The following is a 48,820-nucleotide window of genomic DNA, read 5'->3' on the forward strand; positions in this document are numbered from 1 at the left end:
GAACTCTTTGTCCATCTTGTCCCACGGCAGCGACAGCTGGGAAATGTCGTACATCAGGTTTTGAATCAGCAGGTGGATCGCCAGCATCGGCAGGAACGGGATGAAGGCGCTGGCCACCAGCACCGAGAACACGTTGCCGAAGTTGGAACTGGCGGTCATGTTCAGGTACTTGATGATATTGCCGAAGGTCTCGCGCCCTTTGATCACCCCCTCTTCCAGCACCATCAGGTTCTTTTCCAACAGGATGATGTCCGCCGATTCCTTGGCGATATCGGTACCGGTGTCGACCGAGATGCCGACGTCGGCGTCGCGCAGCGCCGGCGCATCGTTGATGCCGTCGCCGAGGAAACCGACGGTATGGCCGTTGGCCTGCAGCATTTTCAGCACCCGCGATTTTTGCAGCGGTGTCAGCTTGGTGAAGACCGTGCGCTGTTCCACTTCGCGCGCCAGTTCTTCGTCATCCATCTGTTCAATCCGCAGCCCGGAGAGCGGCTCGCCCGGCTCCAGCCCGACGTCGCGGCAAATCTTGCAGGTGATCACCGGGTTGTCGCCGGTCAGCACCTTCACCGTCACACCGTTTTCCTGCAGCGCGGCGATCGCCTGCTGCGCGCTCTCCTTCGGCGGGTCGAGGAAGGTCAGCAGCCCTTGCACCACCATATCGCGCTCGTCGGCCACGCTTAGCGGTTCGGCCGGGCGCTGCGCATCCAACTCACGCGTCGCCAGCACCAGCACGCGGAAACCGTCTTCGTTGTACTCGCGGGCCAGCGCCTGCAACGCCGCACGGCGCGCGTCGTCCAGCTCCAGCATCTTGTCGCCTTCACGCACGTGGGTGGCGATCTCCAGCATCTCCTCCACCGCGCCCTTACAGATCAGCTGCTGCTTGCCATTCTCATCCGCCACCACGATCGACAGACGGCGGCGCACGAAATCGAACGGCAGCTCATCCACCTTGCTGAAACGCCCCAGGGCTTCAATCCCCGGTTTGCCGCGCCCGAAACGGATCACCGCCTGATCCATCAGGTTCTTCATGCCGCTCTGATGGAAGCTGTTCAGCCAGGCCAGGTGCAACACTTCGTTATCCCTGGCGCCAGTGACGTCGATGTGGTGCTCGAGAATGATGCGGTCCTGGGTCAGCGTGCCGGTCTTGTCGGTGCAGAGCACGTCCATAGCACCGAAGTTCTGAATGGCGTTCAGACGCTTCACCACCACCTTGCGACGCGACATGGCGATCGCCCCTTTAGCCAGATTGGAGCTGACGATCATCGGCAGCATTTCCGGCGTCAGGCCGACCGCCACCGCCAGCGCGAACAGCGCCGCCTCGCTCCAGTCACCTTTGGTGAAACCGTTGATCAGCAACACCACCGGCACCATCACCAGCATGAAGCGAATCAACAGCCAGCTGACGCTGTTCACCCCGCGATCGAACGCGGTTTGCGCCCGCGAACCAACGATTGACTTGGCCAACGAGCCGAAGTAGGTGCGCCCGCCGGTCGCCACCACCACCGCCGTAGCGGTGCCGCTGGCGACGTTGGTGCCCATCAGGCAGATGTTGGAGAGCTCAAGCAGCGCGTTCTCGCTGGACACTTCCCCTTCGCTCGACTTCTGCGCCACGTTGCCCATGGCATCGTATTTCTCGATAGGGATCGCTTCGCCGGTCAAAATCGCCTGGCTGATGAACAGATCGCGCGAGACGATAAGACGCACGTCGGCCGGCACCATGTCACCGGCGGAGAGCTGGATGATATCCCCCGGCACCAGTTCGCGGATCGGCACTTCCAGCGTCAGCGGATGCGCGCTGTAGCTGCTGCGGCGCAGCACCGTGGCGGTGGTGCGCACCATCGACTTCAGCGCTTCCGCCGCTTTGTTGGTGCGATATTCTTGCCAAAAACGCAGCAGCCCGCTCAGCGTGACCATGGTCAGGATGATAATAACGCCGGTGAGTTCAGTTTCTTCACCGCTCTGGCGCGGCAGCCAATAATCGGTAAAGAAACTGATCGCAGCCAGCACCATCAGCACAAAGATAAACGGGTTGTTGAAAGCCTTGATCAGCTGAATCAAGGCATGCGGCGCCTTGTCGTGGGCGACCTGGTTGGCGCCGAACTGTTCCAGCCGCTCATCGGCGTCGTCCTGGGTCAACCCGTTGCGGTTGCACTTCAGGTTCGCCAGCGTTTGGGCGATGCTGTTGGTCGCCTCTTGCGCAATGGCGTAGGTCACCGCGTCTTTATCACGGCGACGCGTTCTTTCATTAATCTGAGTCATAACGCTATTCTCTTATTTTCGTTCTGCGCACAGGGATATCCCGCCCGATAAACAGGTGACTCTGCGCAGCTTGGAATTTTTTATTAGCGTGACTAAATGGCGGAATTATCCTGTCAGCCACGCTGGAATCATTTTCCTTCCGGGGTCATCGTCCATAACGCCTCCTTAATGCTCCGCGTTATTCAGGCGAGCCCGAATAACCTGAGCATATAATCAAGTTAATAAATATTTATATAATTAATCAGACCGGTAATTCGGACGCGACTCGCCAGCGAACGGCACTCACGCTTTTCTCCAGGCTGACGCGGCAGACAATACCCTCAATTTCTTTTTGCGCGGCCGGCGTGGCGGTAATTTCCGCGCACACTTCCAATTGCCCCGGGCTGGAGATATCGGCGCTGCGCAAGGATTGCAGCCGCAAGGCCACGCCGTTCAGCGCCTGCAGAATCAGGGTGCGCACCAGAATTTCGTCCTGCTCGCCGCAGGTCACCTGAATGCGATAGCACAGTTCCAGATCGGTTGCCTGCTGGTGCGGCTGCAGATTGATACGCTGCGCGGCTTCGCGCAGCAGGATATTGGCGCACAGGATCACCAGCGTAGCAACCACCGCATCCCAATGCTGGCCCAGGCCGCACAGGACGCCGATCCCCGCCGAACACCACAGCGTAGCGGCGGTGTTAAGGCCGCGAATGTTCAGCCCTTCACGCATGATAACGCCGGCGCCGAGGAAACCGATACCGGATACGATCTGCGCAGCCACCCGGCCGGCGCTGGCCGGATCGGTGGACATGGAGCTGAGAATAAAGACCGCCGCACCGGTCGCCACCAGCGCATTGGTGCGCAGGCCGGCCATGCGTTGGCGCCACTGGCGCTCGGCGCCAATGACCGCACCCAGGCACATCGCCAGCAATAAATTTAAAACGAAAGGAGTCATAGCCATGACTGTCCCCTTAATTAACCGCAGGAGATAAAATCATGTGCTGTTTAGCACACGCGAAAGCGCGCTGAAAATAAATCAGCGAATCAGCGTGTCGTGCCTGGAGGGAAAAGGCTGTGGCTGCAAAATACCATAATAACGTCCAACTCGATTCACCTGAAACCGTCAGGCATCAGGAAACGTTTATTACTCGGGTATGCACAGCTCAGAAATAACTGGAGAGGGGTGCTGCCCGCCGATAACGGCAAGCAACAAATCAGAAGAGAATTGGTCAGCTTGCCTTATTTGTTTTATTACAACTACAACTGTCCAATTGGGTTTCTCCACCGAAATTTTGGCTGAGTATAGTGACGTCGGATAATGAAGTAAAGGCTAATTTATTAAACGAAAAATAAACTGGAATACGGCGATTATATTTCGATGTCACAAATAGAAGGTGCCAACATTGGGCACCAACGCCGCCTTCCGGCCGCTGCATCAGGCTCTGTGGGACAAAGCGTTGTTGGACTTCCGCTGGCTCGATCGGGACGGCTGGGTGCAGCAGACGACCTTCAGCGACGGTTCGACGCTGGCCGCCAACTTTACGCGCAGCCTTTCACTGTCATCGCGGCCCACAGCCTGCGCGCCAAACTGGCCGACGGCCGCACATTCGACGTTACGCCTTAGCAAGGTCGCCGGCGGTGGGCTACGCTAGGCTATATTTCCGACAACCCGTAAGGAGTGGCCGATGACGCCTCTGATCCACACTCTGCTCGACGAGATTTGGCAAAGCCTGGGACAGCGTCCCGCCCCTACCGACCGGTTAACCGTTAGCGGCGTCGGCGCATTGCCTTCGGCTTTTCCCGTCACAGAATTGGCGACCGCCGCCTGGAGCGCCGCCGGTTTGGCCTGCGCCGAGTTGCTTCGCTGCGAGGCCGCCGACGCGCCGCAGGTCTGGATAGATCAACGCCTGGCCTCGCTCTGGTTTGGCTGGACGCTGCGGCCGCTGGGATGGACGCTGCCTGCGGCCTGGGACGCACTGGCCGGCGACTACGCGACGGCGGATGGCTGGATACGTCTGCATACCAATGCGCCGCACCATCGGCGAGCGGTGGAACAGGTGCTGGGTTCGGCATCGGATAAAGGCACGCTGGCGGAACGTGTGCTGGACTGGAAAAAAAGCGAGCTGGAGGAAGCCGTGATCGAGGCCGGCGGCTGCGCGGCCCAAATGCGCTCGGCGGCCGCGTGGCGACAACATATTCAAGGCAAAAGCGTAGCGCTCGAACCGCTTATCCACGCCTCGCTGCAGCCGGAAGCGCCACCGCCGGGCTGGGCGCTTCCCGTCGCCCGGCCGCTGCACGGCGTGCGGGTGCTGGATCTGACGCGCATTCTCGCCGGGCCGATCGCCACCCGTTTTCTTGCCGGTTTGGGCGCCGACGTGCTGCGCATCGATCCCTACGGCTGGGATGAACCCGGCGTCGAGCACGAGGTGATGCTGGGCAAGCGCAGCGCACGCCTCAACCTGACCAATGCGCGCGATCGCCATACGTTTGAACATCTGCTGAAAAACACCGACGTGCTCGTGCACGGCTACCGTGCCGGTGCGTTGGAGAAATTGGGCTATGGCGCGGAGGAAAGACGCGCGCTGGCGCCGGGCCTGATCGACGTCTGCCTGAATGCCTACGGCTGGAGCGGGCCGTGGCGGACCCGGCGCGGTTTCGACAGCCTGGTACAGATGAGCTGCGGGTTGGCGGAGGCGGGTATGGTTTGGCGCAGCGCCAGTTTGCCGGTGCCGCTGCCGGTACAGGCTCTGGATCACGCCACCGGCTATTTGATGGCGGCAGCGGTGCTGACCGGTATGACACAGCGCCTGAGCCGCGGTACCGGCTACCACGCGCGGCTGTCGCTGGCGCGCACGGCGCAACTGCTGCTAGCGCACCCCTGTTCGGCAGATTATCGACCGGAACCGCTGGCACCGGCCGGCCCCGCCGACGAGAACCCGGAAACAGAACTGACTTACTGGGGGGCCGCGCAACGCCTGCGCGCCCCGTTAAGCCTGCAGGGTACGGCGCTGCAATGGGCGCTGCCGGCGACTACGCTCGGCACCTCGCAACCGGAATGGCTACGCCGCTAAATCGCCGCCAACTGTCGCTGAAGCCACTGCAGCAAGCGGGTAACCGCCGGCGTCAACCCGGCGGTCTGCGGCCACACCAGGTAAACGTCGTCATCGCTCAGACGACGGGGCGCGGCCAACGCCACCAGTCTCCCCGCGTCAATCGCATCCTGCACCAGCAGCTTTTTCGCCAACGCGATGCCAAACCCTTGCTCCGCCGCGCGAATCAACAATCCGGCATCGTTGAATAACGCCTGTTGTCGCCCGCATAACGGCCGCCCCTGCGCGTTGAACCAGTCGCGCCAAGGACTGACGTCGTGCTCGAGCAACGGAATATCGCCACCGTTCTCGAACGCCGCCCTCCATTCTCGCGCCATATCCGGCGAAGCGACCGGCAGCACGTCACCCGACGCGATGCGCTGCGCCTGCAGCCCCGTCCATTGACCGCTGCCGATACGGATCGCCGCATCGAACCCTCGCTGCGACAGATCCTGCAGCGCCAGCGACGCATCAATATCCAGCGCAATATCGGCGCAGGCCTCATGAAAAGCAGGCAGACGCGGCAACAGCCAATAATGGGCAAAAGACGGCAACACGCTGATACGCAGCGTCTGGCTTGTCGCCGCACGCCGGGCGCGGGCGACGCCCTGCAGCAGTGCCTGCAGCGCCGGCTCTACCGCCGCCAACAACTCTCGCCCGGCGGCATTCAGGCGTACACCGCGCCCGCGCCGTTCAAACAGCGGATAGCCGACCGCCTGCTCCAGCAACTGAATTTGCTGGCTGACCGCGCCGTGCGTCAAATGCACCTGTTGCGCCGCAGCGCGCAAATTTTCCAACCTGGCGGCGATCGCAAAGGTCGGCAAGACATGCAAGGGAATGCGTTCATTCATCATTGGTTAACCAGGCTATCCAAAAAGGTTATTTTTCATCGATTTTGAGCGGCAGGCAAATGTTCTATGTTTACCCCATCATCCCTGACGCTTCCGGAGCCACCATGCACCCACGTTTACAACAGGACCTCGCGCAGTTTCCGCAGATCCTCGACCACACCCGCCAGTTGGCGGAGGATTTCCTGGCCGGGCTGCAGCAACGCTCGGTCTGCCCACCGCTCGAGCATCAGCAGCTGCAACCGGGCGACGATCGGTTGGAGGAAAACGGCGAAGGCGCCCTGGCAGCGCTGGAGCGCTTTTGGCAACGTTATCAGGCCGGCATTTCCGCCAGCGCCGGCCCGCGTTATTTCGGCTTCGTCACCGGCGGCGGCACCCCGGCGGCGGTCGCAGCCGACTGGCTGGTTAGCGTGACAGACCAAAATAGCCTGCTCAGCCATGATACCATTGCAGCCACGATCGAGCTGGCGGCCGTGACGCAGTTGAAATCCCTGCTGGGCCTGCCGGAAACGTTCAGCGGCAGCCTGGTCAGCGGCGCGACCATGGCCAATTTCACCGGGTTGGCCATTGGCCGGCAGTGGCTGGGACAACAGCAAGGCGTGGATATCGCCCAACAAGGCCTGGCGGCGCTGGGCCCCATCCGGGTATTGGCGGCCAATCCGCATTCCAGCAGCGTGAAGGCGCTCAGCATGCTCGGCATCGGCCGCGAGGCGTTGACGATCGTCGCCAGCCTGCCGGAGTCTGAAGCCATGGATATGGAAGCGCTGGCGCGGCAGCTCGCCGCCGGCGCTGGCCAGCCAACGTTGGTACTGGCCAGCGCCGGTACGGTCAACACTGTCGCTTTCGACGATCTGCCGCAGCTGCTGGCGCTGCGGGAGCGTTATCCATTTTGGCTGCATGTCGATGCGGCATTCGGCGGCGTGGCGGCCTGCTCACCGCTATACGCCTCAAAGCTCGAGGGCTGGCAGCATGCCGATTCCATCACCGTCGATGCGCATAAATGGCTGAATGTGCCTTATGACAGCGCGATCCAATTTACCCGCCATTTGGATCTGCAAATGCAGGTATTTCAGAACCATTCGGCTTACCTGGAAGCACCGACGCTGCGGCCAGACAACTATCTGCATCTGACGCCAGAAAATTCGCGCCGCTTCCGCGCCTTGCCGCTTTGGCTGACGCTGAAAGCCTATGGCCGCAGCGGTATACGAGATATCGTCGAGCGCAACGTCGAACTGGCGCAGGCGCTAGGGGCGGCGTTAGCGGCCGATGACGGTTTCCATCTGCTGGCGCCGGTGAATTTGAACGTGGTGTGCTTCGCCCTCAGTCATCCACAGGGTGAGAGCGAAGCGGCGCGCGATCGCTTTCTCGAACGCCTTAGCCGGCATGGCGTGGTGCGTTGCACCCCTACGCGTTACAACGGCCAGCCGGGGATCCGCGCCGCGCTGGTCAACTGGATGACAGAGGAACAGGACATCCGCTTGACGTTGGACTCGCTGCGCCATTGCCTGGCGGAAACGGCCTAACACGCGCGGCGATTACCCGCGTTGGAAGGCCTGCAAACGACGTTCTTGCCGCCCGTCTTCGCTGATGTTATCCGGCGACAGCCAGGCGGCAAACGCCGCGTATCGTGCCGGCCATTCTCCATCAACGATCGACAGCCAGTCGGTGTCGCGCGAGCGTCCTTTAACAACGACGGCCTGGCGGAACGTGCCTTCATAGCGGAAACCCAAGCGCTCGGCGGCCTGGCGTGAAGGCAGATTGAGGCTATCGCATTTCCATTCGCAGCGCCGGTAGCCAAGATCGTCGAAAAGATGCCGCAGCATCAAGAAAATCGCCTCGCTGCCCAGCGCACTGCGCTTCATCAGCGGCGACCAGTTGATGGTGCCCAGTTCGGCCACGCCGTTGCCAGGATCGATGCGTAAAAAAGCGCAGGTTCCCACGGCGTGCCCGTTCGTCTGATCGATCACCACCATCGTGTTTCTGTCTGCGCTGGACACCTGTGCCTGAAGATAGCGCTGGAAATCTGCGTGCGACTGCGGCCGTTCCCAAAACAGATAGGTCCAGTCACGATCGTCCTCAGCGGTTTGGTAAGCCTGATAAAGCGCATCCCCCCAGCGCGCGAGGTTAAGCGGTTCGAGGCGGCAAAACCGCCCTTGCAGCGGCGTGTGCCCGGGTATGCCTGCCGGCTGCCAATGAGGAAGGGCCTCACCTATCGGCTGCCCATACTGATTCTTTCTCACCGCGACATCCTGTTTTTGAAAGGTGGAGAGGCAAGTTAAAACCAACGCGGGCCAGAGACAACTCCGACCTGCCATTCCTCCCCGTGGATCGGACTGCAGGATGATAGTTTAGAGAAATCACTCAATCACCGTTAAACATTCACGAAAACTATTTCATGCGAAATAAATATCTATATAACTCATTGTAAAACGGTGATTTATAGCAACAATTAAGCTACACATTCTGGTCATAATGTTAACTTTTGTTTGTTGTTATGATAAAAAAAGAAGTGCTTATCATTAGCATGGAGAGCAAAAATATCTATAAGATAATGATTTTTATATATAAAAAGTCAAAAACACCAGAGAGAGCGCTTTTTGACCACTCAAAAAACGCGCTGAAAGACATCAAAAAAACGACACATGAATTTTTTTTAAGACTTTTCCTAGCAAACTAAAATTTTGTTTCGTGACATGATGAACAGATTAGCGGCAAGCAATGCAGACAGGCACGGGCGCCAAGCGCAAATCAGGCTCAACATGCCTAAGCTGGACGAGCAGCAGATCGCCCTGACTTAAGCCAAACTTATAGATTCATGCAATTAATAAGTTTAGTATGAAAATATCATTGAGTGCCGTCGTGTTTATTGATAGAACACTCGCTACACTGAATTATTGTTCCATTTTGCCTTTCGGCTTTTTAGGCTTTTTCTCATATTACCGCAGTAAAACGGATTTAAGTGGGGGTGCGATATGCCAACGATTATCATGGATTCATGTAGCTATACCAGATTGGGGTTAACCGACTATCTGACTTCGCATGGCGTGAAGAGGCGCCATATTAATGCCATCGAGGACATTGACAGCCTGCATGAAAAATGCAGCAAGTTAAATCCGAGCCTGGTGTTTATTAACGAGGACTGCTTCATCCACGAAGCAAACGCCACCGAGCGAATAAAACGGGTGATTTCACTGCACCCGGATACGTTATTCTTCATCTTCATGGCCATTACCAACGTACATTTCGACGATTATTTATATGTTCGCAAGAACGTCATCATATCGTCAAAATCCATCAAACCAGAGACTATGAATCAGCTACTTAGTCACTATCTCGAGAGAACGTCCCTCCGTACGGAGAAATCCTCTCTGGATCAAACGCCGGTAACGCTGAGCCAGACTGAATCGAACATGCTACGCATGTGGATGTCCGGTCAAGGTACCATCCAGATATCAGACCAGATGCAAATAAAGGCCAAAACGGTCTCTTCCCACAAGGGAAACATCAAGCGGAAAATAAAAACGCACAACAAGCAGATCATTTATCACGTTGTTCGTTTGACCGATACATTGACCAGTGGAATATTCGTCAATAGCCGCTGAACCACAGAGAACGCCCCCGCTCTGTTTTACCAGCCGTTAAATACCCGGTGATAATGTCATCTGGATAGCAGCCGCTGGAACCACAAAAAAATACCTGCTGCGTTATCCCCCGCTAGCGCAACGGGTATTTTTTTGCCGCCGATAAAAAAAATCTTACCGCAATGAAATAATCTCAAAATGGACAATTTCATTAGAAAATTAATGAGATTAACCTAAGTTACTGCCCGTGCTCGCGGCAGGGCTCCACAAACGTGCCGTCACGGCTGTCGATTTCATTAAAAAACCATACGCCCGCCGGGTAGTCGTCAAGAGAAACCAGATACATGGTGCCTTCGTTGAACACCTCTACGGCCAAAATCACGCCTTCACGCCGCGGGCCTCCGTCTGTTTTTACCGTCACTCGATCGTTAACCTGCATACCCTTCCCCATTATTTGCGATTGCCGTCAGTGTATTACAAAAGCGAGGGCGATGGACACCACTCCAGCCCTGCCGGCCTCTGCTATCAGCGTAGCAGCCGCCTGGATTTTCACTTTCTTAACGGTTTGGCCGCAGAATCTTAAGCCGGTCTCGCGTAGCCTGTCTTCAGGCGTTTCCCCCCAGAGAAGCGCTCGCAAATGAAGTAACAAGGAACTTTTGCCCGCAGACTTGCGGGCTTTTTTTACGCGCTGCCAAATTGCAGGCATAAAAAAACCCGCCGCAGCGGGTTCTTTTCAATCAGCGGTAGACGCCAATTAGATAGCGGTAACGTTAGCCGCAGATGGACCTTTCGCACCGTTCTCGATAGAGAACTGTACGTTCTGGCCTTCAGCCAGGGTCTTGAAGCCTTGATCCTGGATAGCAGAGAAGTGTACGAATACGTCTTTGCTGCCGTCTGCTGGGGTGATGAAACCAAAACCTTTAGCTTCGTTGAACCACTTCACTTGACCTTTGATCATGTTGGACATGTCTAATTTCCTTCAATAATAATGTTAGCCGCCATGGGCGAGATAGCCGGTCATCAGTTACTTATGGAGGCACTGGAAAGGAAATTCGTCAGAGAAGGGCTATCCGGGATAACGCTTTAAATTTGAACTACTTTACTCAAAATGTCGTGCATAAATAGGTCTGTACCACAGGCCGACATCATTAACTCATGAGCGAGCGGCAATAGCAACCTTTTTCGCCGTGATGGGGCGTGAATCTCGGCTAAACGCACAGGATTTGACCCTGTCGGTCGATAGAATCACCGCCTGGCCCCCCGTAACAGCCAAGGTAAATGATAGTAATTCTCGTTCTGCTGTTTTATAGTTGCCTACAGAAATCATTCAGGGAGATTCATCATGCCGAGATGGCTTACCTTACCAACTGCCAGTGCCGCCGCCCTGCTGGCCTTTGCCGCTTACAGCGCTCCGCAGAGTGCACTGGAGCTGAATTATCAAGCTCCAGAACCCAGTGTGACTCCCGCTCCCAAGCCGACAGCACCGTCAGGGCCAGCCCCTAAGGCGGCGAAACCGCCGATTACTTGGGCAGAGGCACGCGACAAGAACGGCTTTCGCGTCGATATCGAATGCGATCATCCGGGCTGCAGCAAACCGCGCACCAAACCTTATCCCGCGTATGAAGGCCCGGTGAAGAAAACCGATCGCCGCCGCCAATCCGATCCTTACTCCACCAACCAGGATCCCGATTACAACATCCAGTTGGGCTATGAGTGGTAGCGCCGCTTTCGGAGTAATACCTATATCAGCCGCCCTCGCTGCTGCATAGAATAGCGCCAGTTCACCACTCCTCCTGGTGTTGAACACAACAAGCTGTGTTGCAAATCTTTATGCGCCTCCCTATAGGCGCTTTTTTTTTGCTCCTCCCTCATGCCAGTTTCCCGATTACAGATTGCTCTCATTGCCCCGTAAAGTGATGAATGTCACAAATACGCCTCCTTGCCATTCTTATTCGGAGGTGATGTTCATGGCCACAGGATCCCTTGCCCTCTTGGCTGTCTTAGCCAGCATTGCGGGCTATTCGCTCTATAAGCATTTCAAATCTCAGAAAAAAAGCACATTCGTTCGCCCGCACGATCGGTAATCGATAACGCATTTTCACCGCGAAGGCGCGGCACGCCGCACGCCGCACCTTCGTGGACCGTCATGTTTTCATCACAAAATTGTCACACTATGGCCATATGATGATTCGCGATTATCCGCTCTGGCTTAACACCAAGGATTTCGCCCATGACCATAATTAAAGCTGCAAACCATCAGGAAGCAGAAAAGCTCATCCGCGCCGGCACAGCCAAGAAAATCGAACTGGCCTACGATATCGGCAGCGATGACTTCTTCCAGCTTGCCAGCCTGTGGTGCGATAAAGGCGCCAAGATCTCCAAAGGGAAAGAACATTTTATCGTCTCGTTGAAAGGCTTCCGCATCCCCCCTAACGATTGATATCCAGCCGCCCATCGCGGCGGCGTCCTCTCCTCCTCGCAAAACCGCTCTATTCGACCACGCGCACCTCCTTCGATTTCGCTAAGCTAACAGCAGACTTTATTGCGGGCGTTCAGCCTGATAACCACGTCCGCCACGATGAGGAGAGTGACCATGTCAACAAATGCAGCGCAGCCCGGCACGATGAAAGCGATTGAGATTAGCCAACCGGGCGCCCCCGAGGTTCTGGTTGTCACCGAACGCCCGGTACCCGAGCCACAGGCGGGCGAACTGCTGGTGAAAATCGCCGCCGCTGGCGTTAACCGCCCCGACGTGCTGCAGCGCCAGGGGAACTATGCGCCACCGCCCGGCGCCTCGGATATCCCCGGCCTGGAAATTGCCGGCGAAGTGGTGGCCATCGGTGAAGGCGTGACCCACTTCGCGCTCGGCGATCGGGTTTGCGCCCTTATCGCCGGGGGGGGCTATGCGGAATACTGCACCGTGCATGAAAGCAATGCGCTACCGGTACCGGCGGGTCTGAGCCTGACCGAGGCCGCCGCACTGCCGGAAACCTTCTTTACCGTCTGGGTCAACGTGTTCCAGCGCGGTCATCTCAAAGCCGGCGAAACCGTGTTGATCCATGGTGGCACCTCCGGTATCGGCACGGTCGCCACCATGCTGGCGAAAGCCTTCTGCGCCCAGGTGATCACTACCGTCGGATCCGAAGAGAAACGTCAGGCCAGCCTGGCGCTGGGCGCCGACGTGGCGATTAATTACCGCAGCGAAGACTTTGTCGCACGCACCAAAGACGCCACCAACGGCAAAGGCGCCGACGTCATCGTCGACCTGATCGCCGGCGATTATGTCGCCAAAAACTATCAGGCTGCGGCGATGGAAGGCCGCATCGTGCAAATCGGCACGCAAAACGGCGTGGTAAAAGAGCTCAATCTGATGCCGCTGCTGTTGAAACGCCTGACCCATACCGGGTCGACGCTGCGCTCGCGCAGCGTGGCGGACAAAGCACTGATTGCCGCCGAGCTGCGCGAGAAGGTTTGGCCGCTGCTGGAGCGCGGCGTGCTGAAACCGCAAATTTTTAAAACCTTCCCGCTTGAGCAGGCCGCCGCCGCGCATACGCTGATGGAGTCCAGCGAGCACATCGGCAAGATCATGCTGACGTTCTGAGGCCATTCCCCGCAGCCTGTGCTGCGGGGAAACCGATGCCACGCTCAGGGAATGATGCGGCGGCGGCGGAACTCATCGAACAGCGAGAAAAACATGGCTTCGGTTTCGACAAACTGATGGAAACCGAAACACCGCGCCTTGCTGCCATCCGCGAACATGTCATAGTCCCAGGAAAAGACAAAGTCGGCGAAACGCCAGCCGGCCACCGCGCGATAGTCCGGTTCGGTCAATTGGTGCCGTTGCACCAGCTCTCGCCACAGCGGCGCTTTGTCCGCCATCATGCTCTCCAGCGGCATCGGCAGCGGCGCCGCGCATTCCAGCCCGAAGTAAGCGGCGATTTTCGGCCACATCTCGCTCCAGCGAAAGAGATCGCCGTTGTTGATATTAAACGCCTGATTGGCCGCCGCCGGCTCGGTCGCCGCCCAAAGCGTGGCGCGCGCCAACAGCCCGGCGTCGGTCATTTCCAGCAGACTGTGGTAAGCGCCTGGCTTACCGGGAAAGCGCAGCGGCAGCCCGAGCGCTTTACTGATTGAGGCATAAACCGCGATGCTCAACGCCAGGTTCATCGGATTGCCAAGAGAGAAGCCCCCCACCACGCTCGGACGAATGGCGCTCCAACGCCAGCGCTTGCCTGCCTGGCACAGCGCCAGATACTGCTGCTGCGCCACGTTAAACTCCGGCGGCATATGCCCGGCGTCGCTTTCGCGCGCCGGCGTTTTAAACGGCCCCAAATGCGCGCCATACACTTTGTAACCTTGCATTAGGCTGATATGCTCCAACGCCGGCGCGACCGGCTCCAGCCCCTCGACAACGTGTTGCAACATCTGCAGATTGGGCGCCACCAGCCCCGCCCAGTCCGGCGCATCCTGATAGGCGGCATAGAAAACGTGGCTAATCGCGCTCAGCGGCCGCAGCGCGTCCCGCGTCGCCGCCGCATCCAGCAGATCAACCTGAAGGTGGCGCACCCCAGATGCCGGTTCGCCCCCCCGGCGCGAGACGCCCACCACTTGCCAACCTTGATCAATCAGCTCCTCAATCAATCGGCGCCCAATCACGCCATTGGCGCCGATCACCAATGCCTGTCGCTTTGCATTCATCTTGCCACTCCTCAGGTTATCGATACCCTGAGTGTTATTGATTAGTAATACTTGCGGTAGAAGAGGATTTCCACTAACACTTATAAGAAAAATCTATAGGCAAGATCGACATGGATAAGCTGAACGCAATGAAAACCTTTATGCGAGTGGCCGAACTGGGCAGCCTGTCGGCCGCCGCTCGCGATCTGCGTTTGACGCAGCCGGCGGTCAGTCAGCAAATCGCCGGCCTGGAGCAGCAACTGGGGGCCCAGCTGCTGTTTCGCAGCACCCGGGCGGTCACGCTGACCGATGCCGGCAGCGGTTATTATCAGCGCCTCAAACCGATTCTGGCGGCGGTCGACGAAGCGGAAGACGCACTGCACGACCAGCACCACCAGTTGCAGGGTAATCTGCGCATCCACGCCCCGACCGGGTTCGGGCAGTTGCACGTCACACCGCTGGCCATCGCTTTCCAGCAACGTCATCCGAACCTCGCCATCGAGCTGCTGCTGGACGATCGTCGCGCCGACGTGATCGGCGAAGGCATCGACGTGGCGCTGCGCTTCGGTGAACTCCATGCGCCCGGCATGGTGGCGAAACGTTTGGGCGAGCTGCAACGCCTGCTGGTGGCATCGCCGGCCTATCTGGACAAGCATGGCACGCCCCGTTCGCCGGCGGAGTTGGCGAAACATGCGCACATTCGTTATAGCGGTTTGAACGACGGCGATACGCTCACTCTGTTCGGGCCGCACGGCCCCGAGATGGTTGCTCTGCGGCCCACGTTCCGCGCCAACAATACGCTATCGCTGCTGGCCGCCATCGAGGCTGGAGTGGGTATCGGCGGCGCCCAACGGCCTTTAATCGCCGAGCAGCTGGCGACGGGGGCGCTGGTGCCCGTTTTGCCGGAATACCGCTACCCGCCCATGGCGCTGCACGCGGTCTATCCCGCCTTACGATTTATTCCGGAGAAAGTGCGCGCCTGGGTGGCGCATCTGCAGCAAGCGTTGACGGCGATCGAGGGAATTAGCGGAGTGAATGCTCCCGGCCAGATGCCGGGAGCCTAATCATTATTTGAACAGTTTGCCGACCATGTCGCCCAGTTCGTTGCTGTCTTGCTGCACTTCACCATTTGGCGAGGCGGCATCCGCGACCGTTGGCAAGAACTGTGCAATGGTGCTGGAGGCTTGTGCAGGATCGATACCCAGCTTTTCAGCCAGTTGGTTGATCGCATCGCTACCCAACGCCTGCTGCACATGATCGCCGGTAATCTGCTGATTTTCGCCATTGCCGAGCCAGGAACCGACGATATCGCCGAACTGCCCCTGACGGAATTTGTCCAAAATGGCCTGTAGGCCGCCTTGTTGCTCAACCCACTGCATAATGGCGATGTAGTCGATGCCTTTACCGTTGGCGCCGCCACCCAGAATGTTACCCAATACGCTATCGAACAGACCCATGATATTCCCCTTTCAGCCGGTACGGCCCGCGCCGCACCGCCGCATTGATTTCACGAAAAAGGGCCGCCGCGGCGACCCTGTTGAGCAACGGCTGCTTAGCCTTTGATCTTCCTGTAGACAAAAAGCACCACCAGGGCACCGATTACCGCCACCACAAAGCTGCCCAGGTTAAAACCGTCAACGCGGCCCATACCGAAGAAGGTGCTGATATAGCCGCCGACGACGGCGCCCACGATCCCCAATATAACGGTCACAATAAAGCCGCCGCCGTCTTTGCCCGGCATAATCCACTTGGCCAGGATACCGGCGATTAAACCAAAAATGATCCAGGAAATGATGCCCATCTTTACTCTCCCTATTACCTTTTGCCTAACAGAAATCCTATTACCAGGCCCACGACGGCGCCGGCGCCTATCCCCGCCCAAGGGTTATCCTTAAGGCAGGCACATGATTGCTCGAGCGCCGCTTTTACACCGCTGCGCACTTCGCAGGCGGTGGCTTTCACGTAGTCGCTCGGTTGCTCAACACCGTTTAGTTCGTCATTTTCATATGACATGTCAAATCCTTACAGACCAACCCTCTGAGAATCTCGTCACATGTTTCGCGCCAGGCGCCGTCCGCTCCGCGATCTTGCTCTGGGCAACCTGCCCGCTGCCGCTCAATGCAGAGGCGTACGCCGACAAACGCACAACTTCACACTATGACTATAGTAAAAAATCAGCGGTTTACCCATTTCCGTCCGTCTGAATTTCACCGTACAAAAAACGATCTAACTTCATCCTGCCGTCATCTCGAGAGGCTAAACTTTAAACAAATCCTCATGGAGGAAACATCCATGTTCAATGCCCCCTTTGTCCTGATTCTCGCGCTACTGTACGCACTGGCCGCCGTTTGGGACGGTTCCGTCGCGTTACTGTTTCATTAAGGTTACATAGCAGTTGTCACTTTTGCGATGCGCTTAATTGTGTCTTTATTTTTCAATTGCACCAGCCGGTTGAAATAGCGGAAAATATCTTCCCGTCCCTCGGTAAAAATCCTATCTCACTCCATTTTTCGCATGCGCTTAAATAAAGTGAAAAAAAAGCATTAATGGAAAATCCTATTTAGCACGAAATGTTCTACTATTCGCCTTATAAAAATTTGGGTTAAGGTCCCATAGGGAAAGAAAAGGAATCATAGAAAAAATGCTTTCTAACCAACGCTTTGAGCGCAAATTCTTGCGCCCTCGTTATTGGTTGCTGTGGATAGGGCTGGGAATACTCTATCTCTTGGTGTTACTGCCCTACCCGCTCATTTATCGACTCGGACACGGCCTTGGCAGAATAGCCATGCGCCTGATGAAACGCCGGGTAAAAATAGCACGCCGCAATGTAGAACTCTGCTTCCCTGAGATGCTCGCCGCCGAGCGCGAGGCGCTGATTGTCAAAAATTTTGAGTCCGTCGGCATGGGCCTGTTCGAAGTCGGCATGGCCTGGTTCTGGCCTGACTGGCGCATCGCCCGTTGGTTTAAGGTGAGCGGCATGGAAAACATGCAGTTGGCGCGTCAGGACGGGAAAGGCGTGCTGCTGATCGGCCTGCATTTCCTCACTCTGGAGCTGGGTGCGCGCATCTTCGGCATGCAAAACCCCGGCATCGGCGTGCATCGCCCGCACAATAACAAACTGATGGAATGGGTGCAGACCCGCGGCCGGCTACGCTCGAATAAATTCATGATCGATCGTAAAGATATCAAAGGCATGATCCGCAACCTGAAACAGGGTGAAATCCTGTGGTATGCGCCGGACCACGATTATGGCCCGCAAAGCAGCGTATTCGTACCGTTCTTCGCCGTGGAAAACGCCGCCACGACGACCGGCACCTATATCCTGGCGCGCATGGGGCGGCCGTCGATCGTGCCATTCGTGCCGCGCCGCCTGCCGCATGCGCAGGGTTATGAGCTGATCGTACAGCCACCGCTGACCGACTTCCCGCTGGACGATGAAACGCGCGCGGCGGCCATGATGAACCGCGTGGTGGAAGAACAGGTGCTGCTGGCACCCGATCAATACATGTGGTTGCACCGCCGCTTTAAAACCCGCCCACCCGGCGAACCTTCGCTGTATTAACCGCCTTCGCGCCTTCGCCCGCCCTGCCGGCGGCGAAGGCGCTCACCTCGCACGAGCATTCTGCGTCAGGGGAACTACACTAATAAGTCACCGACGGCAATTATTGCCGCCAGCAACCATTTCTTCCTGCCCGAGGGCCGGTCGTTGCCTGTCGGGCCACAACCGAGGTCAATGTCATGCTGGTACAACCCTATTTGTTTTTCAGCGGTAACTGTGAGCAAGCGATTAACTTCTATGTACAGCAGTTGAATGCCAAAATTGAAATGGTCATGCGCTTCAAAGACATGCCCGAAGAAGCCCGCCAAGGCGGGCCGCAGGACGCCAATCCTGAAGCGATCATGCATGCGCGTCTGCTGATCGGCGACGGTGTACTGATGGCCTCCGATGGCTGCCCACAAGATGACAGCGGCGGCGCTTCTCACAAAGGCTTCTCGCTGTCGCTGAACCCCAGCGATGCGGAGCAAGGACGCAAACTGTTCGACAATCTGGCGCAGGGCGGCCAGGTGACGATGCCTTACCAAGCCACCTTCTGGGCCAAAGGCTTTGGTATGCTGACCGACAAATTCGGCGTCAACTGGATGATCAACGTCGAATAACCCGTCATGGCGCCGCTAGCTGTAGCGGTGCCAGTCATACGCCACCTTGGCGAACAGCACAAACAGCAGCGCCAACAGCGCCAATCCCAACCGCCAATAGGGCGACCGGCGCCGCCGCCAGGCGAAGAACATCATCACCGCCAGGCCCCCCAGCGTGAGGGGGTAATACACCGCCAGCGTCAGTAAAGCGATAATGATGTAATCCGACATGGCCCTTTTACTCCTTCGCGTTCACGCCGCCGCAAATGCGGGTTGCGATCGCCCTTCGCCTTATCGCCTCGTTAAGGGCTAGAGGTCTGGCGCGTTTATGCATAAAATATAAGATTGCTCTTAACTCGAACTAAATAGTAATCAAACAACAAGGGTGACATGACTCAGCAGCAACCCATACAGGATGCCGTGCCGCCGCGCAGCGTTAAAAGCTCCCCATTATTATTTCAGGCCGGCGTGTTTGTCATCATCGTTGCCGCCACGCTGATCCTCTTTAACAGCTGGCAAATCTGGAACGCGCACCAGCGCGATCTGCGCAGCGCCGAGCATGAATCCGCCAACCTCGCCCGTTCGCTGGCGCAGCATGCCGACGATACTTTCATGCAGGTGGACGGCAATCTGCTCGATCTGACCGAACGTCTCCAGACCGACGGGCTGGGTCCATCGCAGCTGACGCGGCTGCAGCGGGTAATGCAAACGCAGGTCGGCTATCTGCCGCAGCTGCATGGGCTGTTCATCTACGATGCGCGCGGCCGCTGGCTGGCGACCTCCTCGGGCAAGTTCATCAAGAACGCCAACAACGCCGATCGCGATTACTTCAAATACCATCAAAACCGCGATGGCGGCGGTCTGTACATCGGCAAGGTGATCCGCAGCCGCACCACCGGCGATCTGATCATTCCCGTGTCGCGGCGCTTCAACAACCCGGACGGCAGCTTTGGCGGCGTGGTGCTGGCGACGCTGTACGTCGATTATTTCCGCCAGTTTTACGACAGCTTCGCCCTCAACACTGACGCCTCGCTGAACCTGCTGCTGGCGGACGGCACCATCCTTTACCGCCGCCCCTACTCGGCGGCGTCGATCGGTAAAAACATCGCCAAGGGCGTGCTGTTCAGCGAAATTTTGCCGCATTCGGAATTCGGCAACGCCACCATCACCTCGCTGTACGACAAAGTGGAGCGCATCTACGGCTATTCGCGGGTCAACCGCTTTCCGCTGGTGATCGCCGCCGGGCTATCGAAACGCGACGCGCTAGCGGACTGGCGCACCGACGCCGGGCTGTTCGCCGCCGGTGGCCTCTCGCTCCTGATGATCCTGTTGGCGATGGGCATGGTGCTGCTGCGGCAAATCAAGCACAGCATGCAAACCGAAGCCGAGCTGATGCGCACCCGCGATCAGCTGACCAGCATCAACCAGATGCTCGAAGAACTGGCGCTGCTGGACGGCCTGACCGGGCTGGCCAACCGCCGCCAGTTTGATATCGCGCTGAAGAACGAGCTGGCGCGGGCTTCGCGCAACTACCGCAGCGTGGCGCTGCTGATGCTGGATATCGACTATTTCAAACAGTACAACGACAGCTATGGCCACGTCGCCGGGGACCAGTGCCTGCAGCAGATCGGCCAAACGCTCAAAGGGTTGGCGTGCCGCAGCAACGACGTTTTAGCGCGCTACGGCGGCGAAGAGATGGGGATTATCCTGCCGGATACCGACATTCAGGGCGCACTGATTTTCGCCGAACGCGTCATCCAGGCGGTACGCGATCTGAAGATCCCGCATCAGGGCAACCCGCACGGCATCGTCACCATCAGCATCGGCATCTGCGCCAAAGTGCCACATATGTATAACGATACGCCGATCAGCTTTATCAATGAGGCGGACAGCGCGCTGTATCAGGCCAAGAAAAAAGGCAAAAACTGCATTTACGGTGCTTAATCAATAATCGGGTCTCCAAATTTGGCGGCCCGATTTATTCCCGACAAGATGAAATAATTCCACTCCGCAACATTATTTCCCCGGTTTGCCCTGCTATTTGAATGAAATAACGCCAATAAATAAGCAGCATATTTATTTCCATTACAATTCAATAAGATAAAAAATACACCATTCCGCAGACAATTCGTGCCATTTTTGATTATTCGTGCCTACGCGCAGCCCCGTTTAGCCCTCGTTTACTTTTCATTGGTATTGCCGGTGATATCCTTATCGGGAATATTCTCTCTATCAGGAAGCCATCGCACGCTTCGGCGCACTGCGCCCTGCTGATACATCCATAATAGAACCCACAAATTTCACGTTGCAATTGAGCGGCCTGCTGACGCCGCTCCAGCCAGCCACTGCGCAAGCCAGTGCAGCCAATCACGCGGCAACCTGAAAGACGGGAATAAAGCGATATAGATTTGCGAGGAGATCTCATGCCTACTGGCGATATTATGCGTGAACAGGCCGTCCTGACGCTGCCGTTGCGACAATGGGCGGCAGCGGAAGCATCCAGCGCGGTCAGCGAACTGGAACAGGGCAAGGTACTGTTTCTGCCCGAGCTGGCCTTCACCCTGTCTGAACAGGAAATGCCACTGCTGGATCCGACGTTGGTCGATCCGAAGCGCAAAAACATCAGCTATCAGCCGCTGTCCGGCAAGCTGACCGGCGTCGCCGTCGCGGAACGCCGGCAGCAGGTTCAGCAACTGCTGGAGCGCTATTACCAGTCGTGCCGCCAGCTGATCGCCGGGCTGTTGCCCGAGTATCAGGAGGCGCTGCACCATCCGACCGGCAGCCTGCGTTTGCACCCGGTTTCCGCCTGGCGGGCGACCAGTTCCTGGCGCAAAGACGACAGCCGCCTGCACGTTGACGCTTTCCCGTCGCGCCCGAACTACGGCGAACGCATTCTGCGCATTTTTACCAACATCAACCCGCACGGCGAGCACCGCCAATGGCGTGTCGGTGAACCGTTCCCTGAGCTGGCGGCACGCTTTATGCCGCGCCTCGCACGCTACTCCGCCCTCAGCAGCTGGCTGCAGCATCAGGTGCGCATCACCAAGACCCGCCGCAGCCATTATGACCACCTGATGCTGCAGTTGCACGACGCCATGAAGGCCGACGGCGATTATCAGCAGCAGGGGCCGCAGCTGGCGCTGGCGTTTCCGCCGGGCAGCAGCTGGATTTGTTTCTCGGATCAAACGCCGCACGCCGCGATGGGCGGCCAGTTTATGCTGGAACAGACCTTCCTGTTGCCGGTGAACAAGATGCAGGATCCGCAGCGCTCGCCGCTGAAAGTGCTGGAACAGCTGCGCGGTCAGCCGCTGATCTGAATAGATTGCCGCCGCCGGGCCTGCCGGCGGCGGCAAACGCGTATTACGCCTCGAAGTCCCCCTGCTGGCGCGCCACCAGCGTCAGGATGCTGTACAGCGCCACCGGCTGCTGTTCCTGATTCAACACCTGCACATCCCACACCACCACGCCGTGCGGCCGATCCTCGGCGGTTTTTTGCGGCTTGCGGATTTTCTTCTTGCAGGTCAGCCGCACCTGAATGGTATCGCCGATCTTCACCGGTTCGATAAAGCGCAGATTCTCCATGCCGTAGTTGGCGATCACCGGCCCGACGGCGGCATCGACAAACAGCCCGGCCGCGGCGGACACCACAAAGTAACCGTGCGCCACTCGCTCGCCGAACAGGGAATCGGCGGCGCCGATCTTGTCCATGTGCGCGTAGAAATGATCGCCGCTCAGGCAGGCGAAGTTGACGATATCCGCTTCGGTCACGGTGCGGCGCGCGGTCAACAGGCTGTCGCCCAGCTGCAGCTGCTCGAAGTATTTACGGAACGGATGTACCGGATGCTCGGCGACCGGCGCGCCGCGCACCCATTCACCGCCGATGGCCGCCAGCATCGCCGGGCTGCCCTGGATCGCCGTGCGCTGCATATAGTGCTTCACCGCACGCAGTCCGCCCAGCTCTTCCCCGCCACCGGCGCGCCCCGGGCCGCCGTGTACCAGCATCGGCAGTGGCGAACCGTGGCCGGTGGACTCCGCCGCCGCCTGTTCATCCAAAATCAGCATTCGGCCGTGGGCGCAGGCCGCCGCGCGAATGAAGCGCTTGGCCAACGCCGGATCGGCGGTCACCAGCGATCCCGCCAGGCTGCCCTGCCCCAGCAACGCCAATGCGATCGCCTGCTCGGTATCCGCATACGGCATCAGCGTTGCCACCGGCCCAAAGGCCTCGGTGCCGTGCACCGCCTGATGGGTGAACGGATCGGCGCAATACAGCAGGGTCGGTGGATAAAACGCCCCACCGCGCGCGCCGTCGCCCAGGATCTCCAGCTTATCCAGCGCCGCGCCACAGAGCGGTTCGCAACCATTGCGCAGCAGGAACTCTACCTTGCTTTGCACATCCTCACGCTGCTCGTGGCTGACCAACGCCCCCATGCGCACCGGCTCCAGCTGCGGGTCGCCCACCGTCACCCCCGCCAGGCGCTGCAACAAGGCCTGACGCACCGCCGTCACCTGCGCCGCCGGCACGATGATGCGGCGGATCGCAGTACATTTCTGCCCCGCCTTGGCGGTCATTTCACGGCACACTTCTTTGATGAACAGCGCAAACTCCGGCATCTCCGGCGTCACGTCCTCCGCCAACACGCAGCAGTTGAGCGAATCCGCCTCCATGGTGAAGGCGATCGATTTTTCCAGCAGGCGCGGATGCGCACGCAGCCGCTGCCCGGTCTGCGCCGAGCCGGTGAAAGTCACCGCATCCTGATAATCCAGGTGCGCAAACATGTCGCCGACGCCGCCGCAAACCAACTGCAGCGCCCCTTCCGGCACCAGCCCACTGTCGACGATCAGCCTGACCATCGCCTGCGTCAGCTGCGCAGTAGCGGTGGCCGGCTTGATGATGGCCGGCATGCCCGCCAGCCAGGTCGGCGCCAGTTTTTCCAGCATGCCCCAGCACGGGAAGTTGAAGGCGTTGATGTGCAGCGCCACGCCAGGGCGCGAAGTGAGCACGTGGCGGGCGGCGAACTGCGCCTGTTTCGACAGCGGGATCAACTCGTCTTCCGGCCACAGCGTATCATCCGGCAGATCGCGGCCGGCCATGCCGGCATAGGCGAACAGCGTGGCGATGCCGCCTTCGATATCGACCCAGCCGTCGCTGCGCGTCGCACCGGTTTGATAGGAAATCTGATACAGCGCCTCTTTATGCGCCAGCAGGTGTTTCGCCACCGCTTTCAGCATCTGGGCGCGCTGCTGGAATGTCATGTTCGCCAGCGCCGGGCCGCCGTGGCTGCGGGCATAGTTCAGGCTCGCCGCTAACGGCAGGCCGTCGGAGCAGACCTGGTACAGCGCTTCGCCGGTCACGGCGTGACGGATCTCGCGGCCCTCTCCCTGCCCATACACCCAGGCGCCAGATAGATAACTGTGTAACTGCTGCATGTGCCCTCCAAAATTCATAAATTTTCACCCTACAGCTTAATTACGTATCACATAAATGCCAGTCAGCGCCAAATCAAATTTTAACAAAAACAGAACAAAACCCGTTTTCAAGCCGCTTACCCTGTCATTAATACGGAATTGATGGTTTTATTTATCAAATTAAATCAATAAAATAACAAAAAACCTTGTGAGTGAGCTCGCAAAACCACATGAATCTCGTTTGATCTTTTTGTTATCAGTTTGTAGCCTTATGGTTAGTTAAAGTGATTCACATTTTTATGTTTAATGTGAAAAATACGAATCACCAAGAGGCGAGCATGACAACTGACGCACAATATCAGCAGCATTTCGACGACAAGATCGCGGCGGATATCGCCATTGAGGCCAAAGACTGGATGCCGGACGCCTACCGTCAGAACCTGATTCGGCAGATCGGCCAACACGCCCACTCGGAAGTCATCGGCATGCTGCCGGAAGCCAACTGGCTGACGCGCGCCCCCACGCTGCGCCGCAAGGCGGTGCTGCTGGCCAAAGTGCAAGATGAGGCCGGCCACGGTCTGTACCTCTACAGCGCCGCCGAGACCCTCGGCTGTTCGCGCCAGGACATCTACCAAAAGATGCTCGACGGCAAGATGAAGTATTCCTCCATCTTCAATTACCCCACGCTCAACTGGGCGGATATCGGCGTGATCGGCTGGCTGGTCGACGGCGCCGCCATCGTCAACCAGGTAGCGCTGTGCCGCGCCTCCTACGGCCCCTATGCGCGGGCGATGGTGAAAATCTGCAAAGAAGAAAGCTTCCACCAGCGCCAGGGCTACGAGGCGGTGATGGCGATGGCCCACGGCAGCGATGCGCAGCGCGCGATGTTGCAAGACGCCATCGATCGCTTCTGGTGGCCGGTGCTGATGATGTTCGGCCCGAGCGACGCCGACTCCCCTCACAGCGCCCAGAGCATGGCGTGGAAAATCAAACGCCACAGCAACGATGAGCTGCGGCAGAAATTCGTCGACAACACCGTGCCGCAGCTTGAGGCGCTGGGCATGACGGCGCCAGACCCGAGTCTTACCTGGGACGAGGCCGCCGGCCACTATCGCTTCGGCGAGATCGACTGGAGCGAACTGCATGAAGTGATCAAAGGACGCGGCCAATGCAACCACGAACGTCTGCAGGCCAAACGCCGCGCCTGGGAAGACGGCGCCTGGGTGCGCGACGGCGCCATGGCCCACGCCGCGAAAAACGCCGCTTCCGCCGCATAGCCAACATAAGGAACCGAGATCATGAGCCACGTTGAATGGCCGCTGTATGAAGTGTTTATCCGCAGCAAACAAGGGTTGGCGCATCGCCACGTCGGCAGCCTGCACGCCGCCGACGACCAAATGGCGCTGGAAAACGCCCGCGACGCCTACACGCGCCGCAACGAAGGCTGTTCGATCTGGGTGGTGCAATCGCGCCATCTGATCGCCTCGCAGCCGGAAGATCGCGGCGCGTTCTTCGATCCGTCCGAAGACAAGATCTACCGTCATCCGACGTTTTACACCATCCCCGACGGCATCAAGAACATGTAGAGGCGACCATGACGGTTAACGATCCGCGCATCAGCTATTTGCTCCGCCAGGGCGACACGCCTCTGATCCTCGCCCAGCGTCTGTGCGCCTGGTGCGGCCACGCGCCCGAACTGGAAATCGATCTGGCGTTGGCCAACATCGGTCTCGATCTGCTCGGCCAGGCGCGCCACTTCCTGGGCTACGCCGCCGAACTGGCCGGCCCGCCCTGCAGCGAAGACAGCCTGGCCTTCGGCCGCGACGAACGCCAGTTTCATAACCTGTTGCTGGCGGAACAGCCGAACGGCGGTTTCAACGACACGCTGGTGCGTCAGTTCCTGCTCGATGCCTACCACGTACAGCTGCACCAGGCGCTGAGCCGCAGCCGCGATGCGCAGATCGCCGCCATCGCCGCCAAATCGTTGAAGGAGGCCGATTATCACCTGCGCTTCAGCCACGGCTGGATGATCCGCCTCGGTGACGGCAACGACATCAGCCACCGCAAGATCCAACAGTCGCTGGATAACCTGTGGCGCTTTACCGCCGAGCTGTTCCACGCCGACGCGTTGGAACTGGCGTTGGCGGAACAAGGCATCGCCGTCGATCCGCGCACGCTGCAGGCCCCCTGGCTAGCGCAGGTGGAAGAGACGCTGCGGCAGGCGACGCTGGCGCTGCCCGCCGAGCAGGCGTTCCGTCACGGCGGCAAGCAAGGTCAGCACAGCGAACACCTCGGCCCGTTGCTGGCGGAGATGCAGTTCCTGCAGCGCGCCTACCCAAACAGTCAGTGGTAGGAGGCCGCGATGAACGTCACTCGTTTGCAACCCGCCGAAATCCCGCAGATTTGGCACTGCCTGCAGCAGATCAGCGATCCCGAGCTGCCGGTGCTGTCGATCACCGATTTGGGCATGGTGCGCGACGTGGTACGCGACGGCAGCGGCTGGCGCGTGACCTTCACCCCAACCTATTCCGGCTGCCCGGCCACCGAATTTTTGCTCAACGCTATCGAGCAGCGGCTGGCGGCCGCCGGTTTCAGCCCGGTGCAGGTGGACATTCGCCTCAGCCCGGCCTGGACCACCGACTGGATGAACGCCGACGCCCGCGAGCGGCTGCGGCAATACGGCGTAGCGCCCCCGCAGGGCCACACCTGCGATCGGCCGCATGCCCACGGCCCGGTCGCCTGCCCGCGCTGCGGCAGCACCCACAGCGAGAAGATCAGCGAGTTCGGATCCACCGCCTGTAAAGCGCTGTACCGCTGCTGCGACTGCCGGGAACCGTTCGACTATTTCAAATGCATATAGGAGCGCTGACACCATGACGGTCTTTCATCGCCTGAGCGTCGCCGCCATCGAGCGCGAAACGCCTGACGCCGTAGCCATCACCCTGCGGGTGCCTGAAGAGCTGCAAAACCAATACCGCTATACCCCCGGCCAGCACCTGACGCTCAAGGCGCTAGTCAACGGCGAAGAACTGCGGCGTTGCTACTCCATCTGCAGTTCGCCGCAGGAAGGCCTGCTGCAGATCGGCGTAAAAGCGATTGATCAGGGCCGTTTCTCCGGCTTCGTCAACCGCATGCTGAAAGTCGGCGACGCACTGGAGGTGATGGTGCCGCAGGGGCGCTTCGGCTACCAGCCGCAGGCAGAGCGCCACGGCAACTACCTGGCGATCGCCGCCGGCTCCGGCATCACGCCAATGCTGTCGATCATCAAGGCGACGCTGCTGCTCGAACCGGGCAGCAGCTTCACCCTGATCTACGGCAACCGCAACAGCCGTTCGATGATGTTCAAAGAGGCGCTGTCGGATCTGAAAAACCGCTACCCGCAGCGTTTTCAGCAGCTGTACCTGTTCAGCCAGGAGAGCCTCGACAGCCCGCTGCTCAGCGGCCGCATCGACCGTGAACGCCTGACGGCGATCGGCGGCACGCTGCTGGATTTCCGCGACTATGACCACGCCTTTATCTGCGGGCCGGAATCGATGATGGACGACGCGCAAACCGTGCTGGAACAGGCCGGCGTCCCGGCCAACCACATCCACAGTGAACGCTTCAACACCAGCGGCCTGGTCGCCCGCCCGCGCCACAGCGGCGATCGCAACGCTACCCGGGTGGCGCTCCTGCTCGACGGGCGCCGGTTGGATATCGAGGTCGGCGAACAGGACGACAGCATTCTCGACGCCGCGCTGCGCCAGGGCGCCGACCTGCCCTACGCCTGCAAAGGCGGCGTCTGCGCCACCTGCAAATGCCGTCTGAAGGCCGGCCAGGTGGAGATGGGCGTCAACTACAGCCTGGAGCCGGATCAGCTGGCGGCGGGCTACGTATTGAGCTGCCAGTCGTGGCCGAAAGGCGACGGCGTGGTATTGGACTTCGACGTCTAGGAGCCGCGATGGACACCCCCTTTATTTTGCATCAGCAGCAGCACCGCGTGGTCACGCTGACGCTGCACCGCCCGGAGGCGCGTAATGCCCTGAGCACGCCGTGCCTGGAACAGCTGGTTGCCCGCCTGGAGCAGGCCGACGCCGACAGCGGCGTAGGCGCCGTAGTGATCGCCGGCGCGGCGCGCTTCTTCGCCGCCGGCGCCGATCTGCGTGAACTGCAACAGCAGGATCTGCCGGCCGCGCTGGCGGATCGCCGTCCGCAGCTGTGGCAGCGTCTGGCCCAGTTCAGCAAGCCGCTGCTGGCGGCGGTGAACGGTTATGCCCTGGGCGCCGGCTGCGAGCTGGCGCTGGCCTGCGACATCGTCATCGGCGGCGAAAGCGCCCGCTTCGGCCTGCCGGAGATCACCCTCGGCCTGATGCCGGGCGCCGGGGGCACCCAGCGCCTGATCCGCTGCGTCGGCAAGGCGCGCGCCAGCCAGATGGTGCTGACCGGCGAGCCCATCGACGCCCGCACCGCGCTGCAGGCCGGCCTTATCAGCGAAGTGTGCGTCGATGCCCTGACGCTGGAACGCACGCAGCAGATTGCCGATCGCATCAGCCGTCAGGCGCCGCTGGCGCTGCGCGCCGCCAAACAGGCGCTGAAACAGGCCGAGGAGATCGGCCTTAGCCAGGGGCTGGCGATGGAGCGTCAGCAATTTGTCACCCTGGCCGCCACCGACGATCGCCGCGAAGGCATCGCCGCCTTTTTCGAAAAACGTACGCCAAACTATCAGGGGCGCTGATTTATGGATAACGCATTGGTTCTCAGCCATCTCGACGCCGGCGTGTTGACGCTGACCCTCAACCGGCCGGATCGGCTCAACAGCTTTAACGACGAGATGCATCGCCAACTGAGCGAAGCATTGACGCAAGCCGAGCGCGACGACAGCGTGCGCAGCCTGCTGATCGCCGGCGCCGGGCGCGGTTTCTGCGCCGGGCAGGATCTCAACGATCGCAACGTCAGCGCCGACCAACAGGCGCCGGATCTCGGCCTGTCGGTCGAACGTTTCTACAATCCCCTGATCCGTCGCCTGACCGCCCTGCCGAAGCCGGTGGTGTGCGCGGTCAACGGCGTGGCGGCCGGTGCCGGCGCCGCGCTGGCTCTGGCGTGCGATATCGTCATCGCCGCCGACAACGCCAGCTTTATTCAGTCGTTCTGCCGTCTGGGGTTGGTGCCTGACTCCGGCGGCAGCTGGTTCCTGCCGCGGCTGGCCGGCCACGCCCGCGCGATGGGTATGGCCTTGCTGGGTGACAAAATCAGCGCCCAGCAGGCGCTGGAATGGGGCATGATCTGGCAGGTGGTGCCGGCGGACGAGCTGGTCGACCGCACGCAAACGCTGGCGCGCCATCTGGCCACCCAGCCGACCTACGGCCTGGGACTGATCAAGAAAGCCCTCTACAGCTCGGCCACCAACAGCCTCGATCAGCAGCTCGATCTGGAGCGCGATCTGCAGCGATTGGGCGGCCGCAGCGACGACTACCGCGAAGGCGTCAGCGCGTTCTTTGCCAAACGCACGCCAAACTTCAGCGGGAAATAGCCATGAACGCGCCCCTTCTTAACGGCCAGGTGGCGGTGATCGGCGCCGGCACCATGGGCATCGGCATCGCCCAGGTGGCCGCTGCCGCCGGCCATCCGGTGCGACTGTTCGACATCGCGCCCGCCGCCGCCCAGCGCGCGATCGACGATCTCGCTCGCCGCCTGCGCCAGCGGGTAGACGGCGGCAAGGCCGACGCCGCGACCACCGAAGCGCTGCTGGCGCGCCTCGAACGCGCCGACTCCCTCGAGCAGCTGGCCGACTGCGCGCTGGTGATTGAAGCGGTGGCGGAAAATCTGGCCATCAAACAGGGCCTGTTCCGCGATCTGGAGGCGCTCTGCTCGCCCACGACGCTGTTCGCCAGCAATACCTCTTCGCTGTCGATCACCGCCATCGCCGGGGCACTGCAACACCCGGAACGCATGGCCGGGCTGCACTTCTTCAACCCGGCGCCGCTGATGAAGCTGGTGGAGATCGTCAGCGGTCTGGAGACCGGCGCCGAGACCCTCGCCGCGCTGCAGGCCCTGGCGCAGCGCTGGGGTAAGCAGAGCGTCGTGTGCCGCTCGACGCCGGGATTTATCGTCAACCGCGTGGCGCGGCCGTTCTATGCCGAAACCCTGCGCGCGCTGGAGGAACGGGTAGCCGACGCCGCCACGCTGGACGCGGTATTGCGCGACGCCGGCGGTTTCGCCATGGGCCCGCTGCAGTTGACCGATCTGATCGGCCAGGACGTCAATTACGCCGTGACCGAATCGGTATATCAGGCCTTTTATCAGGATCCGCGTTTCACCCCCTCACTGGTGCAGCAGGAGCTGGTGGCCGCCGGGCGCCTCGGCCGCAAATCCGGCCGCGGCTTCTACCGCTACGACGCGCAACGGCCCGCCGCAGAGATGATCGCCTTTGCGCCGCCGGCGCAGGCCGCGCCGCCGCAACGCGTCACGCTGCACGGCGACTGGTCTTCGCTGGCCGATTTGGCGGAACTGTTGATCGAAAATGCGGGGGCGATCAAACAACCTGGCCAGACCAGCCCGTACCTCACGATCGACGACGTTACAATGATGTTAACCAATGGTAAAACCGCCGGCCAACTGGCCGACGAACGTGGAACGCCCGTGGTGCTGTTCGATCTCTGTGCCGACTATGCGCATGCCTCCGCCATCGCCATCAGCTGCGCTGCGCAAAACGGCGCGCAACACAATGCCAACGCGATTCGCCTGCTGCAGTCCCTCGGCAAGCAGGTCATTCAACTGCCGGATTATCCCGGCCTGCTGACGATGCGCACTCTGGCCATGCTGGCCAACGAAGCGCTCGACGTGGTGAACAAAGGCGTCGCCGGCGCCGAAGATACCGATCTGGCGATGCTGCGCGGCGTCAACTATCCGCGCGGCCCGCTGGCCTGGGGTGCCGCACTCGGCTGGCGCCACATTCTGACGACGCTGGAAAACCTGCAACGCTATTACGGTGAAGCGCGCTATCGCCCGATGTCGCTGCTGCGCCGCTACGCTTCCCCCGCCTCTTTCTCAGGAGCCGAACGATGAACGCCAATACGCCGCGCGCGCTGGCTCAGCGCTGTGCCGAACAGATGTTCCAGCAAGATACCTGCGCTCAGGCGATGGGGATGCATATCGACGCCGTCGATGCAGGGTACGCACAGGTCAGCATGACCGTCGGCCCGCAGATGCTCAATGGCCACCAGACCTGCCACGGCGGCCAGCTGTTCAGCCTGGCGGATACCGCCTTCGCCTACGCCTGCAACAGCCAGGGATTGGCGGCGGTGGCCTCCGGCTGCAGCATCGATTTCGTCCGCCCGGCACTGGCCGGCGATCGCCTCACCGCCAGCGCGGCGGTGCGCCACCAAGGCAAAGCCACCGGGCTGTACGACGTCGAAATCGTTAACCAACTGGGCAAAACCGTCGCCTGGTTCCGCGGCCGCGCGCACCGCCTCGGCCACAGTATTTTAGGAGATCAGGCATGAATCAGGCATTTATCTGCGACGGCGTGCGCACCCCGATCGGTCGCTATGGCGGCGCGCTGGCCCAGGTGCGCGCTGACGATCTCGCCGCCCTGCCGCTGCGCGTGCTGCTGGAACGCCATCCGCAGGTGGATTGGGCGCAGCTGGACGACGTGATCCTCGGCTGCGCCAACCAGGCCGGGGAAGACAACCGCAACCTGGCACGCATGGCGCTGCTGCTGGCCGGAGTGCCGATCGGCGTTTCCGGCACCACGGTGAACCGCCTGTGCGGTTCGGGCCTGGATGCGCTGGCGATGGCGGCGCGCAGCATCAAGGCCGGCGACGCCGGGCTGATGCTGGCGGGCGGCGCGGAATCGATGACCCGTGCGCCGCTGGTGATGGGCAAGGCCGACAGCGCCTTCAGCCGCCAGGCGCAGCTGTACGACACTACCCTCGGCTGGCGCTTCGTCAATCCGCGGATGCAGGCCGAGTTCGGCACCGATTCGATGCCGGAGACCGCCGAAAACGTCGCGGCGCAGTTCAACATCAGCCGCGCCGATCAGGACGCCTTTGCGCTGCGCAGCCAGCAGCGCGCCGCCCGGGCGCAGGCGCTGGGTCACCTGGCGCAGGAGATAGCGCCGGTCAGCCTCACCGGTAAAAAAGGCGCGGTCACCCTGTTCAGCCAGGATGAACACCCGCGCGCCGACACCACCTTCGAGCAGTTGCAGGCGCTGAAAACCCCGTTCCGTCAGCCCGGCAGCGTCACCGCCGGCAACGCCTCGGGCCTGAACGACGGCGCGGCGGCGCTGATCGTCGCCTCTGAAGCGATGGCGGCGCGCCAGGGGCTGACGCCGCGGGCGCGCATCGTCGCCACCGCCACCTGCGGCGTAGAGCCGCGGCTGATGGGCATCGGCCCGCTGCCGGCCACCCGCAAGGTGCTGGAGATCGCCGGGCTGAGCCTGGCGCAGATGGACGTCATCGAATTGAACGAAGCGTTCGCCGCCCAGGCGTTGGCGGTGATGCGCCAGCTTGGCCTGCCGGACGATGCCCCACAGGTTAACCCCAACGGCGGCGCGATCGCTCTGGGGCATCCGTTGGGCATGAGCGGCACGCGCCTGGCGCTAGCCGCCCTGTTTGAACTGGAACGGCGAGCCGGCCGCTACGCCCTGTGCACCATGTGCATCGGCGTAGGCCAAGGCATCGCCATGATCATTGAGCGTGTCTGACCCCTGAGGCTAACCATGACAATAAATCCACAGCCCCTCGAAACGATCGAATTCGCCTCGCGCGATGAGATTGAAGCGTTGCAGTTGGCGCGTCTGAAGTGGACGCTGCACCACGCCTACGACAATGTGCCGATGTACAAACGCAAATTCGACCAGGCCGGCGTACACCCCGACGATCTCAAACAGCTGAGCGATCTGGCGCGCTTCCCCTACACCACCAAGCAGGATCTGCGCGACAACTACCCGTTCGACACCTTCGCGGTGCCGATGGAACAGGTGGTGCGCATCCACGCCTCCTCGGGCACCACCGGCCGCCCGACGGTGGTCGGTTACACCCAGCGCGACATCGATAATTGGGCCGATATCGTCGCCCGCTGCCTGCGCGCCGGCGGCGCCACCGCCAAAGACAAGGTGCACGTCGCCTACGGCTACGGCCTGTTCACCGGCGGCCTCGGCGCGCACTACGGCGCAGAGCGGCTCGGCGCGACGGTGATCCCGATGTCCGGCGGCCAGACGGAGCGCCAGGCGCAGTTGATCCTCGACTTCAAGCCCGACATCATCATGGTGACGCCGTCCTATTGCCTGACGCTGATCGACGAACTGGAGCGCAAAATGGGCGGCGATGCGCGCGGCTGCTCGCTGCGGCTCGGCGTGTTCGGCGCCGAACCCTGGACCGAAGCCCTGCGCCACGAGATCGAAACCCGCATGGGCATCAAGGCGCTGGATATTTACGGCCTGTCGGAAGTGATGGGGCCGGGCGTAGCGATGGAGTGTCTGGAGAGCGGCGGTGGCCCGACCATTTGGGAAGACCACTTCCTGCCGGAGATCATTTGCCCGGAAACCGGCATTGCCCTGCCGGACGGCGAGCACGGCGAACTGGTGTTCACCACCCTGACCAAAGAGGCGCTGCCGGTGATCCGCTACCGCACCCGCGATCTTACTCGGCTGCTGCCGGGCGACGCGCGCCAGATGCGCCGCATGGGCAAGATCACCGGCCGCTCCGACGACATGCTGATCATTCGCGGTGTCAACGTCTTCCCGTCGCAGGTGGAAGAGCAGATCATGCAGTTCGAGCAGCTGTCGCCGCACTACCAGCTGCAGGTCAGCCGCAGCGGGCATCTGGACACGCTGGCGGTGCGCGTCGAGCTCAAGGAGTCGGCGCTCAGCCTCAGCCACCAGCAGCGTTGCGATATCTGCCACCAGCTGCGCCACCACATCAAATCGATCGTGGGCGTCAGCACCGACGTCAGCATCGCCAACTGCGGCGATATTCCGCGCTCGGAAGGCAAGGCGCAGCGCGTGGTCGATCTGCGGCCGCGCTGAGGCGCACGGCGTCACGGATGACGCCGCCCCAAATTAGGCGTAATGTTATGGCTCATCGAAGGCTAACCCATGGAAAAATATGGAACATAAACTGGATGAGTTCATTCGCCATGCCGTCGACGCGCAGCCGATCAGCGGCACCTCGCTGATCATTTCGCTGTACGGCGACGCGCTCAGCCACCGCGGCGGCGAAGTGTGGCTCGGCAGCCTGAGCGCGCTGCTGGAGGCCTTCGGTTTCGGCGATCGCTTCGTGCGCACCTCGGTGTTCCGCCTGCAGAAAGAGGGTTGGCTGGCGGTGGAGAAAATCGGCCGCCGCAGCTTCTACCGCGTGACCGAGCAGGGAATGCGCCAGTTCCGCCACGCCGAATCGAAAATCTATCTGCGCGAGCAGCCCGCCTGGGACGGCAAGTGGGAGCTGTTGCTGCTGGAATGCGCCGAAAAAAACGCGCGCGCGCGGCTGAAAAAAGAGCTGGGCTGGCTCGGGTTCGGGCAGATCGCCAACAATCTGATGGCCGCCCCCACCCATGCGCAAACCGACGTGACGGCGCTGCTCGGCGAATTGAACGCCAGTGAGCAGGTGATCTACTTTCGCGCCGATTACCCCTACAACCGCTCCGAGCAAACGCTGCAGAAACTGGTGGCCGACTGCTGGTCGCTCAGCGATGTGGCGGCCGGCTATCACGAGTTTATCGTCTCCTTCCGGCCGCTGATGGCGCTGCTGCGCGAAGTCGACCCGGCGGCGCTGACGCCGCTGCGCGGTTTCCAGATTAAGCTATTATTGATTCACTTCTTCCGTCGCGTGGTGTTGAAAGATCCGCTGCTGCCGGACGCGCTGCTGCCCGCCCAGTGGGAGGGCCAAATCGCCCGTAATCTGTGCATCAATCTCTATCAGCAGGTCGATCGCGCCGCGACGGAGTACGTCAGTGCGCTGGCGGAGACCACCATCGGCGCCCTGCCCGCGCCGGCCGCCGGCTACTATCGGCGCTTCGGCGGCCTGCCGCGCGACCCTACATATTAAGGAACTCACGCTATGCCTGTGTATCAGATTGACGGCCTGACGCCGGTCGTTGACCCAAGCAGTTACGTGCACCCGACGGCGGTGCTGATCGGCGACGTGATCGTCGGCAAACACGTGTATATCGGCCCGAACGCCAGCCTGCGCGGCGATTTTGGCCGCCTGGTAATCTGCGACGGCGCCAACATTCAGGACAACTGCGTGATGCACGGCTTCCCGCAGCAGGACACGGTGGTGGAAGAAGACGGCCATATCGGCCACGGCGCCATCCTGCACGGCTGCCGCATTCGCCGCAACGCGATGGTGGGCATGAACGCGGTGGTGATGGACGGTGCGGAGATCGGCGAGAACACCATCGTCGGCGCGATGGCGTTCGTCAAAGCCGCGGCGGTGATCGAAGCCAACAAGCTGGTGGTCGGCAGCCCGGCGCGCGTGCTGCGCGATCTGACCGAACAGGAGCTGGCCTGGAAGATCGCCGGCACCCGCGAGTATCAGGATCTGGTACAGCGCTGCAAATCCTCGCTGCACGAAGTGGCGCCGCTGACCGAAATCGAACCGGGCCGCCAACGCCTGAGCTTCGGCGACCACCTGATCCCGAAAAGCCAGCTTTAATCCCCGGGGCTGAGATGCGCCTCAGCCCCTCCCCTTATTACTCCACCTCCGGCGCCTTGAACGGCGACGGCGTAGCCGCGCGGCGGCTCTGAAAGTGATAAGCCACCACCAGCAGCAAGGTGAACGGAATGCCGAACCACAGCGTCATGCGGAAGAATTCGGTAAACGCCGTCGAGATCATCAGCGCCGCCATCAGCCCGGCGCCGAGCAAGGTGGTATAGGGAAAGCCCCACATGCGGAACTTCAGGTGGGTCTGCCGATGCCGGCGGCGGAAGAACAGGTGGGTGACGAAAATCATCAGCCAGGTAAAGCAGGCGCCATACACCGAGATAGACATCATGGCGGCGAACGAGGTTTCCGGCGCCACCAGGCTCAGCACGATGGACACCACGATACCGATGCACGACATCGCCAACGCATTGACCGGAATGCCGCGCCGGCTGACGCGCCCCAATGCCGCCGGCGCCTGCCCGGCACGCGACAGCGAGAACATCATGCGGGTGGTGATGTACAGCTGGCTGTTCATTGCCGACAGCGCTGCCACCAGCACGATAAAGTTGAAAATACCGGCGGCGGCGGGCAGATGGATCACGTTCATCGCCATCAGGAACGGGCTTTCGCCGGTGCCGGACTGGCGCCAGGGCACGATGGCCAGCATCAGGGCGATCGACAGCATGTAGAAGATGAACAGCCGCACGATGGTGCCCTTGAACGCCGCCTTCACCGCAATCACCGGATTTTTCGCCTCGCCGGCGGCCACCGCAATCATTTCAATGCTCAGGTAGCTGAAGATGGACACGATCACCGCGAACCACATGCCCTTGACGCCAAACGGCATGAAGCCGCCGGCGGTCAGGTTGCGCAGGCCGTAGGCCGGGTTGCCCGAGAATGCCAGAATGCCGATGCCGATCAGAATAAACGCCACGATCGCCGTCACTTTGACGGTGGACAGCGCGTATTCCACCTGGCCGAACGACTTCACCCCGATCACGTTGACGACGATCACCGCAGCCGAGAACAGCAGCACCCACGGCCAGGTCGGCGTCGCCGGGAACCAGAACTGCATGTACATGCCGATGGCGGTGACTTCGGTACCCACCGCCAGCACCACACAGGACCAGTAAGAATAACGCACCAGAAAACCGAACAGCGGGCCGAGATAGAATTCGGCGTAGTCGCCGAACGAGCCGGGCGTCGGGTGTTCGGAGGTCATCTCCGCCAGGCTGCCCATCAGCAGCAGCGCAATGACGCCGCCGATCAGGTAGCTCAACAATACCGACGGCCCCGCCATCTGAATGGCGTAGGCGCTGCCGAGAAACAGCCCGGTGCCGATGGCGCCGCCGATCGCCAGCATCGACATCTGCCCGGCGGTAAGATGCTTGTTCAACCCGCCCTGACGGCGGGCGATATGCTCAAAATCATTCATCTGTGGCATGGCTGGGTTCCCGAGCGGAGTTAGGCGGTACGGGTGACGTCGAGAATGGCGGCGGTCACATAGTCAATGTTGCCGGGATTGAGCCCCGGCAGGCACATGCGGCCGGGCGAGACCAGATAGATGGCATAGCGCTGCCGCAGGGTCTGCAGCTGCGCTTCGTTCAGGCCGGTATAGCTGAACATGCCGCGCTGATCGCGAATACGCCGGTGATCCAGCGAAGAGCCACCCTGCGCCAGCCCGGCGGCCAGCTGTTCACGCATTTGCTTGATGCGCGAGCGCATTTCTGCCAGCTCATTGCGCCAAAGCTCGCCAAGTTCGGCGTCGCCGAGCAGGGTTTCCACGATCTGGCTGCCGTGCGTCGGCGGGCAGGAGTAGCTGCGGCGGATCAGCGTTTTTAACGCGCCTTTGACGTTGGCGGCATTTTCCGCGTCGGCGCAGCGCACCGACAGCGCGCCCAGACGCTGGCCGTACAGCGCGACGTTTTTGGAAAACGAATTGCAGACCAAAAACGGCAGATCGGTTTTCAGCGCTTCGCGCAACGCAAAGCAGTCCTCCTCCAGCCCGTCGCCGAAGCCCTGATAGGCGATATCGAACAGCGGCAGCAGGCTGCGTCGCTGCAGCACGGCGAGCGTGGCGCGCCACTGCTCCGCCGTCAGATCGGTGCCGGTCGGGTTATGGCAACAAGGATGCAACAGGACCACGCTGCCCGGCGGCAGGCTGTCCAACGCGTCGAGCATGGCGGCGAAACGCAGGCCGCCCGCCGCTTCATCAAAGTAGGGATAGGTATTCACCCGCAGCCCGGCGCCTTCGAAAATCGCCCAGTGATTGGCCCAGGTGGGATCGGACACCCAAATTTCACCGCGCGCCAGAAAGTGGCGCAAAAAATCCGCCGCCAGCTTCAGCGCGCCGGAGCCGCCGACGGTCTGCACCGTGGCGATCTCGGCCGCCTGTTGCTCGCCGAACAGCAGCGTCTGCACCTGGCGAGCGAACTGCGGCGAACCTTCGATCGGCGGATAACCGTGCGGGCGACGCAGCGCCAGCAACCGCTGCTCGGCGGCCTCGACCGCCTGCATCAGCGGAATATTTCCCTGCCGGTCGTAATACAGACCGATACCTAAATTCACTTTCTGCGGATTGGGGTCCTGCAAATAGGCTTCCATCAGCGACATAATAGGATCGGCCGCGGAAGGTGCAATCTGTTTAAACATGACGCATCCTTAACTCGTTATTGAATTAATATAAAGACGAACTTAAGAAGAAATTAAATCAGGCGATGGCGCTGACGGTAATTTCTATTTTCATTCCCGGCACCACCAATTTTTCGACAATGACCGTGGAGCGGTTGGGATAAGGATAATTAAAGTATTTCCGGTAAATCTCATCGAGACATTTAACGTCGTTGACGTCGGTAAGATACACGATCACCTGCAGCACCTTATCGCTGTGGCTGCCCGCCGCCTTCAACGTCTGCGCCAGGTTATCGAAGGTTAACGCAATCTGTCGCTCCGGCGCGCCGGTCTCGATGCTGCCGTCCGCCCGCACCGGGCCGTGGGCGGTAAACAGCATACCGCCGCCCCGGGTGGCCCAGGAAAAAGGCTGGCCGATCTCCGGCAGCCCGGTCTCTACGATCTCGCGCATGTCAGTGGTTTCCGTGGTGGTCAAGTTGGCGAAGCAGCGCGCCGTCGGCGGCGAACAACGCATCCAGAATGGTGAAATGATTGGCGCCGGGCACCGCGACCAGTTCTGCAGACAACCCGCGTTGGCGGAGCGCCGCGTGATAGTGTTGCGACTGGCCGATCAGCTCCGGCAGCTCCAATGCGCCGTAATACAGCGTGAGCGGCTTGCCGCGCACCGGGAGCCGGCGCGCCGGGCTGAGCGTTTCAATCTGCCGCGCGGTCAGCTGCAGCGCCCGATTGACATAGCTTTCTTGCAGCGGCGCCAGTTCGAACAGGCCGCTGATGGGAAAGACCGCATCCACCAGCGCATGCTGCTGCCAAAACGCCGCCAGATGGCCGCCGGCGGAATGGCCACACAGATGCACCGGATAGGCATAGTGCAGCGGCAGACGGCGCTGAATGGCATCAAGCGCCACCCCCACCTGGCGGCAAATAGCGTCAAGATTAACCGCCGGTGCCAGCGCATATTCCACCAGCACCACGTCAAAACCCAACGCCAACGGCCCGGCGGCGATAAAGGCGAAATCCGCCTTATCGCAAAATTGCCAATAGCCGCCGTGAATAAAAATTAACGTCCCCTGGTGCTGCTTTGCAGAATAGAGCCAATCCAATGTTTCGCGTTCACTTTCGCCATACGCAATATTCTTTTCATGTTTTGCCTGATGATAAATAGCCGCACTGCGGGTTTGGAATGAAGCCAAAATAGCATCTTCATTATCCACCGCAGCGCCATTATCATAACTCCCCGCAAGTTGTTTCATATATTAAACTTCGTTTATTATTTAAGATATGAATTAACTATTAGCACCGGCAACATTATTGTCAAGACGGGCGCATCAGCAATGCGCGCCCGGTAAAATAAAATAACGCCGGCGGCGAAAAAGTTTAGCCCATGAAACTTTTTGCGCTTATTTCCCCCGCTCGTTCGGCTGAATTTGCGGCAATGCGCTGAGCCGTTCAAACGCATAATCCCAGAAGGCGCGCACCTTCAGCGGCATGCGCTGCGCCTGCTGCGCCACCAGCTGTACCGGCATCGGCAACGGCTCATGATCCGCCAGCAGCCGCACCAGCGTACCGGCGGCCAAATCGTCCGCCACCTGATACGAGAGCAGGCGGGCGATGCCTTTGCCGGCGCGCACCGCCAGCAGTTGCGCTTCCACGTCGTTGAGCAACAGCCGGGGGGCCAATCGCACCCGCTCGCCGTTTTCCTGCGGGCCGAAGCGCCATTCGCGCAGCGACGGCCGCTGGGTGCCAACGATGGTGGCATGCTCCGCCAGCTGCGCCGGTGAGCGCGGTTCCCCCCAACGCGCCAGATAATCCGGGCTGGCGACCGTCACCCGGCTGACCTGCCCCAACCGCCGCGCCACGCGCGAAGAGTCCTGCAGATGACCGATGCGCACCGCGATATCCAATCCTTCGTCAATCAGATCGAGATTGCGATCGTTCAACACCATTTCGATCTGCATCTGCGGGTAGTCATCGAGAAACGCCATCACCACCGGCGCCACGTAGCGGCGACCGAACTGCACCGGCGAAGTGACGCGCAGCAAGCCGCTCAGCTGCGCTTCGGCGGTATCCTGCACCACCGCCTGATAATCCTGCAACAGCTGTTGCGCGCGCTCCAGCAGCCGCACGCCCGCCTCGGTAGGCGCCAGCCGCCGGGTGGTACGTTCCACCAGCCGGGTGCCGAAACGCTGTTCCAGCGCGGCGATCGCCCGGGTGATCGCCGGCGCCGAACGCCGCAGTTTGCGCCCGGCGGCAGCCAGGCTGCCCTGCTGCACCACCGCCACGAAGATGGCCAACTCGTCTAACCGATCCATAGACTCTTCCGATAAGTGAAATTATCAATTTCCACATTGCCGGATTCCGCTCATTCACCGCAAGAGTATCCTGAAAAAAACACTGAGGAGAAACGCCATGTCCACCATCACCCTCTACGGCACCCCGCTTTCCGGCCACGTTCACCGCGTGGCCTTGCTACTGCGCATGCTGGCGCTGCCCTATGAATGGGTAGAGGCCTCGGCAGACGTGCGGCAGAGCGCGGCCTTTCGCCGGCTCAACCCGTTCGGCCAGATCCCGGTCTTGCAGGATGGCGATCTGACGCTGGCCGACAGCAACGCCATTCTGGTCTATCTGGTGAAACGCTACGCGCCGGACAGCCACTGGCTGCCGGAACAGCCGGTGGCGGCGGCGTGGGTGCAGGCCTGGCTTTCCAAAGCCGCCGGCGAAGTCCGCTACGGCCCGGCCTCCTGCCGATTGATCGCCCAATTCGCGGTGCCGGAGGATTACCAGGCGGCGCGGGCAATCAGCGATCGTTTTCTGCCGCAGATGGAGCAGCACCTGAGCGAGCGCGGCTACCTGGCCGGCGAACAGGCGACCATCGCCGATCTGGCCTGCTACAGCTATGTGGCGGTCGCAGGCGAAGGCGGCATTTCGCTGGCGCCTTACCCCGCGATACGGCGCTGGGTGGCGCGCATCGCGGCGCTTCCCGGCTTCTTCGCCATGCCGGCCCTGCCGGAACCGGCGGCGAGCTGACGCCATGATCCCGCAACGGTTCCACCCCGATGAGCTGCGCGCGCAGACGCTGGCCGGATTCGATCGCGTGGGCGGCGGCATCTACCCCGCGATGCCGGATCAGCACCGCGCATTTTTCGCCGCGCTGCCCTACCTGTTCGTCGCTACGCTGGACGACCAGGGCTGGCCCATCGCCACCCTGTTCAGCGGCCCGCCCGGATTTTTACGCACGCCGGACGACACGCACCTGCGCATCAGCGCGCCGCGCCGCAGCGACGATCCCGCCCAGGCGCTGTTGCTGCCCGGCAAACCGGTCGGCGCGCTCGGGCTCGACTTCAGCAACCGGCGGCGTAACCGCGCCAACGGCACCGTCGGCCGCACCGATAAAAACCGGGTGGAGATCGTCGTTCAGCAAAGCTTCGGCAACTGCCCGCAGTACATTCAGCGCCGCGAACTCTACCCGGTGGAGAGCCGGCCACAGCCGGTTGTGCATTTAACGTCGCTCGATGCGGCGGCGCAGGCGCTGATCCGCACCGCGGACACCAGCTTCGTCGCCAGCGGCGCGCACCTGGCACTGGCGCAGGGCGGCGTCGATATTTCCCATCGCGGCGGGCGCCCCGGCTTTATCCATCTGGAAGGCGACACGCTGTGGATGCCGGACTTTCGCGGCAACCGCTATATGAATACGTTGGGCAACCTGCTGGCCGAACCGCGGGCGGCGCTGCTGTTCATCGATTTCGAGCGCGGTGACGTACTGCATCTGCTAGGAAAAACGCAGATCCTCTGGCAGGCGGAAGGGAATCCCGGCGTTGAAGGGGCGGAACGTTATTGGCGGTTTGACGTTCACCGCGCCTGGCGTTTTGCGGCAGCGCTGCCGTGGCGGGGACGAAATCTGGAGTATTCGCCGGCAACGCTGGCGACCGGGGTGTGGCACCGCTGAAATGAAAAGCCCCGCTGCGGCGGGGCTGGATCGGAAATTACAGGCTGTGTTCGGCCGCCGATGCGGCCTGATAAAGCTGACGAAAATAATTCAACCGCGCAAAGAACAGGCGGCTTTGCTGCTCCGACATATTGCCGGCCACCTGCCCGGCGTCAATCTGCCGCCCTTGCCATTCCATCAGAGCGATGCTCGACGCCAAAAAATCCATTTCGCTGCCGTAGGCCGCGAGATGTCTGTCCACTGATTTCATCATTCGCACACTCCTTTTAATTACATCGAAAAGGGTCATATGCCTGCTCTTTCAGTATCGGCCCGACGGAGGATATTTTTTGTACAGAAGGTGCGCATAAAGAAAACGACCATCTTGTTGCCGCGCGGGCAAACGGCGGCGGCAAAATTTGCTAGGGTAAAGGGTAGCCGTATGGGATAGACCACTCTGTTGAACTCAGGAAAGAAGGAAGAGACTCATGAGCACCAGCATCTGCGCTACCCTCAAGGATCCCACGCTGTTCCGCGAGGCCAACTACATCGACGGGCAATGGTTGCCGGCCCAGGAAGGCCGTTCGATCGCCATTCATAACCCCGCCAACGGAGAACGGGTCGGCCACGTACCGGCCTTCGGCGCCGAAGAAACCGCTCGCGCCATCGCCGCCGCCAGAAAAGCGCTGCCCGCCTGGCGCGCGCTGACCGCCAAAGAGCGCGCCGGCAAGCTGCGGCGGCTGTTTGAATTGATGATGGAAAATCAGGAAGATCTGGCGCGCATCATGACGGCGGAACAGGGCAAACCGCTGGCCGAAAGCCGCGGTGAAATCGCCTATGCCGCCTCCTTTATCGAATGGTTCGCCGAAGAAGGCAAACGGGTATATGGCGACACCATTCCGCAGCCGCAGGCCGGTCGCCGCATCATCGTGCAAAAAGAGCCGATCGGCGTGTTCGCGGCCATCACCCCGTGGAACTTCCCGGCGGCGATGATCACCCGCAAAGCCGGCCCCGGCTGGGCCGCCGGCTGCACCGGGGTGATCCGCCCCGCCAGCCAGACCCCGTTCTCGGCGCTGGCGATCGCCGTGCTGGCGGAGCGCGCCGGGCTGCCAGCCGGGGTATGCAACGTGATAACAGGCCCCAGCAAAGGCATCGGCGGCGAACTCACCGCCAACCCGGACGTGCGCAAACTCTCCTTCACCGGCAGCACCGAGGTCGGCGCGCAGCTGCTGGCCCAGTGTGCGCCCACCATCAAGAAAACCAGTATGGAGCTGGGCGGCAACGCGCCGTTTATCGTGTTTGATGACGCCGATCTGGACGCCGCCGTGGCCGGCGCGGTCGCCTCAAAATACCGCAACGCCGGCCAGACCTGCGTCTGTACCAACCGTTTTCTGGTGCAGGACGGCGTATATGATGCGTTCGCCGCCAAGCTGAAAGCCGCCGTCGCCAAGCTGAAAGTCGGCAACGGCCTGGATGATGGCGTCACCATCGGCCCGTTGATTAACTCGGACGCGGTGGAGAAAGTGCGCGAGCATATCGCCGACGCCGTCGAGCACGGCGCCTCGGTGCTGTTGGGCGGCAAGCCTGACGCGCTGGGCGGCAATTTCTTCACCCCGACTATCCTGACCGACGTGCCGCGCACGGCGAAAATCTTCCGTGAGGAGACGTTCGGCCCGGTGGCGCCCTTGATCCGCTTCAGCCAGGAAGCCGACGCCGTCGAACTGGCCAACGACACGCCGTTCGGCCTGGCCGCTTACTTCTACAGCCGCGACATCGGCCGGGTGATGCGCGTGGCCGAAGCGCTGGAGTACGGCATTGTCGGCATCAACGAAGGGCTGATCTCCACCGAGGTGGCGCCGTTCGGCGGCATGAAGCACTCCGGTTTGGGCCGCGAAGGCTCAAAATACGGCATCGAGGACTATCTCGAAATCAAATACCTGTGCCTCGGCGGTTTGGGCGCCTGATGTGAGGGCCCCCCGCGCCTGCGGGGGCCCTGTCTGGCGGTTTTGGGGAGCCTTTGCTACCTTTAGGCATCTTTTCAGCGGTTAAAAGGAATTGCCTCTATGCAGCCCCTCTCGGTACATCTGCCCGATTTTTACGTCGCCGGCCAGACAATCAGAACCACCAATCAGGACGAAACCCAGCCCGAGACGGCTAAAATCCCCGCGCTGTGGTCAGACTTTTTCGCCACCTCGCCCGCCATGCCGGTTTACGGGGTCTACTCCAACTACGCCTCCGACGCCAGCGGGCCGTTTGATGTCACCGCCGGCAGTGAGGCACAGAGCGGTTTGCACATCCAACCTGGCCGCTATCTGGTGTTCCAGGCCCGAGGCGCCATGCCGGCGGCGGTCATCGAAGGCTGGCAAGCCATCTGGGCCTACTTCGAGCAACACCCGGAAATCGAACGTCGCTTCCTGACCGACTTCGAAGCCTATACCGGCCCCGACGCGGTCGATATCCATATCGGCTGCCGCTAACGCGACAGTGAGGTCAACAATGATGACGCTCTCCCCCGCCATTCCGATCCTGCGTATCTTTTCCGTCGACAAGGCCAAAGAGTTTTATCTGGATTTTCTCGGTTTCACGCTGGCGTGGGAGCACCGCTTCAGCGAAGACCTACCGCTGTACATGCAGGTGACCCGCACCGGGCTGACGCTGCACCTGAGCGAACACTACGGCGACAGCACGCCCGGCGCCGCCATTTTCATCCCGGTGCACGATATCGACGCGCTGCACCGGGAGCTCACGGCCAAAAACTATCGCTATGCCCGGCCGGGCCTGGAGATTGTCGATTGGGGCAAAGAGCTGAACCTCACCGATCCGTTCGGCAACCGCCTGCGGTTTTGCGAACAGAGCCCCCCGGCCTGATCGGCGTTATGGCCGGTAGTCCGCCTCGCTGACCGGCTCCAGCCAGGTCACCGGGCTGCCGTCCACCGCTTCGGCGATGGCGATATGGGTCATGGCAGTGTCCGGTGTCGCACCGTGCCAGTGTTTGACGTCAGCCGGTATCCAAACGATATCGCCGGGATGCATCTCCTGCGTCTTCTCGCCCCACATCTGGATCCACCCGCGCCCCTGAGTGACGATCAGCGTCTGGCCGAGCGGATGCGTATGCCATGCCGTGCGGGCGCCGGGTTCGAAGGTGACGGTCGCGCCGCCCACCCTGGCCGGCGCGTCACCGGCGAACGGCGCGTCGATGCGTACCTGCCCGGTAAAGTAATCCGCCGAACCGCGCTGTGATGGGATAGAACCGCTGCGTTGTATTTTCATCTGCCGTGTCCTCCGCGCCGGCTCTCACAGCCGGCGCTGATAATCATGAGTGAGTGATGCCAAGATAGCGCCATGCTTTTCCGGCGACTAGCGGGTAAAATGCGCAAGGAGCTATGAGCTCAATTCATAAATCTACGCGCGACAGCGCCCCAACCTTGCTCTCCGGTGCCGGTATGTTGAAAGAAAACTTTAACGATCTGATCGCTTTCCTGATGGTCGCCAGGGAACGCAGCTTCACCAAAGCGGCGGCGCAGCTTGGCATTTCCCAATCGGCACTCAGCCACGCTATTCGCGGCCTGGAAGAACGCCTGGCGCTGCGTTTGCTCACGCGCACCACTCGCAGCGTCGCCCCCACCGAGGCCGGTGAGCGGCTGCTCAACAGCATTGGCCCGCGCTTGGCGGAGATTGAAAGCGAGCTGAACGCGCTGGGTGAAATGCGCGATCGGCCCGCCGGCAACATCCGCATCACCGCCGGCGAACACGCGGTGGATGCGGTACTGTGGCCGGTGCTGCGCACTTTTCTTGTCGATTACCCGGATATCAACGTGGAAATCACCGTCGACAACAGCCTGACCGACATCGTCGCCGGGCGATTCGACGCCGGAATCCGCCTGGGGGAACAGGTGGCGAAGGACATGGTCGCGGTGCGCATCGGGCCGGACATGCGCATGGTGCCCGTCGCCTCCCCTGACTATTTCGCCCGTTACGGCCTCCCCGCTACGCCGCAAGCGCTGCAAAACCATCGCTGCATCAACATGCGCCTGCCCACCCTCGGCGGGCTGTACGCCTGGGAATTTGCCCGCGATGGCCGGGAGATTAAAGTGCGGGTGGAGGGGCAGCTGACCTTCAACAGCCTGCGCCAGCGAATCGACGCCGCGCAGCTCGGCCTCGGCATCGCCTTTGTGCCGGAAGATACCGTCGCCGAGCCGCTGGCCGACGGTCGGTTGCTGATGGCGCTGGACGACTGGTGCCCGCCGTTTCCCGGTTATTACCTCTATTATCCAAGCCGCAGGCAACACACTACCGCCTTTGCGCTGCTGATTGAGGCGCTGCGACGCGGGGCTTAACGCCCGACGTTCTTCTGCAGATGCGCCGGGTAACGATCGCCGATCACGTCGATAGCGGAGAGCGCACGCTCGATCGCGCCCAGTTCGTCCGCCGCCAACACCACCGACGCCGCCGCAAAGTTTTCTTCCAGCCGGTGACGCTTGGTGGTTCCCGGGATCGGCACGATCCACGGCTGCTGGGCCAGCAGCCAGGCCAGGGCGATCTGCGCCGGCGTCACGCCTTTGCGCTGCGCTATCTGCCCCAGCACGCTCACCAGCGCCTGATTGGCCCGGCGCGCTTCGGCGCTGAAGCGCGGCACCAGGTTGCGAAAATCGCCGCTGTCAAAGGTGGTGTCCTCGGTAATGGCACCGGTGAGAAAGCCCTTGCCGAGCGGGCTGAACGGCACCAGACCGATGCCCAGCTCTGCCAGCGTCGGCAAGATTTCACGCTCCGGCTCGCGCCACCACAGCGAATATTCGCTTTGCAGCGCCGTGACCGGCTGCACCGCGTGAGCTCGCCGAATGGTTTGCGCACCGGCTTCCGACAGGCCGAAATACTTCACTTTCCCTTCGCGAATCAGTTGTTGCACCGTACCGGCCACCTCTTCGATAGGCACCTCAGGATCGACACGGTGCTGATACAGCAAATCGATCGTCTCTATCCGCAGGCGCTTCAACGAGCCTTCCACCGCCTGGCGAATATGCTCCGGACGGCTGTTCAACACCTGCTGCCCCGCCGGCTGCGGCAGATCGAAACCGAACTTGGTGGCGATGACGACCCGATCGCGCACCGGCGCCAGCGCTTCGCCCAACAATTCCTCGTTCGTGAACGGACCATAAATCTCGGCGGTATCGAAGAACGTCACGCCCTCATCAACCGCGGCACGGATCAGATCGACCGCCTGCCGTTTGTCGGTGGCCGGGCCGTAGCCAAAGCTCAGTCCCATACAGCCCAACCCCAACGCCGAGACTTCCAGCCCTTCGCGCCCCAATTTGCGTGTTTGCATCTTCACTCTCCCACTGATTGATACCGGCCCCGCGTGACGCGGAGCCGTTCCGGTGTGGTGACTGTAAAACGCGACTGCCGCCATGACTATGGGGCGAAATACGCTTGAGCTTATGAGCCAGGCTCATGAATCCGTTAACCGTCGCTGGGACCGGAGTTTTTGCGGGAACGTTCCTGCCCGAGATACTCTATACTGATATCAGGATGCCTTACCCTTTTCGTTTAGCGTCATGTAGATGGAGCGACAGATGGCTAACTCTGAATCGACTTGCAATTCCCTTTCAATACCAGTGGCAGATTTATTCCATGACCAATAAGAAAAGCGCCGTGCTTACCCCGGCTGCAATGCTATTGCTACATCCCATGTTTGCCAGTCAGGCGCTGGCGGCAGAAAATAATGAAGAGAAAAGCGACACCCTGGTGGTGATGGCGCAACCCACCGGATTGACAGAGCTGGGATCGCCGGTGTCCGTCAGCGTGATCGACGGCCAGGACCTGCGCAACGCCGCACCGCAGATTAACCTGTCGGAAAACCTCGGCAGCGTGCCGGGCCTGCAGCTCCAAAACCGGCAAAACTATGCGCAGGATCTGCAGCTGTCGATACGCGGATTCGGTAGCCGATCGATGTTCGGCGTGCGCGGGGTGCGCATGTACGTCGACGGCATTCCCGCCACCATGCCCGACGGCCAGGGACAAACCTCCAACATCGACATCAACTCCGTCGAGCGCATCGAGGTGCTGCGCGGCCCCTATTCCGCGCTGTACGGCAACGCTTCGGGCGGGGTGATCAACGTTGACACCCAGACCGGCACCCAGCCGCCAACGCTGGAGGCCGGCGGCTATTTCGGCAGCGACAATACCTGGCGCTATGGGGTGAAAGCGACCGGCGCCACCGGCGACGGTACCCAGGCCGGCGACGTCAACTACGCCATCTCGGGCACCCGCTTCACCACTCAGGGCTACCGCGATCACAGCGCCGCGCGGAAAAACCTCGGCAACGGCAAGCTCGGTGTGCGGCTGGACGACGTCAGCACCCTGACGCTGATGTTCAACAGCGTCTCAATCGATGCCGGCGATCCGGGCGGCCTGACCGAGGCAGAGTGGAAGGAAAACCCGCGCCAGGCGCCGCGCGCGGATCAATTTAACACCCGCAAGTCGCTCGATCAGACCCAGGCCGGCCTGCGCTATCAGCGCCAGATGAGCGAGCGCGACGAACTGACGCTGACTGCCTACCACGGCGAGCGCCACACCACGCAGTACCAGTCCATCCCGATGGGGCCACAGCTCAACCCCACCCACGCCGGCGGGGTGATCGTGCTGGAAAGAAAATATCAGGGCATTGACA

At 60.9% G+C, this 48,820-nt stretch carries 52 protein-coding genes (1 of these 52 only partly in view); 32 read left to right on the top strand and 20 right to left on the bottom strand.

All coding sequences use genetic code 11. The features are described 5' to 3' along the window. Both mgtA and QMZ29_RS10010 read right to left on the bottom strand, forming a co-directional pair. Positions 1–2,259, bottom strand: partial view of a magnesium-translocating P-type ATPase gene (gene mgtA, locus QMZ29_RS10005; protein WP_261427175.1) — the 5' portion only. The gene continues 441 nt to the left of window position 1, outside the view; 2,259 of the gene's 2,700 nt are visible here — the first part of the coding sequence; it begins with the start codon at positions 2,257–2,259; the stop codon falls past the left edge of the window. 241 nt (positions 2,260–2,500) lie between these two features. Continuing rightward, positions 2,501–3,199, bottom strand: coding sequence for an MgtC family protein (locus QMZ29_RS10010; protein WP_025303346.1), 699 nt, complete (start codon positions 3,197–3,199; stop codon positions 2,501–2,503). 433 nt (positions 3,200–3,632) lie between these two features. On the opposite strand from QMZ29_RS10010, the gene QMZ29_RS10015 reads away from it, so the two are divergent. Then, a complete protein-coding gene (locus tag QMZ29_RS10015) occupies positions 3,633–3,890 on the top strand; it encodes a glycoside hydrolase (protein WP_261427173.1) in 258 nt (85 codons plus the stop codon). 33 nt (positions 3,891–3,923) lie between these two features. Then, positions 3,924–5,309 carry a CoA transferase gene (locus QMZ29_RS10020; protein WP_049295897.1) on the top strand — a complete coding sequence of 462 codons (1,386 nt, stop codon included), beginning with the start codon at positions 3,924–3,926 and terminating at the stop codon, positions 5,307–5,309. Here QMZ29_RS10020 and QMZ29_RS10025 read toward each other — a convergent pair. Then, positions 5,306–6,181: a LysR substrate-binding domain-containing protein gene (locus tag QMZ29_RS10025; protein ID WP_261427169.1), complete on the bottom strand. Its 876-nt coding sequence runs from the start codon at positions 6,179–6,181 to the stop codon at positions 5,306–5,308. The two genes, QMZ29_RS10020 and QMZ29_RS10025, sit on opposite strands and share 4 nt — an antisense overlap. A 101-nt stretch (positions 6,182–6,282) precedes the next feature. Between QMZ29_RS10025 and QMZ29_RS10030 the strand changes: the two genes are divergently transcribed. Continuing rightward, a complete protein-coding gene (locus QMZ29_RS10030) occupies positions 6,283–7,698 on the top strand; it encodes a pyridoxal phosphate-dependent decarboxylase family protein (protein WP_049296076.1) in 1,416 nt (471 codons plus the stop codon). A gap of 12 nt (positions 7,699–7,710) precedes the next feature. Here the strand turns inward: QMZ29_RS10030 and QMZ29_RS10035 are convergent, their stop codons facing one another. Further along, positions 7,711–8,352: a GNAT family N-acetyltransferase gene (locus QMZ29_RS10035; protein ID WP_080352506.1), complete on the bottom strand. Its 642-nt coding sequence runs from the start codon at positions 8,350–8,352 to the stop codon at positions 7,711–7,713. A gap of 795 nt (positions 8,353–9,147) precedes the next feature. Between QMZ29_RS10035 and rcsA the strand changes: the two genes are divergently transcribed. Continuing rightward, on the top strand, positions 9,148–9,777 hold the full coding sequence (rcsA, locus tag QMZ29_RS10040; RefSeq protein WP_025303351.1) for a transcriptional regulator RcsA: 630 nt from the start codon (positions 9,148–9,150) through the stop codon (positions 9,775–9,777). Between the two features lie 217 nt (positions 9,778–9,994). Here the strand turns inward: rcsA and dsrB are convergent, their stop codons facing one another. Both dsrB and cspE read right to left on the bottom strand, forming a co-directional pair. Further along, entirely contained in the window at positions 9,995–10,195 is a 201-nt protein-coding gene (dsrB, locus tag QMZ29_RS10045; protein ID WP_004935117.1) for a protein DsrB, read from the bottom strand. A 315-nt stretch (positions 10,196–10,510) separates the two neighbouring features. Beyond that, a complete protein-coding gene (cspE, locus tag QMZ29_RS10050; protein WP_004935122.1) occupies positions 10,511–10,723 on the bottom strand; it encodes a transcription antiterminator/RNA stability regulator CspE in 213 nt (70 codons plus the stop codon). A gap of 375 nt (positions 10,724–11,098) precedes the next feature. Between cspE and QMZ29_RS10055 the strand changes: the two genes are divergently transcribed. The 3 genes from QMZ29_RS10055 to QMZ29_RS10065 all read left to right on the top strand — a co-directional run bounded on the left by QMZ29_RS10055 (position 11,099) and on the right by QMZ29_RS10065 (position 13,357). Next, on the top strand, positions 11,099–11,476 hold the full coding sequence (locus tag QMZ29_RS10055; protein ID WP_025303352.1) for a hypothetical protein: 378 nt from the start codon (positions 11,099–11,101) through the stop codon (positions 11,474–11,476). Positions 11,477–11,986: 510 nt separating this feature from the next. Next, entirely contained in the window at positions 11,987–12,196 is a 210-nt protein-coding gene (locus tag QMZ29_RS10060) for a hypothetical protein (RefSeq protein ID WP_004935132.1), read from the top strand. 153 nt (positions 12,197–12,349) lie between these two features. Further along, a complete protein-coding gene (locus tag QMZ29_RS10065; protein WP_043140545.1) occupies positions 12,350–13,357 on the top strand; it encodes an NAD(P)H-quinone oxidoreductase in 1,008 nt (335 codons plus the stop codon). Positions 13,358–13,401: 44 nt separating this feature from the next. Here the strand turns inward: QMZ29_RS10065 and QMZ29_RS10070 are convergent, their stop codons facing one another. Continuing rightward, positions 13,402–14,454, bottom strand: a complete 1,053-nt coding sequence (locus QMZ29_RS10070; RefSeq protein ID WP_261427168.1) for an SDR family oxidoreductase — start codon at positions 14,452–14,454, stop codon at positions 13,402–13,404. 110 nt (positions 14,455–14,564) lie between these two features. On the opposite strand from QMZ29_RS10070, the gene QMZ29_RS10075 reads away from it, so the two are divergent. Then, the gene (locus QMZ29_RS10075) at positions 14,565–15,497 is read left to right on the top strand and encodes a LysR family transcriptional regulator (protein ID WP_043140541.1); all 933 of its coding nucleotides are present in this window, start codon (positions 14,565–14,567) and stop codon (positions 15,495–15,497) included. 3 nt (positions 15,498–15,500) lie between these two features. On the opposite strand, the gene QMZ29_RS10080 is transcribed toward QMZ29_RS10075, so the two are convergent. The 3 genes from QMZ29_RS10080 to QMZ29_RS10090 form a co-directional block, all read right to left on the bottom strand. Further along, positions 15,501–15,890 (bottom strand): YidB family protein, encoded by a 390-nt coding sequence (locus QMZ29_RS10080; RefSeq protein ID WP_025303356.1) that lies wholly within the window; start codon positions 15,888–15,890, stop codon positions 15,501–15,503. A 95-nt stretch (positions 15,891–15,985) separates the two neighbouring features. Next, the gene (locus QMZ29_RS10085; RefSeq protein ID WP_004935146.1) at positions 15,986–16,234 is read right to left on the bottom strand and encodes a GlsB/YeaQ/YmgE family stress response membrane protein; all 249 of its coding nucleotides are present in this window, start codon (positions 16,232–16,234) and stop codon (positions 15,986–15,988) included. A gap of 14 nt (positions 16,235–16,248) precedes the next feature. Further along, complete coding sequence (locus QMZ29_RS10090; RefSeq protein ID WP_025303357.1) at positions 16,249–16,446, bottom strand: glycine zipper domain-containing protein; 198 nt, start codon at positions 16,444–16,446, stop codon at positions 16,249–16,251. Between the two features lie 628 nt (positions 16,447–17,074). Between QMZ29_RS10090 and QMZ29_RS10095 the strand changes: the two genes are divergently transcribed. Further along, on the top strand, positions 17,075–17,995 hold the full coding sequence (locus QMZ29_RS10095) for a Kdo(2)-lipid IV(A) acyltransferase (RefSeq protein ID WP_060447860.1): 921 nt from the start codon (positions 17,075–17,077) through the stop codon (positions 17,993–17,995). A gap of 176 nt (positions 17,996–18,171) precedes the next feature. Next, the gene (gene yjdN / locus QMZ29_RS10100; protein WP_025303359.1) at positions 18,172–18,591 is read left to right on the top strand and encodes a VOC family metalloprotein YjdN; all 420 of its coding nucleotides are present in this window, start codon (positions 18,172–18,174) and stop codon (positions 18,589–18,591) included. Positions 18,592–18,606: 15 nt separating this feature from the next. On the opposite strand, the gene QMZ29_RS10105 is transcribed toward yjdN, so the two are convergent. After that, positions 18,607–18,801, bottom strand: coding sequence for a hypothetical protein (locus QMZ29_RS10105; RefSeq protein ID WP_043140533.1), 195 nt, complete (start codon positions 18,799–18,801; stop codon positions 18,607–18,609). A 159-nt stretch (positions 18,802–18,960) separates the two neighbouring features. Between QMZ29_RS10105 and QMZ29_RS10110 the strand changes: the two genes are divergently transcribed. Next, positions 18,961–20,514: a sensor domain-containing diguanylate cyclase gene (locus QMZ29_RS10110; RefSeq protein WP_261427163.1), complete on the top strand. Its 1,554-nt coding sequence runs from the start codon at positions 18,961–18,963 to the stop codon at positions 20,512–20,514. Positions 20,515–20,993: 479 nt separating this feature from the next. Further along, complete coding sequence (gene kdoO, locus QMZ29_RS10115; protein WP_025303361.1) at positions 20,994–21,887, top strand: Kdo hydroxylase KdoO; 894 nt, start codon at positions 20,994–20,996, stop codon at positions 21,885–21,887. A 43-nt stretch (positions 21,888–21,930) separates the two neighbouring features. Here the strand turns inward: kdoO and paaZ are convergent, their stop codons facing one another. Next, positions 21,931–23,997, bottom strand: coding sequence for a phenylacetic acid degradation bifunctional protein PaaZ (paaZ, locus tag QMZ29_RS10120; protein WP_261427160.1), 2,067 nt, complete (start codon positions 23,995–23,997; stop codon positions 21,931–21,933). Between the two features lie 317 nt (positions 23,998–24,314). On the opposite strand from paaZ, the gene paaA reads away from it, so the two are divergent. The 13 genes from paaA (at position 24,315) to paaY (ending at position 35,609) form a co-directional block, all read left to right on the top strand. Continuing rightward, positions 24,315–25,253: a 1,2-phenylacetyl-CoA epoxidase subunit PaaA gene (gene paaA, locus QMZ29_RS10125; protein ID WP_060433458.1), complete on the top strand. Its 939-nt coding sequence runs from the start codon at positions 24,315–24,317 to the stop codon at positions 25,251–25,253. Positions 25,254–25,274: 21 nt separating this feature from the next. Further along, a complete protein-coding gene (gene paaB, locus QMZ29_RS10130) occupies positions 25,275–25,562 on the top strand; it encodes a 1,2-phenylacetyl-CoA epoxidase subunit PaaB (protein ID WP_004935173.1) in 288 nt (95 codons plus the stop codon). A gap of 8 nt (positions 25,563–25,570) precedes the next feature. Continuing rightward, positions 25,571–26,329: a 1,2-phenylacetyl-CoA epoxidase subunit PaaC gene (paaC, locus tag QMZ29_RS10135; RefSeq protein WP_025303364.1), complete on the top strand. Its 759-nt coding sequence runs from the start codon at positions 25,571–25,573 to the stop codon at positions 26,327–26,329. Between the two features lie 9 nt (positions 26,330–26,338). After that, the gene (paaD, locus tag QMZ29_RS10140; protein WP_025303365.1) at positions 26,339–26,836 is read left to right on the top strand and encodes a 1,2-phenylacetyl-CoA epoxidase subunit PaaD; all 498 of its coding nucleotides are present in this window, start codon (positions 26,339–26,341) and stop codon (positions 26,834–26,836) included. Between the two features lie 13 nt (positions 26,837–26,849). Beyond that, complete coding sequence (gene paaE / locus QMZ29_RS10145; protein ID WP_060433462.1) at positions 26,850–27,908, top strand: 1,2-phenylacetyl-CoA epoxidase subunit PaaE; 1,059 nt, start codon at positions 26,850–26,852, stop codon at positions 27,906–27,908. An 8-nt stretch (positions 27,909–27,916) separates the two neighbouring features. Further along, positions 27,917–28,690 carry a 2,3-dehydroadipyl-CoA hydratase PaaF gene (gene paaF / locus QMZ29_RS10150; protein WP_060433464.1) on the top strand — a complete coding sequence of 258 codons (774 nt, stop codon included), beginning with the start codon at positions 27,917–27,919 and terminating at the stop codon, positions 28,688–28,690. A gap of 3 nt (positions 28,691–28,693) precedes the next feature. Beyond that, positions 28,694–29,485 carry a 2-(1,2-epoxy-1,2-dihydrophenyl)acetyl-CoA isomerase PaaG gene (gene paaG / locus QMZ29_RS10155; protein WP_060433466.1) on the top strand — a complete coding sequence of 264 codons (792 nt, stop codon included), beginning with the start codon at positions 28,694–28,696 and terminating at the stop codon, positions 29,483–29,485. A 2-nt stretch (positions 29,486–29,487) separates the two neighbouring features. After that, entirely contained in the window at positions 29,488–31,020 is a 1,533-nt protein-coding gene (locus QMZ29_RS10160; RefSeq protein ID WP_261427156.1) for a 3-hydroxyacyl-CoA dehydrogenase, read from the top strand. Further along, positions 31,017–31,457 (top strand): hydroxyphenylacetyl-CoA thioesterase PaaI, encoded by a 441-nt coding sequence (paaI, locus tag QMZ29_RS10165; protein ID WP_016927190.1) that lies wholly within the window; start codon positions 31,017–31,019, stop codon positions 31,455–31,457. Before QMZ29_RS10160 ends, paaI begins: the two co-directional genes overlap by 4 nt. Next, a complete protein-coding gene (pcaF, locus tag QMZ29_RS10170; protein ID WP_261427154.1) occupies positions 31,454–32,659 on the top strand; it encodes a 3-oxoadipyl-CoA thiolase in 1,206 nt (401 codons plus the stop codon). The genes paaI and pcaF overlap by 4 nt, the downstream gene beginning before the upstream one ends. 15 nt (positions 32,660–32,674) lie before the next feature. Then, positions 32,675–33,982 (top strand): phenylacetate--CoA ligase PaaK, encoded by a 1,308-nt coding sequence (paaK, locus tag QMZ29_RS10175; protein ID WP_016927188.1) that lies wholly within the window; start codon positions 32,675–32,677, stop codon positions 33,980–33,982. 79 nt (positions 33,983–34,061) lie between these two features. Further along, a complete protein-coding gene (gene paaX, locus QMZ29_RS10180; protein ID WP_025303371.1) occupies positions 34,062–35,000 on the top strand; it encodes a phenylacetic acid degradation operon negative regulatory protein PaaX in 939 nt (312 codons plus the stop codon). A gap of 12 nt (positions 35,001–35,012) precedes the next feature. Continuing rightward, complete coding sequence (gene paaY / locus QMZ29_RS10185) at positions 35,013–35,609, top strand: phenylacetic acid degradation protein PaaY (protein WP_021505794.1); 597 nt, start codon at positions 35,013–35,015, stop codon at positions 35,607–35,609. A 37-nt stretch (positions 35,610–35,646) separates the two neighbouring features. Here the strand turns inward: paaY and QMZ29_RS10190 are convergent, their stop codons facing one another. The 5 genes from QMZ29_RS10190 to QMZ29_RS10210 all read right to left on the bottom strand — a co-directional run bounded on the left by QMZ29_RS10190 (position 35,647) and on the right by QMZ29_RS10210 (position 40,540). Next, complete coding sequence (locus tag QMZ29_RS10190; RefSeq protein ID WP_025303372.1) at positions 35,647–37,044, bottom strand: amino acid permease; 1,398 nt, start codon at positions 37,042–37,044, stop codon at positions 35,647–35,649. A gap of 20 nt (positions 37,045–37,064) precedes the next feature. Then, the gene (locus tag QMZ29_RS10195; RefSeq protein ID WP_261427151.1) at positions 37,065–38,252 is read right to left on the bottom strand and encodes an amino acid aminotransferase; all 1,188 of its coding nucleotides are present in this window, start codon (positions 38,250–38,252) and stop codon (positions 37,065–37,067) included. Between the two features lie 58 nt (positions 38,253–38,310). Further along, a complete protein-coding gene (locus tag QMZ29_RS10200; RefSeq protein WP_049203975.1) occupies positions 38,311–38,682 on the bottom strand; it encodes a RidA family protein in 372 nt (123 codons plus the stop codon). A 1-nt stretch (position 38,683) separates the two neighbouring features. Next, entirely contained in the window at positions 38,684–39,481 is a 798-nt protein-coding gene (locus QMZ29_RS10205; RefSeq protein WP_173889975.1) for an alpha/beta hydrolase, read from the bottom strand. A gap of 147 nt (positions 39,482–39,628) precedes the next feature. Next, positions 39,629–40,540: a LysR family transcriptional regulator gene (locus tag QMZ29_RS10210; RefSeq protein ID WP_167324418.1), complete on the bottom strand. Its 912-nt coding sequence runs from the start codon at positions 40,538–40,540 to the stop codon at positions 39,629–39,631. A gap of 97 nt (positions 40,541–40,637) precedes the next feature. Between QMZ29_RS10210 and QMZ29_RS10215 the strand changes: the two genes are divergently transcribed. Both QMZ29_RS10215 and QMZ29_RS10220 read left to right on the top strand, forming a co-directional pair. Next, entirely contained in the window at positions 40,638–41,255 is a 618-nt protein-coding gene (locus QMZ29_RS10215; protein ID WP_167324419.1) for a glutathione S-transferase family protein, read from the top strand. 4 nt (positions 41,256–41,259) lie between these two features. Next, the gene (locus QMZ29_RS10220) at positions 41,260–42,174 is read left to right on the top strand and encodes a pyridoxamine 5'-phosphate oxidase family protein (RefSeq protein ID WP_261427146.1); all 915 of its coding nucleotides are present in this window, start codon (positions 41,260–41,262) and stop codon (positions 42,172–42,174) included. 37 nt (positions 42,175–42,211) lie between these two features. On the opposite strand, the gene QMZ29_RS10225 is transcribed toward QMZ29_RS10220, so the two are convergent. Continuing rightward, positions 42,212–42,427 (bottom strand): glycogen synthase, encoded by a 216-nt coding sequence (locus tag QMZ29_RS10225; RefSeq protein WP_004935234.1) that lies wholly within the window; start codon positions 42,425–42,427, stop codon positions 42,212–42,214. 214 nt (positions 42,428–42,641) lie between these two features. Here QMZ29_RS10225 and gabD point away from each other — a divergent pair, with 214 nt between their 5' ends. From gabD to QMZ29_RS10240, 3 genes are all read left to right on the top strand, one after another. Continuing rightward, positions 42,642–44,117, top strand: coding sequence for an NADP-dependent succinate-semialdehyde dehydrogenase (gene gabD, locus QMZ29_RS10230; protein WP_025303379.1), 1,476 nt, complete (start codon positions 42,642–42,644; stop codon positions 44,115–44,117). 99 nt (positions 44,118–44,216) lie between these two features. Next, complete coding sequence (locus tag QMZ29_RS10235; protein WP_025303380.1) at positions 44,217–44,630, top strand: GyrI-like domain-containing protein; 414 nt, start codon at positions 44,217–44,219, stop codon at positions 44,628–44,630. 22 nt (positions 44,631–44,652) lie between these two features. Continuing rightward, entirely contained in the window at positions 44,653–45,021 is a 369-nt protein-coding gene (locus QMZ29_RS10240; RefSeq protein ID WP_164063126.1) for a glyoxalase superfamily protein, read from the top strand. A 6-nt stretch (positions 45,022–45,027) separates the two neighbouring features. On the opposite strand, the gene QMZ29_RS10245 is transcribed toward QMZ29_RS10240, so the two are convergent. Then, a complete protein-coding gene (locus QMZ29_RS10245) occupies positions 45,028–45,423 on the bottom strand; it encodes a (R)-mandelonitrile lyase (protein WP_033643630.1) in 396 nt (131 codons plus the stop codon). A gap of 173 nt (positions 45,424–45,596) precedes the next feature. Here QMZ29_RS10245 and QMZ29_RS10250 point away from each other — a divergent pair, with 173 nt between their 5' ends. Then, a complete protein-coding gene (locus QMZ29_RS10250; RefSeq protein WP_197769205.1) occupies positions 45,597–46,490 on the top strand; it encodes a LysR family transcriptional regulator in 894 nt (297 codons plus the stop codon). Here QMZ29_RS10250 and QMZ29_RS10255 read toward each other — a convergent pair. Further along, positions 46,487–47,476, bottom strand: coding sequence for an aldo/keto reductase (locus QMZ29_RS10255; protein WP_169540988.1), 990 nt, complete (start codon positions 47,474–47,476; stop codon positions 46,487–46,489). The genes QMZ29_RS10250 and QMZ29_RS10255 overlap by 4 nt on opposite strands. Before the next feature lie 305 nt (positions 47,477–47,781). Here QMZ29_RS10255 and QMZ29_RS10260 point away from each other — a divergent pair. After that, positions 47,782–48,820 (top strand): TonB-dependent receptor family protein (locus tag QMZ29_RS10260; protein WP_502950683.1); only part of this gene is annotated, 1,039 nt, incomplete at its 3' end.

The sequence above is a fragment of the Serratia sp. PF-27 genome (assembly GCF_030053255.1).
GTDB lineage: Bacteria > Pseudomonadota > Gammaproteobacteria > Enterobacterales > Enterobacteriaceae > Serratia > Serratia bockelmannii.

Coding starts and splice junctions, on each gene's coding strand:
- QMZ29_RS10240 (WP_164063126.1), top strand. CDS start 44,653: ATGACGCTCTCCCCCGCCATTCCGATCCTGCGTATCTTTTCCGTCGAC.
- QMZ29_RS10245 (WP_033643630.1), bottom strand. CDS start 45,423: ATGAAAATACAACGCAGCGGTTCTATCCCATCACAGCGCGGTTCGGCG.
- QMZ29_RS10080 (WP_025303356.1), bottom strand. CDS start 15,890: ATGGGTCTGTTCGATAGCGTATTGGGTAACATTCTGGGTGGCGGCGCC.
- QMZ29_RS10205 (WP_173889975.1), bottom strand. CDS start 39,481: ATGAAACAACTTGCGGGGAGTTATGATAATGGCGCTGCGGTGGATAAT.
- QMZ29_RS10070 (WP_261427168.1), bottom strand. CDS start 14,454: ATGAATGCAAAGCGACAGGCATTGGTGATCGGCGCCAATGGCGTGATT.
- rcsA (WP_025303351.1), top strand. CDS start 9,148: ATGCCAACGATTATCATGGATTCATGTAGCTATACCAGATTGGGGTTA.
- QMZ29_RS10195 (WP_261427151.1), bottom strand. CDS start 38,252: ATGTTTAAACAGATTGCACCTTCCGCGGCCGATCCTATTATGTCGCTG.
- QMZ29_RS10020 (WP_049295897.1), top strand. CDS start 3,924: ATGACGCCTCTGATCCACACTCTGCTCGACGAGATTTGGCAAAGCCTG.
- paaK (WP_016927188.1), top strand. CDS start 32,675: ATGACAATAAATCCACAGCCCCTCGAAACGATCGAATTCGCCTCGCGC.
- QMZ29_RS10160 (WP_261427156.1), top strand. CDS start 29,488: ATGAACGCGCCCCTTCTTAACGGCCAGGTGGCGGTGATCGGCGCCGGC.
- QMZ29_RS10075 (WP_043140541.1), top strand. CDS start 14,565: ATGGATAAGCTGAACGCAATGAAAACCTTTATGCGAGTGGCCGAACTG.
- QMZ29_RS10110 (WP_261427163.1), top strand. CDS start 18,961: ATGACTCAGCAGCAACCCATACAGGATGCCGTGCCGCCGCGCAGCGTT.
- cspE (WP_004935122.1), bottom strand. CDS start 10,723: ATGTCCAACATGATCAAAGGTCAAGTGAAGTGGTTCAACGAAGCTAAA.
- yjdN (WP_025303359.1), top strand. CDS start 18,172: ATGCTGGTACAACCCTATTTGTTTTTCAGCGGTAACTGTGAGCAAGCG.
- paaX (WP_025303371.1), top strand. CDS start 34,062: ATGGAACATAAACTGGATGAGTTCATTCGCCATGCCGTCGACGCGCAG.
- paaI (WP_016927190.1), top strand. CDS start 31,017: ATGAACGCCAATACGCCGCGCGCGCTGGCTCAGCGCTGTGCCGAACAG.
- QMZ29_RS10200 (WP_049203975.1), bottom strand. CDS start 38,682: ATGCGCGAGATCGTAGAGACCGGGCTGCCGGAGATCGGCCAGCCTTTT.
- QMZ29_RS10105 (WP_043140533.1), bottom strand. CDS start 18,801: ATGTCGGATTACATCATTATCGCTTTACTGACGCTGGCGGTGTATTAC.
- QMZ29_RS10210 (WP_167324418.1), bottom strand. CDS start 40,540: ATGGATCGGTTAGACGAGTTGGCCATCTTCGTGGCGGTGGTGCAGCAG.
- dsrB (WP_004935117.1), bottom strand. CDS start 10,195: ATGCAGGTTAACGATCGAGTGACGGTAAAAACAGACGGAGGCCCGCGG.
- paaZ (WP_261427160.1), bottom strand. CDS start 23,997: ATGCAGCAGTTACACAGTTATCTATCTGGCGCCTGGGTGTATGGGCAG.
- paaG (WP_060433466.1), top strand. CDS start 28,694: ATGGATAACGCATTGGTTCTCAGCCATCTCGACGCCGGCGTGTTGACG.
- QMZ29_RS10010 (WP_025303346.1), bottom strand. CDS start 3,199: ATGGCTATGACTCCTTTCGTTTTAAATTTATTGCTGGCGATGTGCCTG.
- QMZ29_RS10215 (WP_167324419.1), top strand. CDS start 40,638: ATGTCCACCATCACCCTCTACGGCACCCCGCTTTCCGGCCACGTTCAC.
- QMZ29_RS10190 (WP_025303372.1), bottom strand. CDS start 37,044: ATGCCACAGATGAATGATTTTGAGCATATCGCCCGCCGTCAGGGCGGG.
- QMZ29_RS10085 (WP_004935146.1), bottom strand. CDS start 16,234: ATGGGCATCATTTCCTGGATCATTTTTGGTTTAATCGCCGGTATCCTG.
- QMZ29_RS10225 (WP_004935234.1), bottom strand. CDS start 42,427: ATGATGAAATCAGTGGACAGACATCTCGCGGCCTACGGCAGCGAAATG.
- pcaF (WP_261427154.1), top strand. CDS start 31,454: ATGAATCAGGCATTTATCTGCGACGGCGTGCGCACCCCGATCGGTCGC.
- QMZ29_RS10235 (WP_025303380.1), top strand. CDS start 44,217: ATGCAGCCCCTCTCGGTACATCTGCCCGATTTTTACGTCGCCGGCCAG.
- paaB (WP_004935173.1), top strand. CDS start 25,275: ATGAGCCACGTTGAATGGCCGCTGTATGAAGTGTTTATCCGCAGCAAA.
- paaD (WP_025303365.1), top strand. CDS start 26,339: ATGAACGTCACTCGTTTGCAACCCGCCGAAATCCCGCAGATTTGGCAC.
- QMZ29_RS10255 (WP_169540988.1), bottom strand. CDS start 47,476: ATGCAAACACGCAAATTGGGGCGCGAAGGGCTGGAAGTCTCGGCGTTG.
- gabD (WP_025303379.1), top strand. CDS start 42,642: ATGAGCACCAGCATCTGCGCTACCCTCAAGGATCCCACGCTGTTCCGC.
- QMZ29_RS10090 (WP_025303357.1), bottom strand. CDS start 16,446: ATGTCATATGAAAATGACGAACTAAACGGTGTTGAGCAACCGAGCGAC.
- QMZ29_RS10220 (WP_261427146.1), top strand. CDS start 41,260: ATGATCCCGCAACGGTTCCACCCCGATGAGCTGCGCGCGCAGACGCTG.
- QMZ29_RS10065 (WP_043140545.1), top strand. CDS start 12,350: ATGTCAACAAATGCAGCGCAGCCCGGCACGATGAAAGCGATTGAGATT.
- kdoO (WP_025303361.1), top strand. CDS start 20,994: ATGCCTACTGGCGATATTATGCGTGAACAGGCCGTCCTGACGCTGCCG.
- paaE (WP_060433462.1), top strand. CDS start 26,850: ATGACGGTCTTTCATCGCCTGAGCGTCGCCGCCATCGAGCGCGAAACG.
- paaA (WP_060433458.1), top strand. CDS start 24,315: ATGACAACTGACGCACAATATCAGCAGCATTTCGACGACAAGATCGCG.
- QMZ29_RS10055 (WP_025303352.1), top strand. CDS start 11,099: ATGCCGAGATGGCTTACCTTACCAACTGCCAGTGCCGCCGCCCTGCTG.
- paaC (WP_025303364.1), top strand. CDS start 25,571: ATGACGGTTAACGATCCGCGCATCAGCTATTTGCTCCGCCAGGGCGAC.
- QMZ29_RS10250 (WP_197769205.1), top strand. CDS start 45,597: ATGTTGAAAGAAAACTTTAACGATCTGATCGCTTTCCTGATGGTCGCC.
- QMZ29_RS10095 (WP_060447860.1), top strand. CDS start 17,075: ATGCTTTCTAACCAACGCTTTGAGCGCAAATTCTTGCGCCCTCGTTAT.
- QMZ29_RS10030 (WP_049296076.1), top strand. CDS start 6,283: ATGCACCCACGTTTACAACAGGACCTCGCGCAGTTTCCGCAGATCCTC.
- QMZ29_RS10025 (WP_261427169.1), bottom strand. CDS start 6,181: ATGATGAATGAACGCATTCCCTTGCATGTCTTGCCGACCTTTGCGATC.
- paaF (WP_060433464.1), top strand. CDS start 27,917: ATGGACACCCCCTTTATTTTGCATCAGCAGCAGCACCGCGTGGTCACG.
- QMZ29_RS10060 (WP_004935132.1), top strand. CDS start 11,987: ATGACCATAATTAAAGCTGCAAACCATCAGGAAGCAGAAAAGCTCATC.
- paaY (WP_021505794.1), top strand. CDS start 35,013: ATGCCTGTGTATCAGATTGACGGCCTGACGCCGGTCGTTGACCCAAGC.